This is a genomic window from Streptomyces sp. NPDC088194, from assembly GCF_040702025.1.
Classification (GTDB): domain Bacteria; phylum Actinomycetota; class Actinomycetes; order Streptomycetales; family Streptomycetaceae; genus Actinacidiphila.
Map to the genome: position 1 here is coordinate 1 of NZ_JBFBIV010000050.1, position 57,671 is coordinate 57,671.

The following is a 57,671-nucleotide window of genomic DNA, read 5'->3' on the forward strand; positions in this document are numbered from 1 at the left end:
GGGTGCCGGCACCGGCGTCGCCACCGATGCCGGCACCCATCCCGGCACGGAACCCGACGTCGCCACCGACGCCGAGCACGAGCACGAGCCCGAGCCCGAGCCCGCCACCGAACCCGAACCCGACACCAGCGCCGAACCCGGCACCGATGTCGGCCTGGCCATGCGGCAGTTGCTCACCGAACTGCGGGACCGGCTGCGCGAGCTGCGCGGCGACGAGCTGCTGGTCGAACTCCGGCAGCCGTACACCGGGCCCGGCATGCACGGCTTCGGCAACCTGCTGCGCGCCGCCGACTGCCCGGCCGACGCCACCGCCAACCGCGTCCGCACCCTGGACGTCGGGCTGCTCGCCGGGACCGCCGCCGTCCACTCCGACATGCTCATGTGGGACCCCGGCGCCACGGCGCGGGCGGCGGCCAGGCAACTGCACTCCGCGCTGTTCGCCACCCCGCAGATCTCCGTCGAGCTGGCCGGTCTGTCCGCGGAGCACCATGCGATGACCGTGTTCTGGCTCGGGTTCTGGCGGACCCACCGCGATGTCCTGACCCGGGGTGAGATCCGGACCGGACGCCCCGACCTGCTCCACCAGACGGTCACCGCGAGCCTGGGCCGGCGCGTCGTCATCGCCTTCTACGCCGAGCACCGCGTCGCCCCGGTCCGCCTGGCCGGCCGCAGCGAGGTGGCCCTGATCAACTCCACCGCCGCCGCCCATGTGGTCCTGGACGTCGAGGGCCCGGGCGTCCGGGTCCGGCTCGACACCTTCGACGCCTGCGGCAGGCCCGCCGGTTCGGGCCCGCGCACGCTCGGCCCCGGGCTCACCCGGATCGCCGTTCCCCCCTCCGGCCTGTGCGTCGTCACGCCGGAGCCGCCGGAGCCGCCGCAGTCACCGCAGCCATCGCAGTCACCGCAGTCACCGCACTCGCCCGACCCATCCCCGCGCTGAAGAACCGAAGACGAAGACGGAAGAGGACCGACCGTGACCGACAGCCACGCCAGATCCGACCGCACCACCCCGGCAGCGCCGGCCCCCGCAGAGATCTCCCGACGCAAGGTCATGGGCTACGGCGCCGCCACCGTGGCGGGCGCCGCGGCCGCCAGTGCCCTGGACTGGGGCCTCGCGCCGGCCGCCGGCGCCGCCACGCCCGAGGGCGCGGCCACGCCCGCCGCCGCGCCGCCGGTGGTCGCCGCCGCCTTCTCCGACCCGACCGGCCTCTACCCGGTGCAGGGCGACACCCCGGCCCGTCCCGCCCTCCAGGTCGTGTTCAACCCGACGGCGGCGCTCAGCGGTTCGGTGGCCTGGTCGGTGTCCGCCCGTACCGGGGCCGCGCTGCGCAGCGGGACCACCGCCTTCACCGCGCCGGCCGGCGCCGAGACCACCACCAGCGTCGCGCTGGGCGCCCTGGACCCCGACTTCTACGCGGTCACCGTCACCGTCACCGACTCGGCGGCGAACCAGCTGCTCGCCCAGACCCTCGGCCTCGGCGTGATCCGCCCGACGGTCGCGGACCGCCGGCCCGACTCGCCGTTCGGGATGGGCATCCGGTCGGAGTCCTCGCCGGTCATCACCAAGCAGATCGCCCAGCGGATCGGCGTGAAGTGGACACGCGGCATCGTCGCCGTCCAACCGGACACCGTCTCGCCGTCGCCGGGCGTGTTCTGGGGGCAGGCCGAGATCGACGCCGCCCGCGCCGAGGTCCAGGAGTGGAACCGCTACGGCATCGAGGCCCTCGGCAGCATCAACTACAACATGTCGTGGAACGTCGAGCCGGGCCCGGACGGCAAGCCGGTGCTGCTCTACCAGAACCGGCCCAAGGACATGGCCGCGCACGCCGACATGGTCTACCACTCCATCGCGCCGATGCAGGACCTGGTGCAGAACTGGGAGCTGTGGAACGAGCCGTGGGTGCACGGCTGGACCTGGATGACCGGCGACGCCCAGGACTACCGCGACATGTGCAAGCTGATCTGGGACCGGGTCAAGCCGGACTTCCCGCAGGTCAACCTGATCGGCGGCGGATCGGTCACGTACAACCGCGACATCGTGTACGCGCGGGGCTCGAAGGACACCGGCTACATCGACGGCTCGGTGAACCACGCCTACGGCTACCCCGACCCCACCCAGTACGCGATGACCAAGACCCAGATCAAGATGGACCGGCGGTGGTCGCGCACCAAGGGCCGCGGTGGGCAGTGGCAGACCGAACTGGGCAACGCCGAGTTCAACTTCACCGACGTGCCGGCCGGCCAGGCGCCCTACGGGGTGGCCCGTACGGTGGCGCCGACGTACCTGCTGCACATGCTCGCCGGCGCCGAGGAGGGTTCCCCGGTCCGGGCCTTCTGGTTCTCGCTGTCCTACGACAAGCCGTACTCCGGCGACGACTTCGACATCTACGACATCGCGACCAGGACCCCCAAGCCCGCGGTGGTCGCCTACGCCACCATGACGGGCCTGCTGGAGGACGCCCGGATGGAGGGCGAGCTCTACCCGGACGCCAAGTCCACCTGGGGCTTCCTGTTCCGCGGCGCCGACGGCAAGGGCCGGGCCGCCGTCTACTGCGACCAGCTCTTCGACGGCACCGAGGAGCACCAGAGCGCCGGCTGGACCGGCACGCTCACCCTGGACGGCGCGCGTGGCATCCGCGTGTACGACTACCTCGGCCGCCGGCTCGCCGACGGCCGCTCCTCGCGCGTCACCCTCCCGCTGAACCCCTGGGAGGTCCTGTACTTCGACAGCGACCTGAGCCCCGCGGCGCTCAAGGCCGTACTGACCCGCGGCGCGCGCTTCGACTACAGCACCCCGGTGAAGGTCAGCCTGCTGTCCTTCACCAAGCCGCTGGACGCCACCAGCGCCGTCGAGGTGCGGGTGGAGAACGTCTCGCCGCAGAAGCTGGGCGCGCGGGTGCGGATCACCCCGCCGTCCGGCTGGCGGCTGGCGGCACCGGTGTCACCGGTGGTCGAACTCGCGCCCGGGCAGGCGAAGACGCTGTCCTTCCCCGTCACGGCGTTCCAGGTCGACAGCCGGAACGCGTACACCGTCGGCTACGAGGTGACGGTGCCGCAGCGGCCCGGCCTGCGCCAGACCGGCACCCAGGACGTCCAGGTCGCCTACCTGCCGTTCCGGTCGATCACCGTCGGCGGCAGCGCCAGCCAGTGGAACGGCGTCCTGCCGGTGACGATGACCAGCACCACCGCGGCCGGCGACACCAAGAAGTACGCGTTCCAGGCCGCCTGGGACCACAGCTTCCTGTACGTCAGGGCCGTCGTCGAGGACGACGTCCAGCTGTCCAACGCGCCCTTCCCGGCCAACGAGTACCTCTTCCCGTTCAAGGCGGACAGCATCCAGCTGGCCTTCGACGCGCTGGCGGACAAGACCGAGGACCTGCTCGCGGGCGACGCGCACTACGAGAAGTGCCTGCGGTCGATCTCCCACCTGTACGTGGCGACCCTGGCCACCGGCGGCGTCTCGGAACTGCACCGGCAGCTCGCGCCCGGCACCAACTACCAGACCTACTACCCGACCAACGCGGTGCTCCCGACCCCGCTGGGCCCGCTCGACGCCAAGCCCGACAGCGGCGCCGAGGGCCGGGTGCTGGTCTCCCGGGACGACACGGGCAAGCAGACCCGGTACGAGGTCGCGCTCGCCTGGAGCCAGCTGCCCGAACTGGCCGCCGCGGTAAGGGCCGCGCGCCCCGGCACCGTCACCCCGGCGACGTTCGCGGTCCAGGTGACCGACGCGGGCACCGGCGGCCACGGCGCCACCTACTCGACCACCACCGCGGAGCCCCCGACCTCGGGCTGCTACAACTTCGCGCCGTTCTGGGGCACCGGCGCCCAGTTCGCCGGCGGGCGCGTGGACACCCGCTGGGGCATCGGCCGCTGAGCCGCACCCCCGACGCGACACCGCACCCCGCCGCCTCCCCAGGCCGGCACCTTCCGACAGCACCTCCAGAACCAGGAGCCTTCCCGTGAGCGACCACGCAGCCGATGCCGGCGCACTCCCGCCGGCGCCCGAGCCGGTCGAGCCGCCGTGGGCACGGCCGTCCGGCGTCCGCATCACCGGCGTCCGGACGATCCTGACCGCGCCGGCCGGCACCACGCTCGTCGTGGTCCGCGTCGACACCAGCGAGCCCGGCCTGTACGGACTCGGCTGCGCCACCTTCACCCAGCGCGCGGCGGCCGTGGCCACCGCCGTCGACGAGTACCTGGCCCCGCAGCTCATCGGCCGCGACCCGGCCGACATCACCGACATCGCGTCGACCCTGCACGTGAGCGGCTACTGGCGGTCCGGGCCGGTGCTCAACAACGCGCTGTCCGGGGTGGACATGGCGCTGTGGGACATCAAGGGCAAGCAGGCCGGGCTGCCGGTGTGGCAGCTGCTCGGCGGCCGCTGCCGTACCGCGGTGCCGCTGTACGCGCACGCCGCCGGACGGGACCCGCAGGAGGTCACCGACGAGGTGCTGGCGCTGATGGCGGAGGGCTACCGGCACGTGCGCTGCCAGGTCGCGGTGCCGGGCGCGGGCACCTACGGGGCGCCGGCCGCCGCCGCGGCGGCCGGCGCCCACCGCCCGCTCACCGCCGACGCCTGGGACCCGGCGGCCTACCGGCGCACGGTCCGCGGGCTGTTCGCGCACCTGCGCGAGCACGCCGGCCCCGAGGTCGAGCTGATCCACGACGTGCACGAGCGGGTGCACCCCACCGACGCCGTGCGGATCGCGACGGACCTGGAACCGTACGACCTGTTCTACCTGGAGGACCCGGTCGCGCCGGAGGACATCGAGTGGCTGCGGATACTGCGCGGCCGGTCGGTGACGCCGATCGCGATCGGCGAGCTGTTCACCAACCCCGCGGAGTACCGCCCGGTCGTCCAGGAGCGGCTGTGCGACTTCATCCGCGTGCACGTCTCGGCCATCGGCGGCATCACCCCCGCCTGGCGGCTGGCGAACGCCTGCGAGCTGTTCGGCGTGCGCACCGCCTGGCACGGGCCGGGCGACGTCTCGCCGATCGGGCACGCCGCCAACCTCGCGCTCGACATGGCCGCGCCCAACTTCGGCATCCAGGAGCAGCACCTGTTCGGCGCCGCCGCGCGGGAGGTGTTCCCCGGGTGCCCCGAGATCCGCGACGGGCACCTGTGGCCGAGCGACCGGCCGGGGCTCGGCGTCGACCTCGACGAGCGACTGGCCGCGAAGTACCCGCCGCGGCCCGCCGCGCTGCCCGGCCAGGCGTGGAAGCCGCCGCGGCGGGCCGACGGCGCCCTCCAGCGCCCCTGACCCGGACGTCCGTCACCCTTGCCGGTCACCCCCGTACCTCTTCCAAGGAGCCACCCTCATGAGACCCCGCATCACCGTCACCCTGCTCGCGGCGACCGCGTGCCTGTCCATCGGCCTCACCGGCTGCAGTTCCTCCTCGTCCGGCGGCGGTGGCGCGAAGACCACGCTGACGGTCGCCGAGTGGACCAACCCCGGCGCCATCCAGTTCACCGAGGAGCTGAACGCCAAGTTCGAGAAGGCCCACCCGGGGGTGAAGGTCAAGATCCAGCAGGCGCCGACCGCCAACGGCGCCTGGGGCCAGCTGTGGAACAGCCTGCTGCAGTCCAAGTCCGTCGACGTGCTGGGCCTGGCCGCGCCGACCCAGGCGGGCTTCGCCCCCAGCTACACCAGCCTCAAGCCCGCCGGGGCCGCCGCGCTCATCCAGGCCGGGCAGCTGGTGGACCTGAAGAACCAGCCGTTCATGAAGAACTACAGCGCCACCGACCAGGCCGCCGCGGTCGGGCACAACGGCGGCGTCTACGGCGTGATGGCCGCGCAGTACGCCGCGGCCGGGGCGATCTGGTACAAGAAGGACTTGCTCGCGAAGTACGGCATGACCGTGCCGACGACGTTCCAGGAGTTCGTCGACGACTGCGCGAAGCTCAAGAAGAAGGGCATCACCCCGATCTTCGTGTCCGGCAAGGACGGCATGCAGGGCGGCGTGTGGCAGGGCGTCGAGAACCAGATGCTCATGCAGGGCAAGCCCGCGTCGGACTCGGTGAAGGTCTCCAACGACCGCGCCGACGCGTTCTGGAAGGGCACCCAGTCCTGGACCGACCCGGTCTACAAGGAGTCCTCCGCGCGCTACGAGCAGGTCATGAAGTACATCGAGCCGAACGCGTCGGGCGTCGCCCAGCTGACCGCGCCCGGCGTCTGGGCGGCGCGCGCCGGCGACTACCCCTTCCTGCTGGACGGTTCCTGGGACGGGGCGGTCATCCAGAAGGCCAACCCCAACCTCAAGCTCGGGTTCTTCACCATGCCGGGCACCGACACCGCCTCGGCCAACCGCGTGTCGCTGCGCCCGGACCTCACCTGGATGGTCCCGACCAGCGCGAAGCACAAGGACCTGGCCATGGAGTGGCTGTCGATGTTCTCCCAGCCGGAGAACTACCAGGAGTGGCTGAAGCTGACCGGTTCGGTCTCCACCCAGCCGGCGGTGAAGAACACCGGCCTGGACTGGACGGACTGGCTCAACAGCCACATGGACGGCGCGTTCCAGCAGCTCGCCAACCCCTGGGTGCCCGCGGGCGCGCCCCTGGACGCGGCCGGCCCGGACTTCTACAAGCTGAAGCCGATCGGCAGCGACAGCGTCGACACCATCCTCAACCGCTCGGCCGACGCGTACCGCAAGTCGGTCAAGGGCTGACGACCGACCCTGAGCACAACTGAGAGAGGAGGCGCGGCGTGGCACGCTGTCCCTTCGGAACCCAACGGACGCGGCGGTTCATCCCCTGGGCCAGCATCGCGATACCGGGAGCCGGTTGGCTGCTGTTCGGGCTCTACCCGTCACTGGCCACCATCATCTACTCGTTCACCCGGTACTCCGGACTCCCCGGCACGCCGCTCAACTTCTGCGGGATGTGCAACTACCACACGGCCTTCACCTCGCTGCTGCCGCAGCTGTGGAGCGCGGTACGGGTCACGCTGATCTACGTGGTCGGCGTGACCGTGCTGCAGAACGTGATCGGCCTGGGCCTTGCCATGCTGCTGAACCGGGGCGGTCGCTCGTACACGTTCTACCGTGCGCTGATCTTCATGCCGCAGATCTTCTCGGTCACGGTGGTCGGCGCGGTCTTCTCGCTCATGCTCGACCCCTACTCGGGTCCGGCGGAGAAGCTCGTGCACGGCCTGTTCGGCATCAACTCCGCTTTCCTCGGGTCGAGTTCGCTGGCGCTGCCGCTGGTGATGCTGGTGAACGTGTGGATGTTCTCCGGGTACTCGATGCTCATCTACATCGCCGGGCTGCGGAACATCCCGCGCTCGGTGTACGAGGCCGCGGCCATGGACGGCGCCGGGCGCTTCCGGGTGTTCCGGCACGTGACGTGGCCGCTGCTGGCCTCGGCCACCACCGTCAACGTCTTCCTCACCACCATGGCCACGCTGGGCGAGTACGCCCTGGTGCTGGTCCTGACCGGTGGCAACTTCGGCACCAAGACCCTGGGGCTGTACATGTTCCAAGCCGCCTTCGGCAGCGACAGCCAGCTCGGCTACGGCTCGATGCTGGCGATGCTCCAGTTCGTGCTGACGATCGTGATCGGCGGCGGCCTGCTGTACGTGCTGCGCCGGCGGGAGGTGGCGCTGTGACGACGCTCCAGGTGTCCCAGGCACCCGAGGCCCCCGACGCTCCGCGCACCCCCTCCCCGTCGCTGCGCGGGCTGCTGTCCCGGCAGCGGACCAAGTCGGCGGGGGTGAACCTGCTCTGCTTCGCCATCGCCGCCGGGCTGTTCGCCCTTCCGCTGGTGTACGTCCTGCTCCAGGCGTTCAAGACGTACACCGGCTTCCTGCAGAACCCCACCGGCACCCCCCACCCGTGGACCACCGAGAGCTTCTCGGCGGCCTGGCACCAGGGGCACTTCGGCCGGGAGATGGTCAACAGCCTGGTCTACGCGGCCGTCCCCGACGCCATCACGCTCATCCTCGGTGTCTTCCTCGCCTTCCCCATCTCCCGCGGCTACTTCAAGTACTCCAACGGGCTCTACACGTTCTTCATCTTCTCCGGCTTCCTGCCCGGCGGCCTGATCCCGCTGTTCATCGAGGCCCGCACCCTGCACCTGTACAACAGCATGGCCGGCTACCTGATCCTGACCAGCCTGTCCGGCGCCGGGTTCTTCTTCTTCGTCGGCTACATCAAGGGCATCCCGCGCGAGATCGACGAGGCGGCGGCGCTGGACGGCTGCGGCTACATCCGGTTCATCTTCACGATCATCATGCCGCAGATGAAACCGGCCCTGGCCACCTTCGGGATCTTCGGCTTCGTGCACGCCTGGAACAACCTGATCCTGCCGCTGGTGATGCTCTCCGACTCCGCGCTGTGGCCGGTCACCCGCGGGCTCTACTCGTTCTTCGGCGAGTACTCGCAGAACTGGCCGCTCATCGCGGCCGGCACCTTCATCGTGGCCGCGCCGATCATGCTGCTGTTCATCCTGCTCCAGCGCTACCTCGTCGAAGGCGTCGCGGGCGGTGCGTCGTTCGGCACCCAGGGCGTCGCGCCCGGCGCGTCCGGCGCCGGGGGCGCCGAGATGGGAGGCGGCGCGTGACGGCCCCCGTCACCGACTGGCCGGCCGGCGGCTCGGAAGTGCGGTTCCTGCTCCACGACCCGCTCGCCCACCCGGAGTTCGCCTGGCCCCGGACCCTGCTGCACTATCCGGTGCGGTGGGCGGCGCCCGCGGTGCGCGCCGACGCGCTCCGGCTGCTCGACGAGAACGGCACGCCGGTGCCGTTCCAGCTGGCGGAGGTCACCGGGGCGGGCCCCGCGGCCGGGGGCGCCGACGCGCCCCTGGCCGCGGCCACCGTCTGCTTCTTCGCCGACCTCGCGCCCGGCGCGCGCCACGCGTTCACCCTGCGCGCGGACGCGACGGCGCCGGCGGCCGGACCCGACCGGCCGGTCACCGTCACCCCGGCCGAGGACGGCGACGGCATCGTGGTGGACGCCGGCCCCCTGCGGGTGCTGCTGCCCCCGGCCGGCCGGTACACCGGCCCGGACCTGCCCGGCCCGATCCGCCGGCTCGACCGCGGGCAGGGCTGGGTGGGCGACTCGGTGCTGCACCCCGGCGCCGAGCGCCTCGCACACCTCGACGTCCACCAGGTGGAGCACGGCCCGCTGTTCGCCACCCACCGGCTGGACTACCGCTTCACCGGCGGCGCGCGGTACACCGCGACCGTACGCGTCCTGCACGGCTGCGACTTCGTCGAACTCGCCGAGGAGGCCACCGGGTTCGACACGGAGGGCGCCGCGTGGGAACTCCACTGGGAGGGCTGCGCGCCCACCCACCGGTTCTCCTCGGCCTGGCCGTTCTCGCAGGACCCGCGCGACCACGCCGACCCCGGGTCGCCGGAGGTCTACCACTGGCTCGGCATCGACGAGCCGATCGTGGTCGGCGACAGCGGCGAGGACCCGTCGTTCTCCGGACCGGGCGGCCGGGAGCGGCCGCGGGAGCGGATGGCCTTCACCGTCGGCCCCTACGCGCCCAGCTACGCCTGGGGCGTTCGGCCGCACGCGACGTTCTGGGACCGGGCCGGCGGCGACGCGATGGGCGTGTTCATCCGCGACCACGCCCGCTGGGAGGACCACGAGTACGCCGGCTGGGCCTGCGCGGACACCCTCCAGATCCGCTTCCGCCACGACGGGGTGCTGCACTGGACCTGGCCGCTGCGCACCGGCACCCGCACCACCGGCATCGCCTTCTACCACCACGCACGCGACCTGGACGTGCTGCGCGGCCAGCGGGCGATGACCTACCAGTCCACCTACGTGCGCCACCTGCACCACTGGCAGGGCACCCTCAGCCTCGACCGGGTCAAGGACTGGCGCCTGACCTACCACGGCAAGCGCCCCGAACCCCTCTGCACGGAAGGCGAGTTCGACACCCCCGAGCAGTTCGTGGACGCGCTGCTGTACGGCAGCGAGGGCCCGCGGCTGATCGCGAACGGCGTGAACGAACTCGCCGGCTACCTCAACATCGGCCAACGCCCGCTCTACGACCGGCTGCTGGACGGCTACGACCGGTTTGCCGACCGGCTCGACACCGAGCAGCGCGCACGCGTCGACGCCCTGCTGCTGCTGACCGGGTACGTCTCGGCGGGCGAGGAGATCGGCCCGCTGCGGCGGATGATGGGCGGGCACCCCAACTTCCTCGCCGACGGCAAGGCCGCGCTGGCCTGCCTGGCGTGGCTCTTTCCCGAGCACGAGGCCGCGGGGGAGTGGCTGGACCAGTTCGAGAAGTTCTGCGAGCTGTCCGGCGTCTTCCACACCCGCCCGGCCCTGCCCTCCCGGCACGCCCGCCCCGGCCGCTGGACCGAGAGCCTGTCCACGTACGTCTGGGCCTTCCTGCGGCCCGCCGCCCAGGGCAACTTCCTGGGCCGGCGGGCCGACGGGCGCAACCGGATGGCCACCGCGGAGTTCGCCGCCCTCGGCGACTGGCTGGTCCACGCGCTCAGCGCGCCGATCGACGTCACCGGGACCGGCGAGCTGCGCCGGCTGCATCCCGCGCAGGGGGCGCACGCGTACTGGCCGCGCCGCCCTCCCATCGAGATGCGGCTGCTCGGCGAGGCGCTGCACCGCTACCGCCCGCTGGTCGCCGAGCACCTGATGTGGGGCAGCGACCCCACCGCCCGGCGGCTGGACAGCCCGCCGGACGCACCCGACCCGTGGCACGTCACGGTCCGCTCGGCGGGCGAGCGCGGCACCAACCCGCGGCTGCGCAGCGCGAAGTACACCGGGTACGGCGTCACGCTGCGCGCCGGCGTGGACCGCCCGGACGAGGTCGCGGTCTTCCTCCAGCAGGTCGACCGCGGGCCCAACTACCGCTGGGGGATCGCCGACGACAACGGCAACGGCCACCTCTACTACTACGCCGCCGGCCGCTCCTACAGCGGCCACGGCCCCGAGGACGCCGGCGACCGCCGGGTGCCCGACGCGACCTTCGCCACCTCCTGCGCGGTGTGGAAGGACGGCGCCTTCCGCGGGATCGGCAACCACACGCTGGACCGGCCGATGTACGACCTCGGCGGCGCGCAGTACGCCGAGATCACCTCCGACCCTGGCAGCCCGATCGGCGAGCTCTACCTCGGCCGCAGCGTCCTGCTGGTCGGCGGCGACTACCTGGTCAGCTACGACGCCTTCGCGCCCGGCCAGCGGATGGTGTGGACGTGGTCGGTGCCGACCGCGGCCAACGGCCATGACGCCAACAGCTACGGCCACCTCGCCGACGCGATGCCGTTCATCCATGTGGTGCGCGGGGTGCGCGAGGACGGCGCCCTCGACGGCACGTTCGCCACCGACGGCACCCGCGGGGTGCGGCTGGAGGGCAGGGCCGACGGGTCGAACGGCAACACGCTCGCCGTCGTCAGCCACCGCGACGACCTGACCGTGGCCCCCGCGAGCAGCACCCCGTGGGGCGCGAAGGTCCGCACCCCGCACAGCGTCGACCACGTCTTCCGCCACCAGGCGGCGACGCACTACGAACCGAAGGCGGTCGACTTCGCCGGCGAGGGGCTGCGCTTCACCGGCACCGCCGGCGTGATCCGGCTGTTCGACGACGGCAGCCGCGAACTGGCGCTCTTCCACGGCAGCGCCGTCGGCACCGCGGACGTGCTGCTGACCACCGAGGACCAGGACCTGGGCATCAGCCTGCGCTACCGCGACCCCCGCGAGTTCCGCGGCAGCTACGACGCGCCCGGCGACAGCGCGGTCACCCTGCACCTGCTCGGCGGGCTCCCCGCCGGGGCCGCGTTCCACGTCGACGGCGCGGAACTGGCCCCGCTCGCGTCCTCGCGCGACGGCATCCTGCGGGTCGCGCTGCCCGCCGGCCGGCACCAGTGGGAGCTGACCGCCCGGCGGCCCGAGCCGATGCCGCCGCGGATCGTGCGGACCACGACCGTCCCCGGCGGCGCGGTGGTGCACTTCGCGCCGGTCGCGGGCGCGGACACGTATCTGCTCGAAGTCAGCGAGGACGGCGGCACGACCTGGACGGCGGCCGGGCACACCGCCACCGGTCCGGGCGCGCTGGCCGGGCTGGCCGACGGCACCAAGTACCACGTCCGGGTCACCGCCCGGAACGCCGACCGCAGCGGCGCCCCGGGCGCCGACTACCCGCTGCACGCCACCAGCCGGGCCCCCGACCCGCCGGACGGCCTGACGCTCCGGCTCGGCGCCGGCACGGTCACCGCCACCTGGGGCGAGGTGCTCGGCGCGGCCCGCTACCGGCTCTACCGGCGCCGCAGGGGCGACACCGGCTTCCGGGAGGTCTTCGCGGGCCTGGCCTTCGAGTTCGTCGACCAGGTGCCCGGGACGGTGCCGGCCACCGGCGACCCGGGCGAGGCCCCACCCGGTGACACGCCGGTCCACGAATACGCGGTCGCGGCCGAGAACGGCAACGGCCTCGGCCCCATGTCGCCGACCACGGACACCGATCCCCGCAGCTGGCGGCACTGGTACCCGCCGGTGGAGCTCGCCTTCCGGCGCCACCACAGCTACCTCCGGCCGCCGTATCTGCCCGCCTCGGCGACCCCGGCGCCGTACGACGAGCAGCGGCCGCCGGCCCGGCTGCCGGACGCCGCCGACCCGGTGGAGCAGGCGTGGTGACCCGGCAGCGGGTCCTGGTCACCGGCGCGGCCGGCCGGATCGGGCGGGCGCTGCGCCCCCGGCTGGCCCGGCCCGGCCGCGTCCTGCGGCTGCTGGACATCGCGGAGATCGCGCCGCCGGAAGCCGGCGAGGACGTGGAGGTCGTCCGAGCCTCCTTCACCGACCCCGAGGCGATCGACGCCGCCTGCCGGGCCGTCGACGCGGTGGTGCACCTGGGCGGGCTCGCCGGGGAGGAGCCCTGGGAACGGATCAGGGAGGTCAACATCGACGGCACGCAACGCGTGCTGGAAGCCGCCTGCCGCCACGGCGTGCCGCGGGTGGTGCTCGCCTCCAGCATCCACGCCGTCGGGTTCCGCACCCGCGACGACCCGGCCCGGCGCGGCGGTGCCGGTGACGACGGTGATGCCGTCTGCTTCGGTGCGGGCGGTCACGCCGCCGCCGCGCGCGGGCCGCAAGCCCGCGCCGACCTGCCCGCGGACATCACGCCGCGCCCGGACACGTACTACGGCGTGGGGAAGGCCGCGCTGGAGGCGCTCGGCGCGCTGCACCACAGCAGGTACGGAGTCGACGTCTCCTGCCTGCGGATCGGGGCGTTCCGGCCGGTGCCGCGCGCGCCGGAGGACCTGGCGGTGTGGCTGTCGCCGGACGACGCGGCCCGGCTGGTCGAGTCCTGCCTGCGGGCGGAGCCGGCGGGCTACCGGGTGCTGTGGGGCATCTCCCGCAACACCCGCCGGTGGTGGTCCCTGTCGGAAGGGGAGGCGATCGGCTACCGCCCCCGGGACGACGCCGAGGAGCATCTGGCCGCCGTCCTGGACTCCGGAGCGTTCGGCCCGGCGGACCTCGATCCGTCGGCGGCCCGCAACTTCCGGGTCGGTGGCAACTTCTGCACCATGCCGCTCGGTTGAGGGCAGAAGGATCGGTCGTGGGGCTGTACGGGCCGTCCGGGTGGCGAACAACGTTGTCATCAGGGGCACTTGGCCGGGAATCTGACTGGGAGAGGGAACGCATGGGTGAGGAACACGCCGGTCGTGTCGCGCTGGTGACCGGGGGATCGAGCGGCATCGGCCGGGCCGCCGCGGAGTTGCTGGCCGCGTCCGGCGCCGCGGTGGCGGTCAGCGCCCTGGACGCGGCGGGCACGCACGAGACCGTCGAGGCGATCACCGCGGCCGGCGGCCGGGCGGTGCCGCTCGTCGCCGACGTCTGCGACCCCGCCGCGGTCGCCGAGGCGGTGCGGCGGACCGTGCACGCCTTCGGCGGCCTTGACGTCCTGGTGACGTCGGCGGGCATCCAGCGGTACGGCACCGTGGCCGACACCGACGACAAGACCTGGGACGAGGTGTTCGCGGTCAACGTCAAGGGGGTGTTCCTGGCCGCGCGCGCCGCGCTGCCGCACCTGCGGCGCAGCGCCGCGGGCGGCGCGGTGGTGGTGGTGTCCTCGGTGCAGGGACGCGCCACGCAGTCCAACGTCGCCGCGTACGCGGCGGCCAAGGGCGCGCTCAACGCGCTGGTGCGCTCGATGGCCGTGGACGAGGCCCCGAACGGGGTGCGGGTCAACGCGGTGTGCCCCGGCTCCGTCGACACCCCGATGCTGCGGCGCTCGGCCGAGCTGTTCACCGACGGCAGCACGGGCGCGGTGAGCCGGCTGCTCGACGACTGGGGCCGCGACCATCCGCTCGGCCGGATCGCGCGGCCGCGGGAGGTCGCCGAGGTGATCGCGTTCCTGGCCGGCGCCCGCGCCGCGTTCGTCACCGGCGTGGACGTGCCCGTGGACGGCGGGCTGCTGGCCAAGCTCGCCGTCGCCCTGCCGCGGGACACCGCCGGACCCGCCATGGGAGGCTGACCGTCATGGTGATGCGTATCGCGCTCGGGCACATAGACGCCTACGACGACCGGATCGGCACCTTCGCGCGCCAACTGGGCCTCGGCAGCCTCCAGTTCCACGCGCCGAAGGACCTGCCCGGCACCGACGGACACTGGAGTACCGCCGAACTCGCCGCCCTGCGCGGCCGATGCGAGGAGGCGGGGCTGCGGATCGAGGGGCTGGAGAACGTGCCCGCCGCGCACTTCTTCAAGATCCAGCGCGGGCTGCCGGGCCGGGACGAGCAGATCGAGGGCTTCTGCCGGACCCTGCGCAACATGGCCGCGACCGGCTACGACCTGCTCGGCTACAACTGGCTGCCGACCTACGTGTGGCGCACCACGATGGACGCCCCCGGCCGCGGCGGCGCCGCCGTGACCGGCTTCGACCTCGACCTGGCCCCGGCCGGAAACGCCCTGGCCGGCTACAAGCTCACCCCCGAGGAGCCGATCACCGAGCCGATCACCGCCGAGCAGTCCTGGGCCCACCACCAGTACTTCCTGGACGCGGTCCTGCCGGTCGCCGAGGCCGAGGGCGTACGGCTCGCCCTGCACCCCGACGACCCGCCGGTCGACGAGCCGCTGGGCGGCGCTACCCGCATCTTCACCTCGCCCGCGGCGCTCGCCGAGGCGTGGCGGCGCAGCGGCGGCAGCCCCGCCTGGGGGCTGGACCTGTGCCTGGGCACCGTCTCGGAGATGGCCGGCCAGGCAGCCGCCGAGGAGATCATCCGCGCGATGGGCCCGGCCGGCAAGATCTTCTACGTCCACTTCCGGGATGTGCAGGGCACCGTCCCCCGCTTCGCGGAGTGCTTCCTCGGCGAGGGCAACCTGGACGTCCCCGGGGTCTTCGGCCTGCTGGACGAGGTCGGCTTCGACGGGTTCGTGATCGACGACCACGTCCCCGCCCTGGTCGGCGACCCCGGCACCTGGGCGGACACCTCCGCGGACGCGTACATCAGCCGCGGCCGGTCGTACGCGATCGGCTACCTCCAGGGGGTGCTGGACGCCGTCCGGCGGTGAGCCCGCGGGGACCGCGGGTCCGGGCGCCGGGCCGCCCGGCCCCGCGGTCGGGTCATCCGGTGGTGACGGCGGCCCGGCCGTACGGCGTGAGGACCACCGGGCCGAGCAGGCCGTTGCCGGTGCGGGTCCGGCCGCTCGCGCCGGTGCCGGGGGCGACCCGGACGGCGTTGACCAGCGGGGTGGCGACCTGCACGGTGATGGTGTTGTCCCCGCTCCTCAGCGCGTCGCCGAGGTCGATCCGGGACGGGTCGGCGAAGTCCACCGGTGGCAGCGCCGTGCCGTTGACGGTGACCTCGGCGGTGTCGGTGACGCGGCCGAGGTCGAGGAAGGCGTGCCGGCCGCCGGTCCAACCCGGCGGCAGGGTCAGGTGGGTGGTGTAGTCGGCAGTGCCGGCGACGTCCTGGAGGTCGACGGGGTAGCCGGCCGCTTTGGTGACGGCGGTCCAGGCGGGCAGCGCGCCGGTGTCCGGGTCGGCGCTGACGGCGATCGGGCCGATCGTGGTGTGGGCGGTGTCGCCGGGCGCGCCGCTCCGGCCGGGGGTCCAACTGTCCACGGTCAGCTGCCAGTTCGCGAGGGTGGCGGCTGCCGGCACGTCGGTGATGGCGGTGCCGGCCGTACGGCCGTCGGACAGCGTGGTGCGGAACGTGCCCGGGCGGCTGGACTCGATCGCCAGGCCCCCGCCGGCGTCGAAGACCGCCCGGTCGGCGGTCGTGGCGGTGGCGGAGACCGGGCCGGGACCGGTGCCGAACTTCCCGGTGTCGGTGCTCACGGCGACCACCGTGGCGTCGTGGGCGCCGAGCCGCACGTCGAGCGTGACCGCGCCGCCGGACGCGGTGTACTGGGCGAGCGGGGTGACGGCCCCGGTCCACGTGTCCAGCGCGTAGGGCGTCCCCTTGCCGGTGAGGGTGAGGCGCTGGTCCACCGCCCGGGCCGAGTTGTTGTACAGGTAGTAGTACTGCGTCGCGCCGTCGTCGCGGCGGACGTCCAGGAGGGCGCCGCTGGTGGGGTCGCCGGTGTGCGCGGCGGCCGGGGTGATGCCCAGGCGCGCCAGCGCGGCGGGCACGGCCGCCTCCGCATCCACCCGCACCACATGGTGCCCGGCCGCCTTCGCCGTCGCGCCGTCCTCGCCGGCCAGGGCGTAGAGGGCGTCCCAGTCCGCCTGGACGCTCCGGTCGGCCGGGCCGGCGTCGTATCCGGGGGTGGCCATCGCCGCCGGCGCGGCCGGGCCGATGACGACCACGGGCAGGCCCGCCCGGGCGAGCGCGAGGATCTGGGCGGCGTCGGCGGCCTTCAGCGACCGGGGGTCGTCGAGGACCAGGGCGTGGTAGTCCGACGCCCCGGGGAAGAGCACGCCGTCGCGGTAGTCCTTCGACGCGTCGGTGAGGAAGGCGGAGTCCGCGTAGCCGTAGGTGTAGCCGGCCGCCGCCATCGCCGAGGTGTTCTTGACGACGCTCGCCGGGTCGTCGTACGCCTGACCCGCCAACCCCACGTTCTGGTAGTAGACGCCGACGTCGTAACTGGGCCTGCCCTGGCGCAGCACCAGTGACATGCGGGCGATGTCGTCGTTGAGTGCCCTGGCGTCGCGCCACTGCGGCATCCGCGGGCCCCACGCCTCGGAGAAGCTGGTGTTGCCGCCGTAGCTGAAGCCGGGCCAGACCGACCCGGCGCCCGAGCCGGCCGGGGCGGTCGGGTAGGGCATGCCGTGCCAGACGATCTGGTTGTCGCCGCCGGCCATGTCGACGTAGACCTCGCTGGTGAGGTTCTGCGCGGCGGTGGTGGCCCAGACCTGCGTCTTGATCGCGCAGCACTCGCCGGACACGATGGTCGCGCCGGTGCGGTCGGCGCCCGCCGCGATGACCTTGAAGTCCTGGTCGGGGTTCTTGCCGTTGAACTCGAAGCCCTCGCCCTCGGGGATGCCGACGTGCGTGCCGGCCTCGGCGGCGTCGATCGGGGCGCCGTATGCCTGCGCCCTGACGGTCAGGCCGTTGGCCTCGGCCCAGCTCTCCAGCGCGGTCAGGTAGCGGTTGCCGTACAGGTCGCTGAAGGTCTGTTCGTAGTCCCTGACCATGCGGGCGCTCTGGCCGTCGCTGTAGGTGAACGCGACCGGGTGGCCGCTCACCCGGCGGGCGTCGAAGCCGGCCAGCGCGGGCAGCGCCTGGTCGACGGAGTAGCCGCGCGACTGCCGGAACCGGTCGGGGAAGTCCCAGGTCCAGGTGAGCTCGTCCGACAACTCCAGCGAGTCCTCGAAGATGGCCGGGGTGCCGGCGGTGCGGGCGGTCCGCGCGATGGCGTCCCTGACCGCCGGGTCGGCGAGGATGTTCCGGTCCCAGAAGCCGGTGAGGGCGGTCGCGCCGTCCGCCGACAGGTGGTCCAGGACGTACGCGGAACCGGTCGGCGAGACGTTGGTCGCCGCCTGGCCGTCGGCGGTCTGGTAGAAGTCCAGCACCACCCACGGATGGCCGTTGCCGCGCGGGAACGTGTAGCTCAACCCGCCCCGGGCGTCGAGCTTCCCGGTGACGTCGGTCACCGAGGAGCGGTCCAGGGAGACCGGCGCGGTGGAGGCGTCGCAGGCGGTGGCGCACTGCGCGACCTCGACCGCGACGAGTTCCTTGGCGGCGGTGTCCACCGCCCGCTCGCCGACGGCGTGCGCGCTCGCCACCGGGGTGACCGTGACGCCGGTGCCGGGCGCGACGATCCGCTCGCCCGCCGCGTGGGCGTGCGCCAGGGCGGTGGTGAAGGTGAGGTCCTGCCCGGCGTCGCTCACCGCGGCGCCGGGCGGGTGCGCGGCGCCCAGCGCGGTGCGGACGGTGACCTGCCTGGTGGCCGGGTCGACGGCCGACACCCGCGCGGACTCGACGGCGGCGCCCGGGTCCACGGTGAGGGTGTCGCCGGCCTCGATCCCGGCGACGGAGGACAGCACGAGCGTGGTCGCGCCGGCGCTGGTGGCGGTCGACAGCGTGGTGCCGCCGGCCGCGCTGCCCGCTGATCTGATCGTCGCGGTGTCCTGGTCGGCGCCCGACCCGATCGTCACGGTCACGCCCGCGACCAGGTTGGTGTCGGTGGTCGCCGTCACCACCCGGGTCGCGCCCGCACCGGCGGCGCCGGCGAGGGTGGTGCACGGGGAGGAGGTGCCCACCTTCCGCACGGTCACCACGTCGGTGGCGGTGTCCGTCCCGGTGGCGCCGGCCGGGCCGAGCGCGATCCGGTCCCCGACGGCGAGGTTGCGCGTGGAGTCGAGCAGGACCGTGCCGGCGCCCGCGGCGACCCGGCCGCACAGCGTCCTGGTCACCGACGGCGGCGGCACGAGCGTGGCCGGCAGGGCGCCCGCGCGGGTGCTGCCGGGCGGGTCGAACTCCCGCCCGTAGAGGACCTGCTGGGCCACCTGCGGCTGGTTGAAGCTGTCGACGCTCGGCACGGTCGGCGGCCACCTCGGGCCGGCGGCGAGGTCCAGGATCAGCCCGTCCTTCACCGCCTCCGCCTCCATCACCCGCACCCGGTGCGACCACAGGGCGGTGCCGTAGCCGTACGTCGACAGGTACGGCTCGCTGCTGTGCAGGGTGCTTCCGGGGGCGTTGGGGGCCGGGAAGGCCGTCACCTCCGCGCCGCCGGCGCCGGCCGCGGCGATCTGCCCGAGCTGGGACCGCAGTTCGGCGTCCGACTCGTCGGCGACCGGCAGCCACCAGCGGTACTTCGGCCGGTCCACCGCCGGCGGGTCCGCGAACGAGGCGGCGGTGAGCACGGGGTTGGGCTCCTTCACCCGGGGCGCGGCACCGGCCGTGGCGGCGCCCTCGCCCGTAGCCGTGGCCGTAGCCGTAGCCGTAGCCGTGCTCGCCGTCGTCGCGGAGGCGAGCAGCGCGGCCGCCATGGCCAGTGCCGCCCAGGAACCGTGCCGGGTCCGGTGCCCGCTGCCTCGTGGTCTGGTCACTGCGCCTCCGGACGTGTGGACGCGATCCGGACCGACCGACGTCAGAACGCCCTTTGTATCCGGCGGATTCGCGGGAGAAAAGCACGACACGTCCGTGTTCGCGCGGAGATGTCGGCGAGCGGCCGCCGGCCACCTGACCGGCCGTCACGCGCGGCGCCGCGCAGGGCGCGTGGCCGCGCCGACCGCGTGCGCGACCGAGACGCGCGAGAAGGGGATGCGCGGGAAGCAGGGGCGTGGGGGAAGAGCGGGAGCGTGCGGGAAGAGGGTGCGCGGGAAGCTGACTCGGGGGCCGGGAGAAGCGGGCCGCGGAGGCGCGGGAGCGGACTCCGCTTGTGCGGCCGGACGCGATTGGCCATGATCGAGCGGTGAGCGACGGTGTACAGGGCGTGTTCAACTCCGTGGCCGCCGACGTGTACGCGCCGGTGGTCCAGGCGGGCTCGGTCACCGGCGGGGTCACCATCCACCACCACGGGACGGCCCGCCGGCCGGTCACCGCGGTGGGCAGGCTGGCGCACTGCCCCCCGTGGCTGGCCCGCCTCACGTCCGCCGACGGCGGCACCGCGCAGGCCGGCGCGCTGGTGGACGACCGCCACCTGATCACCTGGGCGCGGGCCGCCGCCGGGCAGACCCCCGCGTGCGCGGCGGCCCCCGGCCAGCAGGTCCTCGTCGAGTTCCCCTTCACCGGCGAGCCGACCGCGCACCACGCCACGACCGTGGAAGTCGTCGAAGGCGCCGCGCTGTTGCGGCTGGACCGGCCGGTCCCGCACACCCCCGCGCCGCTGTCGCCACCGCCGGAGCTGTACGGCCACGGCTTCTGGGTGCACGGCTTCCCGGCCGGCCAGCCGGGCGCGCGCCAGGAGCACGGCACCCTCGACGGCGCCGCCGGTCCGGGCGGCCGCTGGCTGCAGGTCACAGGGCCGACCGGCTGGCGGACGGACCCCGGGTTCGCCGGCTCGCCCGTCTTCGACGACGACCTCGACGCCGTGGTGGGGATCATCGGGTGGCACGACGGCCCGTACCGCGGTTGCCATGTGCTGCCGGTGTCCGCCTGGCTGACCCGGTGGCCGTTCCTGCGGGCCCGGCTCGGCTGGCGGCTCGACCTCGATCCGCACCTGAAGACGCACTGGCTGCCCCGCGCCCGCGGCTCCGAGGTGGAATCCGACTCCGGCGCCTGGTACTTCACCGGCCGGCACGCCGCGCGGCAGGCCGTCTGCGACTGGCTCGCCGAGCCGCACCGCCCGCTGCTCGTGGTCACCGGCGGCCCCGGCACGGGCAAGTCCGCGCTCCTCGCCCACCTGCTGGTCTCCTCGGACCCGCGGTGGGCGGGCGAGGTGCCGACCGACGGTCCCCGGCCCGCCGCCGGGTCGTTCGACGCCGCCGTGCACATGAAGGGCAGGACCCGCGACGAGGTCGTCGAACTGCTCGGCTCGCTCGCCGACGTCCGCGCCGGCAGCCAGCAGGAGCTGCTGATCGGCCTGCGGGAGCGGCACGCGGCGACCGGTGAGGTCTTCACGGTGCTGGCCGACGCCGTCGAGGAGGCCGCCGGAGTGGAGGAGGCCACCCGGATCGCGAGGCTGCTGCGGGAGTTGGCGAGCACCTCGGCGGTCCGGGTGGCGGCGGCGGTGCGGACCGCGCCGGCCGGCACCGAACGCGCCCGGATCATGGCGGCGTTCGGCCGGACCGCCCCGCGGATCGACCTGGAGTCCCGCGAGTACCAGCGCAACTTCGACGTCGCCGACTACGTACAGCGCCGGCTGACCCACGAGGACGCCGAGAGCCCGCGCTACCGGCGGCGAACGGAGGCCGAGACCCGCGCCATCGGCCGGGCGGTGGCCCGCAAGGCGGGCTACAACTTCCTGATCGCCCAGGTCACCAGCCGCTGGCTGCTGCTGCCCGACACGCCGCCGCTGGACCTCGACGACCCGGAGTGGGACCGGGCGCTGCCGGAGACCATCGGCGAGGCGATGGAGAAGTACCTGGACGCCTTCGGCGACGACAAGCCGCTCGTGGAGCGGTTGCTCACCGCGCTCGCCTTCGCCCGCGGTGACGGGCTGCCGCGCGGCCCCGGCTGGCTCGCCGTCGCGGACGCGCTGCACCCCGGCCACGCCCATACCGGCGCCGAGCTGGCGAAGGTCTTCCAGAGCGCCGCGAACTACCTGGTCGAACGCATGACATCGGCCGACGGGGAACCGGCGTACCGGCTCTACCACGACGCGCTGGACGAGCATCTGCGCGGCCGCTGCCCGGAACGCGACCCGCACCGCGCCATCGTGACGACGCTCCTGGCGGCGGTGCCCGCGCACGGCCGCGGGCGCGCCTGGGCGGACGCGGACCACTACACCCGGGCCCAACTCGCCGTCCACGCGGCCGACGTGGCCGGCCCGGACGGATCGAGCGGGCTGGACCTGCTGCTGGCGGACGGCGGCTTCCTCGGGCATGCCGTGCCCAGCCCGCTGCTCGCGGTGCTGCCCCGGGCCGGCACGGAAGAGGGCTGGCTCGCGGCCGCCGTCTACCGCGCCTCCAGCCACAAGCACCGCCACGCCGAGCCCCGGACCCGGTGCCTGCTCCTCGCGGTCGACGCCGCCCGGTTCGGCGCGCACGACCTGCGCGAGAGCCTGAACCGCGCGCTCGCCGACCTGTCCGGTCCGGCACGGGACCTCGGCTGGCGGGTCGGCTTCGCCACCGGCGGCAAGGTGCACGCGGCGAACACCGGGACGCTCGACGGACATCGGACCGTGGGCGTGGTCAAGGTCGTGGCGGCCGGCGCGTTCGACGACCGCGTGCTCGGGGTGAGCGGCTGCGGGCAGGGCATGGTCCAGGCATGGGACCTGACGGAGCAGCGCCCCATCGGCGACACCTTCCTCGCCATCCCCACCAGCGTCCCCGGCACCGAACACCGCAAGGAGATCACCGCGCTGGCCGTCGCGGAACTCGACGGCCGTCCCGTCGCCGTGTCGGCGGGCCAGGACGGATGGCTGCGGGTCTGGGACCTGGCCGGGCCGCAGCAGATCGGCGAGATCCCCACCGGACAGGGCGGTGCGGTGCAAGGACTGGCGGTCACCGAACTCATGGGCGCCCTGGTCGCGGTGACCCTCGGCAAGGACGGGACCCTCCGGATGTGGGACCTCGCCGAGCAGCGTGCGTGCGGCGGCCCGTTCGCCGGGCACCGGGGCACCATGACCGCGGTCGAGGTGATCGACATCGACGGCGGTCCGGTGGCGGTCACGTTGGAGATGACCGTGGGCCCGTTCGGGCAAGGCGGGGTGATACGGCAGTGGGATCTGCGGGCGGGTGCGGAGATCGGCGCCCCGATGGAGATCAGCGGCTGGGTGTGCGGCCTCGCTGTCGCCCAGGTCGAAGGCCGTCCGGTGGCCCTGACCGCCGGCAAGGCGTTGCGCGTCTGGGACCTGGCGCGGCGCAGGAAGCTCGCCACCCTCACCACGGACGACAGCTCTCTGGTCGCGACCACGGTGCGGAACGGGCGCCCCGTCGCCGTCAGTTGCCGGAGCCGCGAGGACGGGGCGGGCACGCTCCAGGTGTGGGACCTGGCCGAGCACCGCAGGATCGGCGGCGACCTCACCGGCCACACCAACGAGATCGTGGGCCTGGCGACCGCGACGGCCGCGGGCCGGCCGATGGCGGTCACCTGCGGGGCCTACCAGAGCACCTTGCGGCTGTGGGACCTGGGCGAGGTCGAGCACCGCCGGATCGGCGCCCCGCTGGAGGGACATCGCCAGCAGACGACAGGAGTCGCCGTCCTGGAGCGGGCCGGCCACCGGTTCGCGGTCACCAGCAGCCTCGACCGGTCGGCGCTTGCCTGGGACCTGCACGGCGCGAGGCGTGCCCACGCCCCGCTGCCGGTGTCGTACGTCTACGGCATGTCCACCGCGATGGTGCGTGACGAGCCGAGCGCGATCGTCTGCACCACCGACAGGGTGCACTTGTGGAACCTGCGCACCGGCAGGTCCGTCCGGTTCCCGCTGGTGGTCGTGGTACGGCAGCGGTATCCGGAGTCGATGGACGTCGCCGAGATCGGCGGTCGGCCGGTCATGGTCGGGGTGGACTCCGATCGGCTGTACACCTGGGACCTCACCAGAGGCCGCCGGCTGACCGGACCCGTGGACATCGGAACCAAGGCCAACGTCCGCCTGGTCGAGATCGACGGCCGTCCCGCCGCCGTCACGGCCGGTGTCGTGGACAACGGCGAGGCGTATCCCGTACGGCTGTGGGACCTCGCCGCCGGCCGGCTGATCGGTGAGATGGGGTCGGCGGTGTCCATGGCGCTGGCGGTCACCGAACTGCACGGCCGTCCCGCCGCCGTCACCGCGGGCGCCGACGGGGCGGTTCAGGTGTGGGACCTGACCGCTGGAACCAGGATCATGGAACTGGGCGGGGGCACCGCGGTGTTCTGGTACGTCGTGACCGGGCGACTGCCCGACGGGAGCCCCGTCGCCCTCACCGTCGGACGCGACCGGACGCTGAGGGTGTGGGACCTGGACGCCCGGCAGGCCATCGAGGAGATCGCACTTCCCGGCGACCCGCACGGGCTGGCGCTCGGCGAGGAGGGCACCGTGGCCCTGGCCCTCGACGACGACCTCGTGGTCCTGGAGACGAACCTGACGAGCACGAGGCGGGCACCCGCGTCCGCGCCACCCCGCGGCTGAGCCCGAGCCGCCGCCCGCCCCGGCCCGTACCGGTCGGAACCGCCAGGGCAGGCCGCGGCGCCGCCGCTCGACTCGGCGGGCGGGATGATCCATGGGATACTCGGATAAGCGCGCGGACGAGGCGCACGCCAACGGTGTGCGCGGTGCGTGCCGGTGAGGGGGCTCACCAAAACCGCGGCTCTCCGCTGCTTACGGTCCCTGGTCGATGCATCGATCAGGAGGCGCCGTGCCCATACCCGTACCTCCCCCGCCGACGGCGACGCGCCGCGGCACCCATCGTGCTCCGGTCCCGCAGCCGCGCCCCTTCCCGCCGGGCGGGCACGCCACCGCCCGTACGCCCTCGGTCGCCCCCCCGTACCTGGCCGCGGCTCGCGCGCCCGTGCACGGTCCTGACCAGGGGTCCTGATCATCGGGGGAGTCCGACCACCGGACGAGGAGGACGTCGTGGAAGCGGAATTCGACGTGACCGTGGAGATCCCGCAGGGTTCGCGGAACAAGTACGAGATGGACCACGCGAAGCACCGCATCCGGCTGGACCGGACGCTGTTCACCGCCACCCGCTACCCGGCCGACTACGGCTACATCGACGGAACGCTGGGCCGGGACGGGGACCCGCTGGACGCGCTCGTGATGGTCGGCGAGCCCACGTATCCGGGGTGCGTCATCAACTGCCGTGCGGTCTGCGTGTTCAGGATGAGCGACGAGAAGGGCCCGGACGAGAAGGTGCTGTGCGTGCCCGCCCGTGACCCGCGGTACGCGTACCTGCAGGACATCGGCGACGTGCCGCGGTACGACCTGCTGGAGATCACCCACTTCTTCGAGGTCTACAAGGACCTCGAACCCGGCAAGTCCGTCGAGGGCTCGCACTGGGACGGCAAGGACGCGGCGTACGCCGAGATCGACGCGTCCCGCGAGCGCGCCGCCCACGCCCGGGCCCGGACCTGACCGCCGCGGACCGGTCGGCCCGACGACACCCCGCGCCCCGAGAACGGACCAGCCATGACTTTGCGCATCTCCGAGTTGCACGCGGTCGAGATCCTGGACTCGCGGGCTCGCCCGACGCTCGCGGTGACCCTGGCCACCGCGGACGGGACGCGGGTGCGGGCGGGGGTGCCCTCGGGTGCTTCCACCGGCAGCCGTGAGGCGGTGGAGCTGCGTGACGGCGATCCGGCGCGGTTCGGCGGGCAGGGTGTGTCGAGGGCGGTGGCGCAGGTCAGCGGTGAGATCGCGGAGGCGCTGGCCGGGCGGGACTTCGGGTCGGCGGCGGACGTCGACGCCGCGCTGATCGAGCTGGACGGGACGCCGACCAAGTCGCGGTTGGGTGCCAACGCGATCATCGGTGTCTCGATGGCGGCGGCGCGTGCGGAGGCCGCGGCGCGGGGCGCGGAGTTGTGGGAGTCGCTGTCGGCGGTGGCTCACACGCCGCCGCGGCTTCCGGTGCCGCACTTCAACGTCGTCAACGGCGGCGCCCACGCGGCGAACGCCCTGGACTTCCAGGAGTTCATGCTCGCCCCGCTGGGCGCGCCGGGTCTCGCCGAAGCGGTACGGGCCGGCGCCGAGGTGTACGGGCGGCTCAAGGCGCGGCTGGCCGCGGCCGGCCATGCGACCGGACTCGGTGACGAGGGCGGTTTCGCGCCCGCCATCGACAGCCCGGAGGAGGTGCTGGGCCTGCTGGTCGAGGCGATCGAGGACGCCGGGTACACCGCGGGCCGGGAGGGCGTGGCGATCGCACTGGACCCGGCGGCGAGCGAGTTCTGGCACGAGGACCACTATGTGGTGGCCGGCGAGCGGCTCTCCTCCGACGAGTTGATCGACCGGTACGAGGAGATCGTCGGGCGCTTCCCGGTCCGGAGCATCGAGGACGGGCTCGCCGAGGGGGACTGGGACGGCTGGGTCCGGCTGACGGCGCGGCTGGGCGAGGAGGTCCAGATCATGGGGGACGACATCTTCGTCACCAACCCGGCGATCATCACCGAGGCGATCGACCGGAAGGTCGGCAACTCCGCGCTGATCAAGGTCAACCAGATCGGCACCGTCACCGAGACCCTGGAGGCGATGCGGATCTGCCGTGACGCGGGCTACACCCGGATGGTCTCGCACCGCTCGGGGGAGACGGAGGACACGTTCATCGCCGATCTCGTGGTGGGTACGGGTGCCGGTCAGCTCAAGTCGGGGGCGCCGGCGAGGGGCGAGCGGGTGGCGAAGTACAACCGGCTGCTCGAACTCGCCGACATCCAGCCGGAGTTGCCGTACGGCCTGGCCTGAGCCGCAATCCGTGGGGCCGGCGGCGCCTCGTCGGGACCGGCGGGGTCCGGCGGGTCCGGGAGCAGCCGGCGGTGTTCGAGCCGATCCCGCTGGGCTCGGTCGAGATCCTTGCGGGCGTGGCCGTCTCCGCTGGCGAGGCGATTCCCGCGGTGTGACGGCCCGCGGCCGGCCGAACCGGCCCCGGGCGTACGCCTGGAGGGGCGTTTCGGCGGGGCGACCGCGGATCGTCGGCGGGCCGACTACGTCGCGCGGCCGGCCGCCTCGGCGAGGTGGCCGGCTACGGTCCGGGACCCGGACCCGCCCAGCAGCAGCGAGTAGTGGTTCTCGTCGGGCACGAAGCACACGTCCACGCCCTCGTCGGCCAGCCCGCTGGAGGCGATCACCTCCGGCGGGTACAGGCCCACCGGCTCGTTCCGCAACCCGCGCTCGGCCCACAACAAGGTGGCGGGCAGGGTCAGTTCGTGGATCGCGGCGAAGACCTCGGGGTTGCGCAGCTGGTCCCTGCCGTCCTCCCGGACCGCCGCCGCCCGGCACGCCGAGCGCAGGTGCGGCTCCTCGCCGGTCAGGTCGCGCTCCAGGTACCGGGCCAGCGCCGGCCCGCCGAGCCGGCCGAAGGCCGGATGCCCGGCCCAGAACCGGTGGTAGGCCGCCCGGTCGGCGAACTCCATGTCCAGCCTGGCCATCGCCGGGCCGAGCACCGAGCGCAGCATCGCGTCGACGTCCGCCCCCGCCGGCACCGGGACGCCCAACCCGCCGTCCACGAGGACCAGTTCGCTGTAGCGCCCCGGGTCGCGCCGGGCCGCGGCGCACGCGGCGTACCCGCCCATCGAGTGGCCGGCCAGCACCGCCCGCCCGATCCCGAAGTGGTCGAGCACCGCCACCAGGTCCTCGGCGTGCCGCGCCATGCCGTACGGGCCCGGCAGGTCCCGGCTGTGCCCGCGCCCGCGCAGGTCGGGGGCGATCACCTCCACGTCGCCGAGCGCCTCGGCGACCAGCGCCCAGGACAGCCCGTTCCCGGAGATGCCGTGCGCGGCGAGCACCACGCCCGCGCCCGGCCGGCCCGGCCATCGCCGTACCGCCAGCCGCCCGCCCGCCACCTCGACAGCCGTGTCCTCCCACGCCCGCATGCGCGACTCCCGCTTCCCGCCGTCCGATACGGCCCGAGCAGGATCAGGATAAGGACCGCGGGGCCGCACGTCATGGGCGCGGCGCACCCCGCGCGCACGCCCCCCCACGCGCCGGACGGCCGTATCCGGCGGGCCGGGGGCATCCAGGGGCGGGTGTCGGGTGTCCGGGAGCGGGTGCTCAGGGGCGGGCGCCCTGCTCCAGCCGGGTGCGGAGGGTGGCGGCGAACTCTTCGGCCCGGGCCAGCTGGACCCGCAGGTCCTGGATCTTCGTCGCGGCGGTCTGCTCGTACGCCCTGACGCGTTCGAGCAGGGCTTCGCGCTCGGCGGGGGAGGGGGCCGGGGTGTCCAGGCGGTCGGTGGCCGCCAGCAGGTCGCGCATCTCCTCCAGGGTGAAGCCGAGCGGCTTCATCCGGCGGATGACCATCAGGCGGGCGACGTCGGCTTCGGTGTAGAGCCGGAAGCCGCCCTGGGACCGGGCGGAGGGGGTGACCAGGCCGGTCTCCTCGTAGTGCCGGATGGTTCGCAGGGACAGTTCGGTCCGTTCGGCCACCTCGCCGATCTGCATGTGCCTGCTGTCCACGACCGTGTTCCCGGCCCCTTCTCTTCCGTGGCTTCTCTTCGCTGGGACGTCACGCCGACGTCACGTGCCGCGGGCCGATCGCCAGCCATCTCTACCCTAACGTTAGGGTAGAGTTTCCGATGGTGAGGGCGGCCCGCGCCGCCCCCCATCAGTGTGCGGGCTTCCGTGCCCGCGCGCTGCCATGTCGGGGCCGACGACGCCCCCGCCGAACCCGCGAGCAGGAGAGACGAGGCGTGCGCATGTCCCAGCCGCTCGCTGCCGCCTGCTGTCCGCCGTGAGGCCATGAGGCCGCCCGCGCGCTGAGCCGGTCGGCCGCCGTACGCCCGGCCGACGCCGGGCACCCCCTCGTCGCCCCATCGGACCCCGCGCCGCATGCCGGCCCGCTGCCGAACTCCCCCCGGCCGCACGCCACTTCCCCGACCTCCGCCCGCCCCGACGGGCGATCCGCGCACCGCCGCCTCGGCCCCGCGCGTCCTCCTCGCGCGGCCGTGACCGGCCGCGCCCGAGCCCGACAGGCACCCGGTCTTGCTGACATCGCCCTCGCCCCTTCCGCCGCCCCCGCCCTCGCCTTCGAACGTGCCCGTGCGCCCTCGCGGCCTGCCCCGACCGCCCTGGCTGTCCCCGAACGTCTTCCGGGTGGAGGTGCTGGCCGGCCTGGTGGTCGGACTGGCGCTGATCCCCGAGGCGATCTCGTTCTCCGTGATCGCCGGCGTGGACCCCAAGGTCGGGCTCTTCGCGGCCTGCACGATGGCGATGGTCATCGCGTTCGTCGGCGGGCGGCCGGCGATGATCTCCGCCTCCACCGGCGCCGTCGCGCTGGTCGTGGCACCGGTCGTCCGCCACCACGGACTCGGCTACCTCATCGCGACGGTGATCCTGGCCGGCGTCTTCCAGATCGTGCTGGGCTCGCTCGGGGTGGCCAAGCTGATGCGGTTCGTGCCGCGTTCGGTGATGGTGGGCTTCGTCAACGCGCTGGGCATCCTGCTGTTCACCGCGCAGATCCCCAACCTCCATGACGTCCCCTGGGCGGTGTATCCGCTGGTCGTCGCGGGGCTGGCGATGATGGTGTTCTTCCCGCGCCTGACGAAGGCGGTGCCCGCGCCGCTGGTGTCCATCGTGATCCTGACGGTGGTCACGGTGGCGGCGGGGATCTCGGTGCCGACGGTCGGCGACAAGGGCAGGCTGCCGTCGTCGCTGCCGGCGCCGGGACTGCCGGACGTACCGTTCGACGCGCACACGCTGACCGTGATCGCGCCCTACGCGCTGGCGATGGCACTGGTCGGCCTGATGGAGACGCTGATGACCGCCAAGCTCGTGGACGACATCACCGACACCCCCTCCAACAAGACCCGCGAGTCCATCGGGCAGGGCGTGGCCAACATCGTCACCGGGCTCTTCGGCGGCATGGGCGGCTGCGCGATGATCGGCCAGACCATGATCAACGTCAAGAACGGCGCCCGAACCCGGCTGTCCACGTTCCTGGCGGGGTTCTTCCTGCTGATCCTGTGCATCGTCCTCGGGCCGGTGGTCTCCCGCATCCCGATGGCCGCGCTGGTCGCGGTGATGGTGCTGGTGTCGGTCGGCACCTTCGACTGGCACTCCGTCAAGCCCGCCACGCTGAAGCGGATGCCGATCGGCGAGACCACCGTGATGGTCGTCACCGTCGCCGTGGTGGTGGCCACCGGCAACCTGTCGATCGGTGTCGTGGTCGGCACGGTCCTCGCCATGGTGATCTTCGCCCGCCGGGTCGCCCGACTCACCGACGTCACCGCGGTCCTCGACCCCGACGGGAAGAGCGTCGTCTACGCCGTCACCGGCCAGCTCTTCTTCGCCTCCGCCAACGACCTGGTGGCCCGGTTCGACTACACCGGCGACCCCGACCGGGTCGTCATCGACCTCAGCGGCGCCCGCGTCTGGGACGCCTCCTCCGTCGCGGCTCTGGATGCGATCACCACCAAGTACGCCGGCCGCGGCAAGGCCGTGGAGATCGTCGGGCTCGACGAGCACAGCGCCCGGGTGCACGGCGACCTCAGCGGCGCGCTCACCGGCAGCCACTGACCCCCTCCGCCGCGCCGGCGGGGAGACGCGTACGGCCGACCGGGTCGCGACCGCCGGCCTGCCGCAACCGGGGGCGGCCGGGGTGCGTTGTACACAGAGCGGGGGCGGATGCCGCCGGGGCAGGTGCGGTTGCGGAGGAGCGAGGGACCGATGGGACGAGTGCGCCGGCGTGAGCGGGGAACGGCGACGGCGACGGCCGCGGCCGGCAGCGGTGGTCGTGGAGCGGCGCGTGCCGTGGCCGCCTGCCTTGCCGTGATGGCCGCGGGCGCGGTGCTGGGGGCGCCCGACACCGCACGCGCGGCGTCCACCGCCACGGTGCCGGGCTCGGTCTCCCCGGCGGTGCCCGCCGCGACTCTCGTCGGGGCCGCGCCCTCCTCCCAGGCGATGACCGTCCAGGTGTGGCTGGCGCCCGACCTCGCGGGCGCCGAGGCGTTCGCGGACGCGGTCGCCACGCCGGGCAACGCCGAGTACCGGCACTACCTGGCGCCGAGCGCCTACACCGCGCGGTTCGCCCCTACGGCCGCACGCGCCGAGGCGGTCGCGTCGTGGCTGACCGCCAAGGGGCTCAAGGCCGTTCACGTCGACGGCGGCCGTGACTACGTCTCGGCGACCGGGCCGGTGTCCGCGGTCCAGTCGGCGTTCCAGGTGCGGATCGGCCGGTACCGGGCGAAGGACGCGGCGGGCGGTGGCGCGGAGTTCCAGTCCAACGACCGCGAGGTGTCGGTGCCGGCCGCGCTCGCGCCCGACGTGCTGGGCGTGACCGGGCTCGGCGACGGTTCCGCGGCACGACGCGGCACCGCTCAGTCGGCCCCGACGGCTCCGACGGCACCGAACTCCTCGAACTCCCCGAACTCCTCGAACTCCCCGAAGCCGGCGACGTGTTCCCGCTCCTGGGCGCAGCACGTGCACGGCTTCCACCCGGCCTACCGGGGTCTGACCAAGGCGTCGCTCCCGATCTGCGGCTACTCCGCCGCCCAGTTGCGCGCGGCCTACGGGGCGACGTGGACGGCCACCGGCAAGGGCCAGACCGTCGCCCTGACCGAGGAGACATCGCCGACCGCGATGTTCCAGACGCTGACGGACTACGCGAAGAGCAACCACCTGCCGCTGCCGAAGCGCTCCCAGTTCAGGCAGGTCACCGCCGGCAGCGCCTGCGCGTCGCCGACCCGGGCCCGCGACGCGGCGGACGGGCCCGCCGTCGACGACGAGGCGGAGATGGACTCCGAGGCGGTCTACGCGATGGCGCCCGGCGCCGACCAGTTGATGGTCGTGGGCCAGGGCTGCGACGAGGACCAGGCGCTGCTCGACGCCGCGCTCGCGGTACTGAACGGGAAGGGCGGCCGTCCGCGGGCCTCCCTCGTGTCCAACTCGTGGCAGATCCCGCTGGGAGAGGTGCCGGCGAAGACCGTGCACGCGATCGACGTGCGGGCCGCCGCCGAGGGGGTCGGCATGTACTTCGCGTCCGGTGACACCACCGGCCTGACGGTCACCGACTCCGACCCGTACGCGGTCGCGGTCGGCGGCACCACCGTCGGCCTCGGGCCGGCCGGGAACCGGGTGTTCGAGACCGGCTGGTCCGACGACTACGGCTACCTGGACGGCGGCAAGTGGACCGACGTCGGCATCAGCGGCGGCGGCGGAGGCACCAGTGGCGTGTACCGGCAACCCGCCTACCAGAAGGGCGTCGTGCCCCCGTCGATGGCGCGGGTCCGGGTCGGCAAGCAGACCGTCACCGGCCGGGCGGTGCCCGACATCGCGGCCGACGCCGACCCCGACACCGGCATGCTGACCGGCTACATCGACACGGTCAGCCACGGCAAGCCGGGGCCGTACCACACGATGCCGAACGCCGGCACCAGCCTGGCGTGCCCGCTGATCGCCGGGCTGGTCGCCGACGCGCAGCAGGGCCGCGAACCCTTCGGCTTCATCAACCCGCTGCTCTACCGCCTGGCCGGCACCCGAGCCCTCCACGACGTCCTGCCGATCCGCCCCTCGGCGCCGCAGCAGGACCGGAGCGCCTGGATCGCGGCCGACGGCGCCGGGACCAGCCCGGGCATCGACGTCTTCGACGCCCAGGACCCCGCCCAGACCCAGCAGGTCACCGCCAAGGGCTACGACACGATGACAGGCGTCGGCACCCCGAACGGCCCCGCCTTCCTCACCGCCCTGCGCCGCGCCCCCCGCTGACCCTCCCCCCGACGCGCACCCGCTGGACCCGCACGCCCGGCGCACGGTCCCACCAGAGGTCGTGCCCGAGGGGTCGCCGAGATGCCTGCCGGCGCGATCGTCACGCCGGGTCCGGGCCGCCCGGGGGCGGGAGGGCGCCGGCGGGGGAGACGGGGACGGCGGCGGGGGAGACGGGTTCGGCGGGGGTCGGTCGGTCCGTCGAGGTGGGTGCGGGGCGGAGCGGCCCGCGGGCGAGGAGGTAGAGGAAGAGGGCGGCCATGACGGCGACGCCCGCCCACATGGCCCGCTGCCAGCCGTCGACGAAGGACCGCTGGGCCGCGTCGACCAGTTCGTGGGCGTGGGGGCCGGCGCCGTTCGCGGCCTCGACCGCGTTGGCGACGCCTTCGCGCGCGGTGGCGGCGGAGCCGCGGGGTACGCCGTCGAGCCGCCCGTCGATGGCATGGCGGTACCCGGCGGACAGCAGGGCGCCGAGGAGCGCGACGCCGAGCGCGGTGCCGAACTCCCGGGTGACGTCGTTGAGCGCGGAGGCCACGCCCTGGCGCTCCCGCGGCAGCGCGCTGGTGATGGCCTCCGTCGAGGGCGTCATCGACAGTCCCATGCCGATCCCCATCGCGAGCATGCCGGGCAGCACCGACAGGTAGCCGCCGCTGACGGAGACGAGCGCCGCCATCAGGGCCAGCCCGGCACCGGCCAGGAAGACGCCGGCCGCCATGGTGGACCGGCCGCCGATCCGCGCGGCGAGCTTGGGCGCGAGGCCGGAGGTGAGCATCATGAGCACCGCCATGGGCATGAGCGCCACCGTGGACAGCAGCCCGGACCAGCCCAACACGGCCTGGAAGAACGGGAAGAGGACCACGAAGATGCCCGCCTGCACGCCGAAGACCGCCAGCAGCGTGATCGATCCGCCGGCCGGCCCGCGCGCGCGGAAGAGGCGTACGTCCAGCAACGCGGCGTCGCGAAGGCGCAGTTGCCACGCCACGAACCCGGTGGCGGCGACCACCCCGACGGCGAGGGCGAGCAGCGTCGCGGGAGCGGTCCAGCCGCGTTCGGGACCGTCCTGGAGGACGAGGATGAGGCCGACCACCGCGACGATCGAGGTCAGCGCGCCGACGGTGTCGAAGCTGTGCCCCGACCGTTCACGGGAGTGGGGAACGAACCGCAGCGCCATCACGAACGCCACGACGACGAGCACGACCGGCAGGACGAACAGCCAGCGCCAACTCGCCAGGTCCACCAGGGCGGCGGACAGGAACATGCCGACGATGCCGCCCCCTCCGGCGACCCCGGTCCACACGCCGATCGCCCGGCCGCGCTCCTCCGGCGGGAAGGTGGAGGTGATGACGGCGAGCGTGATGGGCATGATGATCCCCGCGCCCACCCCGCTGAGCACCCGCGCGGCGAGCATCACCTCCGTCGACGGGGCGAGCCCGGCCGCCGTGCTCGCCGCACCGAAGACGGCCAGACCGGTCAGCAGCATCGGTTTGCGGCCCACCCGGTCGCCGAGCGAGCCGAGCGGCAGGAGCAGCGCGGCCAGGGTGAGCGTGTAGATGTTGATGATCCACAGGATGGTGCTCTGCGAGGCGCCGAACGCGACCGCGAGGTCCGGCTGCGCCACGTTGAGCCCGGACACCGACGCGATCACGGCCATCAGCGCGACGCAGACGGCCACCAGGATCGTGCGACGCCGGCGGGCGTCCGGCACGCCCTCGCCGGTCGCGCCGACCGGATCAACGGCGCCCACCTGGGGGAGCGGGTTCGTACTCAAGGGGTCCTCCGGACAGCGGGAAACGGACAGCGGGAAACGGACAGCGGGACTGCGGAAAGGAGCATGCGGACAGCGGCGCGCAGCGGTCGCCGGGCGCGAGGGCGGGTGTCGTGAACGGGTCCGCGGGGCACGTTCGTCCGCGGATTCGCGCGCGGGCGGTAGCGCGGGCGCGGATACGACGCGCCGCGGGGGGCGGGTTTACCGGCCTACGGGCCTACGGGATCGGGGAGTTGCGGGGCCGCTGGGCGTGCACCGGCGGCAGGCGGCGTCGGCGGGTTTCAGGCGGCGCTGTCGTCGCGCCGCACCGCCGCGAGCGCCGCCTCGGTGTCGGCCGCGGCCAGGTCGGCGTTGATGTGGGCGCCGGCCAGCGCACCCGCCGCCGCCGAGGCACCGACCTGGGCGGTGAGGTCGGTGGCGTTGCCGGCCACCCACACCCCGGGCACGTCGGTGACGCCGGCCGGGCCGGCGGAGAAGCGGCGGCCCATTCCGCCGGGGAAGTCCTCCATCGGAAGGCCGAGCCCCTCCAGCCCGTCGGTGCGGGCGAGCATGCGGGTCACGACCGCGAGGACCCGGCGGGCCACGAGGTGCCCGTCGGCCAGCCGCACGCCCGCGATGCCGCCCGCCCGGTCGGTGACGACCCGTTCCAGCGGGGCGTCGACGATCCGGATGCCGCGGGCGGCGAAGCGCGCCCGGGTGTCTCCGTCGAGCTCGGTGCCGCGGCTGAAGTAGACGAGGTCGTCGGTCAACTGGCGGAAGAGCAGGGCGTGGTGGACCGAGGCGGGGCCCACGGCCAGCACCCCGACGGACTCGTCGCGCACCTCCCAGCCGTGGCAGTACGGGCAGTGCACCACGCCGTGGCCCCAGTGCTCGGCGAGCCCGCGCACGTCGGGCAGGACGTCGCCCAGCCCGGTGGCGACGAGCAGGCGCCGCGCGGTCAGGGCGCCACCGTCGGCGAGGGTGACGGTGAAGCGCGGGTCGTTGCCCTCGGCGGAGGCGGAGGCGGAAGCGGAGGTGGGGGTCGAAGCGGAGGCGGGTGCGGCCGAGGCCACCTCACCGGCGACGACCAGGCCGCCGTAGCTGCGTACCTCCTCGCGCCCCCTTCGCAGCAGCTCGGCCGGCGCGGTGCCCTCCAGGCCGAGCAGGCCGTGCACGGCGTCGGCGGGTGCGTTGCGCGGGGTGCCGCTGTCGATCACGACGACCGAGCGGCGGGAGCGGGCGAGCATCAGCGCGCCGTTCAGTCCCGCGGCGCCGCCGCCGATCACCACGGCGTCGACCGTCCCGCCCGGCAGCTGGTCGGTCTCCCACCCGGAAGCGGTCACAGCCATGGCGTCGTCCCTTTCCCTCTGGCCGGCCGCGGCTGTTCCGGGGCCGTACGCGTACTCACGACGATAGGCACGCCTTGCGAGAGGGGCATATGATCTTGCCTATGGCGCAAGACGATGGTGAGCTGGAAAGCCTGGTACGCAAACGGATCAGGGCCCTGCGGGTGGCGCAGGGCTGGTCGCTGGAGGAACTGGCCGGCCGGGCCAAGGTCAGCCAGTCCACGCTCAGCCGGATCGAGAACGGGCAGCGCCGGCTGGCGCTCGACCAGCTCGTCACCCTCGCGCGGGCCCTGGACACCTCGCTGGACCAGCTCGTCGAGACCGCCACCGACGACGTCATCACCAGTCCGATGATCGACGCGGCCCACGGGCTGATGCGCTGGCCGATGAAGGCGTACCCGGGCATGAGCGTGCTGCGGCAGCGCATGACGAACCCGCCGCCCGACAACCCGGCCCGCATGCGCGCCCATCCGGGCCGCGAGTGGCTCGTGGTCCTGTCCGGCACCGCGGTCCTGCTGCTCGGCAACCGGCGCATCCGCGTGGAGGCCAACCAGTCCGCGGAGTTCCCCACGATGCTGCCGCACGCGATCGGCGCCGAGGGCGGGCCCTGCGAGATCCTGGGCATCTTCGACCGCGACGCGCGCCGCGGCCACCAGCGCGGTGAGGACGCCTGAGCCGGCACCCCCGGCCTCTTGCGCGTCCGGCAGCCCATCCGGCCCTCGTCTTGCGCACCCCGGGAACCGTGGTGCCGCGCCGGCGGCGTCCTCCTAGCGTGGCCGTATGACCCACGCTTCCCCGCACCAGGCACACCAGGCACACCAGGCGCACCAGGCCCGCACAGCAGACCCGGCGCAGCACGGCGCGCGTCCCCTTCCCCCGCACACCCCCGACTCCGACGGCCAGGCGGAGCTGCTCGACCTGGACGCGGAGGTGCTCGCCGAGCACACCGCGGCCATCACCGCGTGGCTGCCGGTCGACGTCGAGCCGCGGCACATCGTGGACCTGGGCTGCGGCACGGGGGCCGGCACCTTCGCCCTGCTCGCGCGCTTCCCCGCGGCGGAACTGACCGCCGTGGACGCCTCCGCGGGCCACCTGGAGCGGTTGCGGGAGAAGGCCGAGGCGCTCGGGGTCGCCGACCGGGTGCGCACGGTGGCGGCCGACCTCGACGGGGATTGGCCCGACCTCGGCCGGCCCGGGCTGGTGTGGGCGTCGGCGTCGCTGCACCACCTGGCCGACCCCGACCGCACGCTGCGCGCGGTCCGTGAACTGCTCGCGCCCGGCGGCCTGTTCGCCGTCGTCGAACTGGCCGGCTTCCCGCGCTTCCTGCCCGCCGACGCGCCGCGGGAGCGGCCCGGCCTGGAGGACCGCTGCCACGCCGCCCTCGCACGCCACCACGCCGAGCACGTGCCGCACCGCGGCGCCGACTGGGGCCCCAGGCTGGCCGCCGCCGGGTTCGCCGCCGCGGGCGAGCGGACGATCAGCGTGCGCGTCGACGCCTCCCGTGACGACGCCGTCGGCCGCTACGCGCTCAGCAGCCTTGAGCGTCTGCGCGCCGGCGCCGCCTCCGCGCTTCCCGCCGAGGACCTCAGCGCGCTCGACCGACTGCTCGACACCGGCGGCCCCTTCAGCATCCTGCGCCGCGACGACCTCGCGGTCCGCACCGAACGCACCGTATGGGCCGCCCGCCGCGCCTGACCCGGGGGGAGGTCCGCCGGCGGACGTGTTACCCGGACGTTAGGTCGCGGCGGGAACAGTGGACGGGCAACCAGCCCGCCTGCTGGAAGAAGCTGCCATGACGAGGACGAGTGGTGCGCTCAGCCGTCCGGACGGCCGGCACCGCGCCCGGGCCGTGCCGCCGCTGCGACGGCCGCTGCGAGGAACGTTGCGTCCCGGCACGGTGTACGGCGCGCCGCACGGCACGGCGTACGCGTCGGCCGCCCGCGCGCGGTCCCGGCGGGCGGCCGACTCCGCGGCCGGGCGCTGACCGGTGCGCACCGCGAGGGAAGGCGTCCTGGGCGCCAGGATCTCGATCGCGGCCCCGGACGCCGTCGACTTCGGCACCTTCCACCGCGCGACCGGGGCCGCCTTCGCCTTGCTGCACCGCGTCGAGGAGGCCATCTGCGCTCCCCGGCAGGGCAGTTCGGTCCGCCTGATCTGCGAGGGACTGCTCGGAGCCGCCGACCTCGACGGCCACCTCGGCGGGCGGGAGAACCACGAGGCGCGGGAGCTGTGCGAGACGCTGCGGGCCGTCGGGGAGCGCGCTTCAGCCGCCTGGGACGGCGGAGGCCGCGCCGGGCGCGGGGAGGACGGACGCGGCCAGGACGGGCGCGGTCAGAACGGGCGCGGGCGCGTACACACAGGACAGGACGGCGGAGTTCCGCGGTTCGATCCGCGCGAAGCGGTCAAGTGCTGGGCGGCGGAACGCGCGAGCGCGCTGCTGGCCGCCCGCGGGCTGCCCCGGCACGTCCTGAACGCGGGCGGCGACCTGCGGCTGCGATCCGATGCCGGCGCCGGCGCCGCCTGGCGGGTGCGGCTGGCCCACCCGCTCGTGACGGGCGGGTTGCTCGCCACGCTGGAGATCCGTGAAGGAGCGGTCGCCACCTGCCAGGCCGCCGAGCGCGCCGCCTCCGTCCGCGCGCCCGCGACCGGACCAGGTGCCAGCGGCCTCACCCAGGTCACCGTGACCGGCCCCGACCTGGCCCGGGCCGACCTCCATGCCGCGGCAGCGATGGCGCAGCCGACCACCGCGCGCGCCCGTGCCTGGCTCGACCGCCTCGCCGCCGCCACCCCGTACCAGGCGCTGAGCGTCGACACCCGGGGCCGTATCCACGCCACCTCCGGTCTGGCCGGCCTGATCCGCCTGGAAGGGGAGCCGGCGGCCGGGGAAAGCGGCCAGGGGACAGGATGAGGCCATGCGTATCCTGATAGTCGAGGACGAGCAGCGGCTGGCCGCCGTCATAGCCGAAGGGCTGCGTGACCAGGGCATGGCGGTGGACGTCAGCCACGACGGTGACGACGCGCTGACCAAGGTCGAGATCAACGGCGGCTACGACGTCCTCATCCTCGACCGCGACCTGCCCGGCCGGTCCGGCGACGAGGTCTGCGCGGAACTCGCGGGCCGGGCCGAACCGCCGATGATCCTCATGCTCACCGCGCTGTCGGGCATCGACGACCGCGTCGACGGGCTGGCCCTCGGCGCCGACGACTACCTGGGCAAGCCCTTCTCCTTCGCCGAACTCACGCTGCGCGTGCGGGCGTTGGGCCGGCGCAAGGGATCGCACGGAGTGACCCTGGTCTGCGGTGACCTGACGATGGACACGTTGCAGCGGACCGTGGTGCGCGGCGGCCGGCCGGTGCCCCTCACCGCCAAGGAGTTCACCGTGCTGCGGCTGCTGCTGGCCGCGGACGGGGCGGTGCTCAGCCATGAACAGCTCCTGGAGCGGGCCTGGGACGAGAACGCGGACCCGTTCACCAACACCGTACGGGTGACCGTCAACCGGCTCCGGCGCAAGCTCGGCCCGCCCGACCTGATCGAAACCCTCGTGGGCGCCGGCTACCGGATCGCCCGGTGACCGCGCCCGGCCCCACGGCCGGCCGGCTGCGTCGTACGGTGCGCCGGCTGCGTCGGCCGTCTTTGACCATTCGTACGCGCCTCACCCTCACCTACGCCGCCTTGTTCACGGTCGGCGGCAGCGCCCTGGTGCTGGCGATGACCACCGCGCTCTACCACGAGATCTTCCGCCCGCTGCCCGCCTCCGCGATACCCGGCAGCCTGGACCCCGACCACGACAACTTCGTCGGCCTGTCCGACCAGATCCGTGACGCGGCGGCGTCGCGCCTGCTGGTCATCGCGCTGCTGCTGCTGACGGTCGTCGTCGCGCTGTCCACCCTGGTGGGCTGGTGGGTCGCGGGCCGGCTGCTGCGGCCGATCGCCGAGATCACCGCCGCCGCGCGCAAGGCCACCGACGCGACCCTGCACGAACGGCTGCGCCTGTCCGGGCCGTCCGACGAACTCAGGGAACTCGGCGACACCTTCGACGAGATGCTCGAACGCCTCGACCGCGCCTTCGGCGCCCAACGCCGGTTCGTCGCCAACGCCAGCCATGAACTGCGCACACCGCTGGCGCTGACCCGGGCGGCCGTCGAGGTCACCCTCGCCAAACCCGTCGTCACCGAGGCGCAGTGGCGCACCATGGCGGCCGACGTCGCGGACGCCACCGGCAGCGCCCAGCGGCTGATCGCCGCGCTGCTGGTACTCGCCCGCTCCGAGCGCGGCGCCACCGACCTGGTCGAGGACGACCTCGCCGACGTCGCGGCGGAAGCGCTCGACCAGGTCGCCGGCCGGGTCCGGGTGCGGGGCCTGCGCCTGGAGACCGACCTCGTCTCCACCCCGCTGCTCGCGAACATCGCGCTGCTGGGCATCGCGGTCTCCAACCTCCTGGAGAACGCGGTCCGTTACAACAGCGCGGGTGGCCTGTTACGGGTCACCGCCGCCCCGACCGGCGACGGCGCGGCGCGGCTCACCGTGGTCAACGACGGGCCTGCCCTGCGACCGGACCACGTGGAGAAGCTGTTCGAGCCGTTCAACCGCGGCGACCGCACCCGGCGCCGCAGCGGCCCGCGCGACCTTCCGGACGGCACGGGCCTGGGCCTGTCCATCGTGCGGGCCGTCGCCCGCGCCCACAGCGGCAGTGCCACGGCGACGGCCCGCACGGAGGGCGGCCTGAGCGTCACCTTGCGACTTCCCGCGGACGCCGGCCGCGACACTCCGCCCTGACCGGCACGCCCCTTACGCGTGCTGGTCCTGGTGTGCGGGCTTCCGGTGGACGGGCTTGCCGTGCGACGGCTTCTTGTGCGGCGGTTCGTGGTGCGGGGGCCGCGGGTGCGGAGCGCTGCCGACGGTGATGGTGACGCTCGCGGGCCGGCTGGCGACCTGGTTGCCGTGCGGATCGGTCCCGGCGGCCACGGCCACGTTGGTGACCGGGCAGTCGCAGCCGTCCCCGCCCTTGCCCTTGGTCGTCCCCTCGGCCTTCCCGCATGCCTCGGCGTCGGCCTTGGTGATGGTGTAGCTGCCCTGGCAGGTGGTGCTCGCCCCGGGTGCCAGCGTGGTGGCGTCGCAGGTGATGCCGGTGACGCGGTCGTCGCTGACCAGCACGTCGTGGAGGTCCGTGCTGCCGGTGTTGGTGACGGTGTAGGTGTAGCGCACGGTGTCGCCGGCGGCGTAGGGGCCGGGGGTCGCCACGCGCTTCTTCAGGGTGAGGTGCGGTGCCCCGACCGGCAGCGTCTGCTGGGTCGGTGGGGAGGTCACCGTGCGGTCGTCCGAAGTGCCGCTCGCAGTGGCGGTGTTGGTGACGAAGCCGGCCGTTCCGTCGGCCGCGGTGATGGTGTAGCTGCCGTGGCAGGTGGTGCTGTCGTCAGGGCTCCCCGCGGGGGCGAGCGTGGTGGCGTCGCAGGTGACGCCGGTGATGTGGTCGTCGTCGACGCGGACCCCGGTCAGCCGCGTGCCGCCGGTGTTGCGTACGGCGTAGGAGAACTCGACCGTCTGGCCGACGGAGTACGGTCCGGGGGTCTGCGCCTTCTTCTCCACCACGACGCCGGGCGGCAGTTCGATCGGCACGTGCTCCGACGACGGCGGTGACGTGACCGTCTGGTCGTCGGAGGTGCCGCTGGCGGTGGCGGTGTTCTCGATGGAGCCGTGCGCCACGTCCGCGGCGGTGACCGTGTATGTCGCGGTGCAGGTCGTCGTCTCGCCGGGCGCGAGCGTCGTGGTCGGGCACGACACGGGACCCGTCTTCGGGTCGTCGACGGTGAGGCCGGTGAGGTCCGTCCCGCCGGAGTTGGTGACCACGAAGTCGTAGGGGACCCGCGTGCCGGCCACCAGGTCGCCGGGCAGCGGCTGCCGCACCTGCTTGACCAGGTCGAGCCGGGGCAGCGGCTGATCGCTGCTGACGGCCACGTTCCGGATGAGGTGGACGTCGGTGAACAGACCGGTGGAGGCCGCGAACCCGAACTTGTACGTGGCGGGCAGCGGTTGCGGTGCGGGGGTGCTCAGCACCTGGTGGGGGCCGGTGCCGTCGTTGAAGTCCACCGAGACGTCCACCACCGGGTCGGGCGCCGGGGTGATCTGCACGTGGACCCGGCGGCGCGACGGTTCGAGCGCGGTCTCGGCCTGGACCGGGGTGGCGCCCGCCGGCAGCTCGGTCAGGGGCCCTTGCAACCGCCCGGGAAGGGTCGAGGGCCAGGGCCCGGTGGTGCTGAAGTTGTTCGTGGTGGCGGTCAGGAAGCAGTAGCCCTCGGTGCCGTCGCCGGGGCCGCGCAGCGTGACCATGTTGGCCCCGGGGGCCGGCACGCGGAACTGGGTCCCGGCGGGGGACCGGTCGGCGCAGCCGTTCCCGCGGTGCTCCCAGTCACCGAAGTAGTTGCCGAGGACGTCGAGGCCGACGCCGAGGTAGCCGCCGTCCACGCCGGGCAGGAAGGTGGCGGCGGGGTCGTCGTCGGGGAGCTTCTGGGCGTAGCCGAGACTGCCGCCGAAGGCCCCGGGGTGGGTCAGCGCGCGGTCGCCGTCGACCAGGAAGAACGAGATGCCGTCGGCGGGGGTGGCCGGGGTGGTGCTGCCGTACTGCCACTGGTCGAAGGTGACGTCGAGACCCTGCGTGGCGGGCAGCGCGTGGTTGTAGAGGACCGCTCCTGACTGGTCGTTGGACGCGTCGGTGAGCCGCAGGTAGCCGTGCGGCGCCCCGTCGGCCGGCGGCACCGGCCCGGTCCCGTCCGGGCAGCCACCCAGCGGATGGTCCCCCGGGCCCGGCGCCGGCGCGGCGGCGGCCCCGGTCAGGCAGGCCGACCCCACACCGGTGAAGTCCGGCGCGGTGGCCTGGGTGAACGTCTCGCCGATCAGGGGCGTGCCGCCGGCGCGGGGCTGGGCGTGGGCGCTGGTGTCCAGCGACAGGGCCGCCCCGGCGCCGAGCGCGAGGGTCAGCGCGGCCGCGGTGACCCTCGCGGTCCCGACCCGGGGCAGGCCGAACCGCCATGGCTTCAATCGTCTCGTCATACCTTCACGTATCGACCGTTCGCCGGGAGTCCGACCCCGGTCGGCCCGCCGGGTACGCCGGACGGCTGCGCGATGATCCCCACCTGGCGGCGGGCGTGGCACGGTGGAGGGATGTGCGGAAGGTATGTCGCGGCCAGGGCCGCGCAGGATCTCGCGACCGCGTTCGCCGCCCAGGTGCAGGTCAGGGAGGGGGAGCAGGCGCCGGCGGTGAGCTGGAACGTGGCCCCGACCGACCAGGTGTGGGGCGTGGTGGAACGCAGGGGCGAGGAGTCCGCCGAGCCGGTCCGGCAGCTGCGCCCGCTGCGCTGGGGGCTGGTGCCGTCCTGGGCGAAGTCGCCGTCCTCGGGGGCGAAGCTGATCAACGCGCGGGCCGAGAGCGTCCACGAGAAGCCCGCCTTCCGCAAGGCGTTCGCCACCCGGCGCTGCCTGCTCCCCGCCGACGGCTACTACGAATGGGAGACCGTCCCGGCGACCGAGCACAGGAAGGCGGCGAAGAAGCCGTACTACCTGCACCCGGCCGACGGTTCGCTGCTGGCGATGGCCGGCCTCTACGAGTTCTGGCGGGACCGGTCGCTGCCGGAGGACGAGCGGGAGTGGATCGTCTCCTGCACGATCATCACCACCGACGCGACCGACTCCTCCGGCCGGGTCCACCCCCGGATGCCCCTCACGATCGCCCCCGAGCACTACGCCGAGTGGCTCGACCCGGACCAGCACGCCCCGGACGACCTGCGCGCCCTCCTGGCGCTCCCGTCCGACGGCGACCTGGACCTGCGCCCGGTCCCGCCCACCGTCAACAGCGTCCGCAACGACGGGCCCGAACTGATCGCCGAGGCACGCTGAGGGCATGAGCACGGGCCGGGGCAGGTCGGCCGGGCCGGGCGGGCGGTTCAGGTGGTGGACGGCGCCGGGCCGAAGGGCTGGACGTCGCCGCGGCAGTGGGTGACCTTCGGGGCGCGGGCCAGCGGCCTGAGCAGGTAGCCGAACGCCGTGTCGTCCACGCAGGCCGACGTCCCCAATGCCTCGTGGCCCCAGCTGTCGCTGGAGACCAGCCGGCTGTTGGGCAGCAGCCCGGCCACCTTCACCGCGCTGTCGTAACTGGTCACCGGGTCCCACAGGTCGCCGATCACCAGCACGGGCGCGGCGGTGCGCCGGTCGAACGGGCCCCGGTAGACGGCCTCGTCCTGCGCGGGCCAGGTGCTGCCCGCGCACTGCACGCTCAGCCAGGCGTAGTACGCCCCGAAGTACGGGGCGTCACGGTCCGCCGCCGCGGCGGCGGCCGGCCACGACGCGGCGCGCGCGGCGTGCGGACCGTCCGCGCACACCTTCCCGGAGAAGGCTTCGAGCCGGTTGTCGTAGCCCGCCGCGGGCTGCGCGGCGGGGTGGCGCGCGAGGAAGCGCCGGACCACGGCGGCGCGATCGGCGCCCGCGCCGCCGGGCGCGGTGAGCCGCGCCAGGTCGGTCAGGTCGGCGAACAGGCCGACGTACCCGTCCGGGTCGTGCAGCCACTGCTCCGTGTCGCGCACCAGGTTCGCGTACGTGTAGGTGGTCGTGGTGACGCCGGGCGCGGCGAGGCGCAGCGGGTGGGCCCGCAGCCGGTCGGCCAGCCGGCCGAACCGGGCCTGGGGGTCCGCGTCGGCGAAGGAGCAGACGGACGGCCCGGCCCGCCCGCAGCGGTCGAGCAGTTCGTGCAGCGCGCGGTAGCCGGCGGCGGCGGAGCCCATCCGGTCGAAGACCGGCTGATCCGCGCCGGCCGCTGTGCCGGCGATCGCCTGCGGGTCGACGATGCCGTCGAGCGCGATCGCCCGGACCCGGTCCGGGAACATGTTCGCGTAGACCTGCCCGAGGTAGGACCCGAAGGACTCGCCGAGGTAGGTCAGCTTGCTGTCGCCCACGGCCCGCCGCAGCACGTCCATGTCGCGGGCGTCCTGGGTGGTGGACATCGCCGAGGCGACCTGCCGGCCGGTGGTCGCGCAGGCCCGGCCGAACGTCTCGGCGGCGCCGACCCAGGAGCGCTGCTCGGCCGCCGTCACGGGAAAGGGGGCGGAGGTGAGCGGGCCCAGCGCGCGGGCCTGCCGCGCCGCCGTGCCGAAGCACCGGATCTGCCGGCTGCCGCCGACCCCGCGGGGGTCCACCCCGACGATGTCGAACCGGTCGAGGATCGGCTGGCTCACGCCCTGCGGCAGCAACGCGGCGAAGTCCCTGGCCGAGTCGCCGGGCCCGCCGGGGTTGACGAAGAGCGTGCCCAGGCGGTGCGCGGGGTCCTTCGCCCCGACCCGCAGCAGCGCCACGTCGATGGTCGCGCCGAGCGGCTTGCCGTAGTCCAGCGGGAGCCGGGCGGTCGCGCACGCGTCGGTCTTGCGGCAGGCCGTCCAGCGCAGGACAGGCGTGGGCACGCGGTCCACCAGGCGGGCCTCGGCGCCGTCGGTACGGGCCGAGGACGGGGTCGAGGCCGGGGTCGAGGCCGTGACCGGTGCGGCCGCCCGTACCGCCCGCGCCGGTCCGGGTATCCAGGCCAGGCCGGCCAGGGCGAGCAGGGCCGCCGCCACCGCGAAGGCCACGACGAAGGGTGTACGGCGCCGGCCGTGCCGGGTCCTGGGCCGCCGCGGCATGCCCGGGAAGTGAGGTCTCGCTGTCATGCGGACCACCGTCGCGTACCGGCGGGACCCCGGTCACCGGAGCAGGCCGGAGGGTCCGGGGTGTGGCTGGCCCCACCCCCCGCCCGGTCAGGCCCTGAGGTAGGCGAGGACCGCGAGCACCCGCCGGTGCCGGGCGTCGTCGGGCGGCAGCCCGAGCTTGGTGAAGACGTTGCCGATGTGCTTCTCGACCGCGCTGGCGGAGACCACCAGCCGCCGGGCGATGGCCGCGTTGGAGTGGCCCTCCGCGATCAGCGCCAGGATCTCCCGTTCGCGGGCGGTCAGCCGCGCGAGGGCGCTCTCGCGGCGCCGCCCGGTCAGCAACTGCGCGACGACCTGCGGATCGAGGACCGTCGCACCGCGGGCGACCCGGGCCAGTCCGTCCAGGAACTCCTCGACCCGGGCGACCCGGTCCTTCAGGAGGTAGCCGACCGCGCCGGCGCCGTCCGCCAGCAGGTCGGCGGCGTAGGACGCCTCCACGTACTGGCTGAGCACCAGCATGGGGGCGCCGGGCAGTTGCGAGCGGGCGGTGATCGCCGCGCGCAGGCCCTCGTCGGTGTGGGTGGGCGGCATCCGCACGTCGACGACCGAGACGTCGGGGCGGTGCCGCAGCACGGCCTCGACCAGGGCGGGGCCGTCGCCGACCGCGGCCACCACCTCGTGGCCGTCCTCGGCGAGCAGGCGGACCAGGCCCTCGCGCAGCAGCACCGCGTCGTCGGCCACCACGATCCGCAGCGGGTCGCGGGCGGCGCCTTCCAGCGGCGGTACGGGCGCCGTCCCGTACGGGGTCAGCACGGCAACTCCGCGGTGATCGTGGTCGGGCCGCCCTCGGGGCTGCTGATCCGCAGCCGGCCGCCGACCGCGTGCAACCGGTCGTCCAGTCCCCGCAACCCGTGCCCCTTGTCCAGTGCCGCGCCACCCGCTCCGTCGTCCGTCACCCGGACCCGCAGGACGCCCGCAGCGTAGCGCAGCCCGACCGTGCACCGGCCGGCGCGGCTGTGCTTGGCCACGTTGGTCAGCGCCTCGGCGACGACGAAGTACGCGGCCGTCTCGACGGCGGCGTCCAGCCGGCGCTCCAGCGGTTCGGCGTCGATCTCGACCGGGACGGTGGAGCGCGCGGCCAGCGCGGTGAGCGCCTCGCGCAGGCCGCGGTCGACGAGGATCGGCGGGGCGATGCCGCGCGAGAGGCCGCGCAGCTCCTCCAGCGCCTCCTGGGTCTGGACGATCGCGTCGGCCAGCGCCGCCCTGACCGCCTCCGGCCGGCTGTCGAGGTGGCGCTGGGCGCGGCCCAACTCCATTGCCAGCAGCACCAGTCGCTGCTGCGGCCCGTCGTGGATGTCGCGTTCGAGCCGGCGCAGCGCGCTCGCCTCGGCCGTCACCGCGGCGACGGTCTGGGCGCGCGCGGTGTCGCGTTCCTGCTCCAGCCCGCTGATCCGGCGGCGCACCGCGGTCGCGCCGGACAGCAGCGACCGCCCGAGCCCGGTCTGGGCGGCGACGCACGCCCGCGTCACCAGCGGCAGGGTGACCAGCACCAGGACGCCGAGCGCGGTCCCGAACGCGGCCCGCTCGGCCGGTGACGCCAGTCCCAGGCTCAACGCGACATGCGAGCGGTCGCTGCCCGCGTACAGGGACATGGGCCGCATGTGCCGCGACCCGGAGGGCGCGTACTGGTAGCGCAGCGCGGCCGTGGAGCCGCTGACGCCGACGAACCACCACAGTGCCGTGACGGCCGCGGTGACCAGGGCGAGGGGGAGTACGACCACCGGGTGCGCCACCTCCAGCCACAGCCCCGGGTCGGCCCCGGCGACCGTCTCCCTCGGCCCGGCCCCCTCCGGACGGAACTTCCTCGGCCCGGACACCTTCGGACCCGCGCCCGGGCGCCGCGCCCCGGCGGGGAGGGGGCGGACCGCGGCGATCCGCCACCGTTCCACGTCGGCGAACCACCGCACCGGTGCCAGTGCCCACGCCGGGACCCGCGGCCCGCCCGGCAGCAGCGCACCGGCCGCCCGGACACCCAGGCCGCCGAGCACCAGCAGCAGGCCCGCCGCGGCGGCCACGGGCGCGGTGAGCAGGTACGACGACTCCAGGAGCGCGCGGCGCCCGGTACGCAGGAGATACCGGCCGCCCGGCCGCCACCAGCCCCGAACCGCAGCGGGGAACGACTCGGTCATGGCCGCAGCCTAACCAAGCGTGCCGCCGGCCGGTCCGCCCACGGGGCCGCGGCCGCGGCGCTGACCAGGCGGCTCACGCAGCTCACACGGCTCACGCGGCCCGGGCGGCAGCCGGGGCAGCCGGCCGGCTTCGGCTCGGTCGGCCGCGGCTCAGCCGGTTTTGACGAGTACCGCCTGGAGGAGCCGGGCCCGGTCCTGCTCCAGGTTGCCGAGATACGTCTCCAGCTTCCGCTCGAAGTCCGGGACGTACACCTGCAGCCCGAGCGCGGGCAGCGGCTCGGCCAGGAGCGCGCGCGTGAACGCCGCCGAGTCCGCCGTCAGGTCGTTCCACGCGCGGACCTCGAACCCGGCCGCCCGCAGGATCTGCCGCAGGACCTCCGGGGTCACCAGGTGGCTCAGTTCCGGGCGCTCGGCCCACATCACGGGGAAGCGCAGCGGCCGGACGGGGCCGGCCACCACGTCCCACAGCGCCAGCCGGCCGCCCGGCGCCAGGACCCGGGACGCCTCGGCGTACAGCCGCGCCTTGTCGGCGATGTTCATCTGGACGTGCTGGCTGACGACGACGTCGAACGCGCCGTCGGGGAACGGCAGGTCGAGCACGTCGCCCTCGCGGACGTCGATCAGGTCGCCCAGGCCCGTCCGCGCGTTGAGCCGGCGGGCGGTGTCGCAGTACTCGGGGGTGAGGTCCACGGTCGCCACCGGGCAGCCGACCTGCCCCGCGAGGTGGCGCGCGGTGCCGCCCACGCCGCTGCCCGCGTCGAGCACCCGGTCCCCGGCGGTCACCTCCGCGAGCCGGACCAGGGAGTCGGTCGCGAGGCGGCCGAGGAGGTGGAACTCCTCCAGGAAGTCGAGGTCGGACGGGCTCAGGGAGCCGCCGGGCGGGTGTCCGGCGGCCAGGAGCGCGCGTTCGATCCGGTCCCACGTGCTGCCGGTGGCATAGGGCATGTCGGTGGTCATCCGCGGTGTCCTCGGTGGTCGGCGGGCGGGGACGGGACGGGCAGGACGTCCCGCCCTGACGATACGTCAGGAGGTCGGCCCGGGTGGTGGATTGGGGCATCGGGGCGACCGCACCGGGCGGGCGGGGTGCGGGGCGTCGCCCACCGCCGCGCGGCCGGGCTCGCGGGTGGTGCGGGGCGCGGCGGTGGTCGCGGCTGGCGTTATGCAGGTGAATACCTGCATAATGGGAGGGTGAGCTTCCCGAGAGCGATGGACGCGGTGTTCAAAGCACTGGCCGACCCGACCCGGCGCCTGCTGCTGGACCGGCTGCGCGAGCAGAACGGCCAGACGCTGGGCGAGCTGTGCGAGCGGCTGGACATGGCACGCCAGTCGGCGACGCAGCACCTCGACGTCCTGGTCCGGGCCGGCCTCGTGACCGTCGTACGACGCGGACGGGAGCGGCTGCACTACCTGGACCCGACGCCGATCCACGAGATCGAGGAGCGCTGGATCTCGGGGTTCGACCGGCCCCGCCTGCAAGCGATCAGCGCCATCAGGAACCGAGCAGAGGAGTACGCCATGAACGACGCACCCACGACCGTGCCGACCTACGTCTACGTCACCTACATCCGCGCGAGCGCGGAGCACGTGTGGCGGGCCCTGACGGACGCGGACCTCACGGCGCGCTACTGGGGGCACGCCAACGTCTCGGACTGGCAGCCCGGCTCGCCCTGGGAGCACCGGCGGACCGACGGATCAGGCGCCGTCGACGTCGTCGGCAAGGTGATCGAGGCGGAGCCCCCGACCCGCCTGGTCATCACCTTCGAGGACCTCCCCGACGCCCGGACCACCAGGGAGCCCTCGGTCGTCACCTTCCTCGTCGAGCCGCACGAGGACATCGTCCGCCTCACCGTGACCCACGAGAATCTGCCCGACGAGGACATGCGCAAGGGGATCTCGCAGGGCTGGCCGGCCGTGCTGGCGAACCTCAAGTCGCTGCTCGAAACCGGCGACGTGCTGCCGCAGGCCCCCTGGGAGATGTCCTCCGGCGGACACGCCTGACCCGGCCCGCACCGACCGACCGCCCGCCCGCACCGACCGAAGGAAGCGGACATGATGGACACCACCCCGCTGCGGGACGCCTACCGCGCCCTGCTGGACGCGGCCGCCACCGTGGCCGATGCCGCCACCGTGGCCGATGCCGATGCCGATGCCGATGCCGATGCCGATGCTGACGCCGGTTCCGTGCCGCCGGCCGGCGAGTGGAACGCCGACCAGATCCTCGCGCACGTCACCCTCGTCAACGCCGTGACCCTCGCCGCCGTCGCCCTGGTCGCCGCCGGGTCGAGCGCGACCTACGACAACCGCGTCGCGCTCGACCCCTGGACCCTCGCGCGCACCATCGCGCGCGCCGGCGGCAACGCGGGGCTGCGGGACCGCGTCCGCCACCAAGCGGACGCCCTGTGCGCGCTCGCCGGTCCCGCCCTCGGCGAGGCCGAACTCGACACGCCGGTCCCCACGTTGCTGCTGTCCAACGGCGAGCTCCTGGTCGACCGGCCGATGCCGCTCAGGGACCTCGTCACGGGCCTGGCGGAAGCGGAACTGCCCGGCCACACCGCACAGCTCCTGGCGCTGCTGCCGCGGTCGCGCCGCGAGCCCGATTGTTCGATGATGAACTAGAGGCGTACGGAACGAGGGGAGTGCGGAAGCGGAGGCACCGGGCAGCGCGACCGGACGAGGTGAACGCTCATGGGCGCAGACCATCGGGTCCTCGTCGGCTATGCGTCGAAGAACGGATCGACCGCGCAGATCGCGGAGTGGATCGGCGCGCGGCTGCGGGAGCGCGGCCTGGAGGTCGAGGTGCGGGCCGCCCGGGGAACGCTCGACTGCTCGTACTACACCGCCGTCGTCCTCGGCTCGGGACTGTACGAAAGGCGCTGGCTGCGCGACGCCGTCCGCTTCGTCCGGCGGCATCGGCACGAGCTGCTGAGGGTTCCGGTGTGGCTGTTCAGCAGCGGTCCGCTGGACGGGGCCGCCGGGGCGCGGGCGATCCCGCCGGTCGAGCGGGTGGCCCGGCTCGCCGAGCGGGTCGACAGCGCGGAGCACGTCACCTTCGGCGGCCGGCTCGCGGAGGGGGCCGGCGGTCTCGTGGCCCGCCAGCTCCTGGCCCAGGGCAAGGGCGGGGACTTCCGCGACCGCGACCGGATCGTGCGCTGGGCCGACCACATCGCCGACGAGCTGCTCGCCGGGGCCGACACCCCGCCCGCGCGGGTGTAGCGCCCTGCGGGTGGAGCGCCGCGACCACGCGACGCGCCCTGCCCGGGTTCCGGGCGGGGGCGGGTCGCGTGGTGCGCGATGCCGGGGCGGGCCGGCCCTGGGTGCCACCGGTTCGCGCGGCCGACGCTGATGGCGCGTCAGTTCCGATGCGTCAGTCGACCGTGACGTTCACCGTCGGAGAGTGGACGTTCCCGGAGGTCACCAGTGCTCCTGAGACGGCGACTTTGTGATCGCCTTCACCAACGTCACACGCGCGATGTCCGCCCGCGTCCCAGGCCGGGCGGCAACCGCCCCACCAGCGCCTCACATATCGCATAGTGGCAGGTGGCGGCATATGCCGGAGCCGAGGATCTTTACCCTCGTTACCCGTCTCCAGGGATCATGCTCCGTCGATGGTCCGGCCCGGCATCGGCTCGGCGAGCGCGATCCGCCCGGCCGGTGCGCGGAAGGGGTCGGCGAAGTACTGCGTCTCGTGCACCACCTGCCGGCCGGCGAACTGCATGACGCTCACCGTGTACGACGGCACACCGTCGTAGGTGATGGTGCACTCGCTCACCCACAACTCGGCGTGGCCGGTGATCCGTCGGACGGTGAAGTGCCGGTCGGCCGGGTGCCCGCCGCGTTGCGCCGCGATCGTCGCGCGGCCCCGGAACCGCTCACCCGACTGCGGGTAGTCGAGGATCGCGTCGGTGGCGTAGAGGGCGTGCTCGGCTTCGATGTCGCCGCGCTCCGAGGCGCGCCAGTGCTCCTCGATCGCCGCCCTGATCAGGGAGTCGGCATCCATGGCACCACCTTTCCGGGGTGCTGCCAGGCTAGGCGCTCCCGGCCGCGTCAGGTGCGGCGGCGGGCGGGGGCGGGGCGGGGGAGTCCTTCTTTCGGCCCCTACGCTCCGGGGCTCGCGTCGGCGTGCGGGGTCCAACCGGTCGCGGTGGCCCAGGACTCGGCGACCGCGATGACGAGGTCGACCACGGGGTCCTTGACGTCGGCGTAGGTGCCGACGTCGTTCACGGTGCCGGCGAGCACGCTCTTGAAGCGGGCATAGCCGGGGACCGCCTCCGGGTGGGCCCGGAACCAGTCGCGGAACAGCAGGGCGAGCCGCTCGTTGGGGGCTCCGAAGAGGCGGACGTGCAGATTGACGTCCTCGCCCGCGGTGCCGCGCCGTGACCACTGCCGCTTCGTCCAGCGCTCCCGGTCGTCGTCGAGCCCGGCGGGAACGTGGTCGTGCTGGTAGGGGGACCGCTGGAAACCCCGGTCGGCCAGGGGCCGGTCGAACGCGCGCTCCGCCGCCCGCAGATCGTCGACGGTGACTTGCAGGTCGAAGACCGGTTTGGCGGCCATGCCGGGGATCGCTGTGCTGCCGATGTGCTCGGCGTACCGCGCCGACGGCCCGAGCACAGTACGCAGTTCGTCGGCGAGGGCGAGTCCCCGCGCCTGCCAGCTGGGGTCGGGTTCGACCACGATCGGGGCGAGCGTCACGTCTTCGGGCATGCGACCCAGTGTAGGGAGGGCGGCCGGCGGCCCTTCACGAAGCGGCCGCGCTGTCGCTGTCGGCGACCTGCCCGGGCTGCCCGGGCTGCGCGACCTGTTCGGGCTGCCCAGGCTGCGCGACCTGTTCAGGCTGCCCGGGCTGCGCGGGCGAGGAGGCCACGACGCCCTGCGGCGGGGTGACGGCCGCGGTGATCGCCGCGGCGATACCGAGGAGGACGGCGACGGAGGTGAGCGCCCGCAGGATGGTGATGTGGTCGGCGAGCAGACCGATCGAGGGCGGGCCCGCGAGGAACGCGCAGTAGCCGATGGACGCGATGACACTGACCCGGCCGGCGGCGTACTGCGGCTCGTCGGCCCCCGCGCTCATGCCGACCGGAAAGCCCAGCGAGACACCGAGTCCCCACAGCACCGCGCCGACGAACGCCAGCGGCGTGGCGGGGGCGAACACGAACAGCACCGTGCCCGCGATGCCGAGCACGGCCAGCACGCGGATGACGGGCACCCGGCCGTGGCGGTCGAGCAGCGTGGGCCCGAACCAGCGGCCGAGCGTCATCGTGGACAGGAACGCGGCGAACGCGAGGGTGCCGACCAGCGCCGAGGTGCCGTAGCCGTCGATGGTGGCGATCCCGATCCAGTCGTTCCCGGTGCCCTCGGCGAAGGCGAAGGCGAGCACGAAGACGCCGATCAGCAGCGTACGGGGTTCGCGCCATGCCGCCAGGGCGCTGCGCGCGGCGGGGGCGGGCTCGCCGGAGGGCGCTCCGGACGGCACGTCGGACGGCTCCTCGACCGGGGAACGGTCGGACACGAAGCCGCGGGTCCCCCAGGGGACGGCCACCGCGACGGCCGCCGCGGCCAGCAACAGGTGTGCGGTGACCGGCACATGGAGGGCGACCATCCCCGCGCCGATCAGCGCGCCCGCGACCGTACCGAGGCTGTAGCCGGCGTGGAAGCGGGACATGATCGACCGCCCGAGGTGCCTCTCGACCAGCGCCCCGTGCACGTTCATCGCCACGTCCCACGCGCCGGTGGCGAAACCGAGCAGGAACAGCCCGGCCACCACCGGGATCGGGCCGCTGGGGTACCCGACGGCGACGGTGGCCAGACCCGCGGACAGCAGCACCGACATGCCTGCGACCGTGCGCCTGGTGCCGATGCGGTGGATGACCGGCCCGGCCATCGGCAGCGCGATCAGCGAGCCCGCGGCGATGGCGAGCAGCACGAGGCCGAGCCGCGCGGGGGAGAGGTGGAGGTGGTCGCGGACCTGCGGAATCCGCGAGGCCCAACTCGCGAAGGCGAGACCGCAACCGGTGAAGGCGATGTACGTGCCACGGACGGCACCGCGTATCTGCGCGGGCGAGGGCACGGCGAGGGCGGGAGTGGACGGCATGGGTGGCGGCTCCGTTGCGGATGGTGGTCGGGCCGCCGCGGTTCCCCTGCTGGCCGGCAGGCCAACCGTAGCAGCCGGCGGCGGGGACCTGGCCGGGTTCTGACGTGCGGAAAACGGCGCCGAGGTCGGGATTCCGGCCCCCGGGTGCGCGCTCTCCCGTCCGCTAGGTCCGCTGGATGCGCGGGGCCCTGGTACGCAACCGGTCGATCTCGCCGCGCACATGGTCCACGTGCGGCCGGGCCCGCGCCCGCAGCGTCGGGCTCCACCGCTCCTCGGCGTACGTGCGGTCGAGGTAGAGCTGCCGGGCGTGTTCGAGGACGGGGCGGTGTTCGGGCGGGAGGCGCGCCAGCGCCCAGTCGGCGGCGGCGTCCTTCGACCTGATCTCGCCGGTGCCGAGCGTGGTCCGGATACGGGCGAAGGTCAGCAGCACGTTGCGGGTGTCGGCCGCCAAGTCCTCGATCAGGCCGGGGATGCCGGCCACGCTCGCCCGGACCAGGTCGGCGTGCGGGACCGGGTCGAGGACCCGCGCGGGGTGCGGACCGGTGAGGGCACGGCCGCCGGCGAGCGCCATGCTGATCAGCAGCGCGAGATCGGGCATCGGCTCCGGGCCGGGCACCTGCCCGGCCACGTACGCGGCGCGCAGCCACTCGCCGTACTGGAAGTCGCAGGTCGGCGCGGGGCGCCACGGGGTGACCTCGGAGTGGACGACCACGGTGAGTTCGACCGGGCGGGCGCCGTTCGGGGACCCGGAGATCCCGAGCAGGCCGTCGAGCAGCGCCCGCCGCTCCGGGTCGGACATCCGCCGCCGGGAGACGACCAGCACGTCCACGTCGCTGGCCGGGCGGAGACCGCCGAGGGTGGCGGAACCGTGCGGGTAGCTGCCGACGACGGCCGGGCCCAGCACGTGCCCGACCAGCGCCACGATCTCCTTCGTCTGGTCCACTCCACCAGTCTCCCCGCTGACCCGGCCCGATCACACAGGATCAACGGTCCGCCGGTGGGTCTCCGCCGGCCGTCGCCGGCTCCAGGCGTCCAGCGGGCGGAGCACGTGCTGCGGCGGCGTCGGACGCGCCGCGGGCTCGCGGGCCCGCGGCGCGTCAGGAGACGGCCGTGTGGAGGGCCTCGGCGAGTTCGGTGGCGGCGGACAGCATGGGCCAGTGCCCGGTGGAAATGTCGACTCGTCGCCACGGCGGCTGGTCGAGGAACGCCAGCATCGGCACCCCGGCTTCCAGCAGCGTCCTGAAGTCGTCGCAGGCGACCAGGACACGATCCACCCCGGGGCCGACGGCGACGGAACCGGTGAGCCGCTGCTCGTAGGTGCCGAACGGCTGGGGAACCGCCTGCGCGCGCATGAGGTGGCGCTGCTCCTCGCCGAGTCCGTCCAGGCTGCCGAACGAGCCGAGGGCCTCGAAGCGCGGCAGCGGCAGTCGCCACCCCTCCCCGTGGTCGGCGACCTCTTTGCCCAACTGTTCGGCCACCTGCGGCGGCACGAGGTCGAGCATGCGCATGCCCTCGGCGAGCGGGGCGCTGTCGAGGTGGACCAGACGCTCCAGCCGCGATCCCAGGCGCCCGGCGGCCCCGGTGACGGGCGCAGCGGCGTAACTGTGCGCCACCAGGGTGACATCGTGCAGGCCGTGCTGGTCGACGGCCGCGACGATGTCGTCGATGTGGGTGTCCAGGTTCGTCTCCGGAGTCGCCTCGCCGACGCGTTCGCCGAGTCCCGTCAGCGTCACCGGCAGCACCGTGTGGCCCCGCTCGCGCAGCGCGCGGGTGGTGCCCTCCCAGGCCCAGGCGCCCAGCCAGGCGCCGGGGACGAGTACGAAGGTAGCCATGGGTCTTCTCCCGTTCGAGGTGGTGGAATCCGTGGTGGTGGACGGAGCGTAGGGTCGATGCAGGACAGTTCCCGCCCTGCTTTTGCGAGTGATCCATGTCTCACCCTCTGACGCGTGTGCTCGCCCTGCTCGAACTCCTCCAGGCCCACCCGGGACTCACCGGCCCCCAACTCGCGGAGCGGCTGGGCGCCGACGTCCGCACCGTGCGCCGATATGCGGCGCACCTGCGGGAGTTGGGCATTCCGGTGGAGTCCGATCGCGGCCGTTACGGTGGCTACCGGCTGGCCCGCGGCTACCGGATGCCGCCTCTGGTGCTCACCAATGACGAGGCCCTCGCGGTCGTCCTGGGCCTGCTCGCGGGAGAACGGCCGGGCATGAGCGGCACCGCCCCCGCCGGCGCCGGCGCTCTGGCCAAGATCGAGCGGGTACTGCCGCAGACGGTGCGGGAACCGCTCGCCGCCATGCGCGACGCCCTGTCGTTCACCGCCGGCACCGTCACCGCGCAACTCCCCGCGACCGGCGTCCTGCTGACCCTGGCTCAGGCTTCCCGCTCCCGCCACGGCGTCGCCCTGCGCTACCGGTCCTGGCGCCAGGAACACAGCGAACGCGTCCTCGACCCCTACGGCGTGGTCTTCCACGACGCGCGCTGGTACGTCATCGGCCATGACCACCTCCGCGGCGCCCTGCGCACCTTCCGGATCGACCGGATCGCCTCCGTCACACCCCGAGACGCGACCTTCACCCTGCCCGCGGGCTTCGACCCGGTCGCCCACCTCACCGCGACCCTTGCGCAGGCGCCCTACCGCTGGCAGGTCGAAGTCCTCGTCGACGGCCCCCTCGGTGAGCTCGCGCGGCGGCTGCCGAACGGCACCGCCACTCTCACGCCCCGGCCCGACGGTGTCCTGATGCGGGCCCGGGCGGACCGCCTCGACGGCATGGCCCGGCTCCTCGCCTCCCTGGAATGGCCCTTCACCGTCCACAGTCCGGACGAACTACGCCAATCCCTCCGGGACCTGGCACGTCAGCTCACCGCGGCCGCCGACCGGCCGCCGGAGTTCCCGTCGCACCGCTGCGGCGCCCCGTGACCTCAGAGGCTCGGGAGCCGTGCCATCCAGGCGTCGAAGAGATCCACGTCGTAGTGGGCGCGCCGCACCAGCGGGTGGGTCCGTTCCGGCCAGTGCCGGATCACGCGCCCGGGGTCGGTGGCCTCCAGCGCGGCGTACCACTCCGCGAGGGGGCCGGCCAGCCGGAGATGCGACTCGAAGTGGCGACGGCGCCGGGTGGTGTCGCCGGCCCGGCGCTCCCGCAGCGCGGCCTCGGAGGGCACGACACACGCGACGAGGTCGGCGGCGCCGAGGCGGCGCCGGGTGATCGCCTTCCGCGTCAGGCGCAGTTGGTGTGCGAACGCGTCCGCCGCCGAGCTCTGTCCGGCGCGCGCCAGGGTCCAGGCGTAGTGCAGCTTCAACGGGTCCGTGTCGCACACGGCGAGACCGTGCGCGGCCTGCGTGCGCAGCGCGCGGGCCCAGCGTGCCTCGTTCTGCCGGACCCAGAAGGCGCTCTGCTCCTCAAGGCTCGCCGTCGCGTCCGGTGTGGCGTGGCCTGGGTGCTCGCCGACCACCAGCGCCGGCCGGAACGCGCCGGCGTGGGTGCTCTTGCCCGCGGCGCTCGGCCCTTCGACGACGGTGATCACCTCGGCACCGTCTCACAGGGTCGCGGTCGGGGCCGGGGGCGGGGCCGTGGTGGCGCGGGGGGTGAGGTGGGTGGGGAGGATGGTGGTCTCGGGGACTTCGTGGCCCTGGAGTTTGGACATCAGGAGGTCGACCGCGCGGGCGCCGACCTGGGCGGTGGGGATGGAGACGGACGTGATCGGGGTCGCGGCCGGTTCGGCGATCTCGTCGGGGCAGATCGCGGCGACCGAGATGTCCTGCGGGATGCGCAGCCCGAGTGCGGTGAGCGCGTCGATGAGCGGGTGCACGATCGGTTCGTTGTGGACCACGACGCCGGTGAGGTCGGGCTGTTCCCGCACCAGCCGCTCGGCGAGGGTGCGGGCCGCGACCGGGGTGTCGACACAGGGGTGGATGGAGGAGAGCAGGCCGTGCCGGTCGGCGGCCGCCGTGAACCCGGTGGCCACCCGCCGCGCGAACCCGGTCTCGCGGACGTAGACCTCGGGGTGCGAGCCGATCAGCGCGACCCGGCGGTGCCCGAGCGCCGCCAGATGGTCGACGCAGGCCTCGGCGGCCTGCTGGAAGTCCAGGTCGACGCAGGTCAGACCGGTCGGGTCGGCCGGGTAGCCGATCAGCACCGACGGCTGGTCCAAGGTGCGCAGCAGCGGCAGCCGGCGGTCGTTCAACTCCACGTCCATGATGACGAAGGCGTCCGCCATGGCGCTTCCGGAGACCCGGACCAGCCCCTCCTCACCCTCGCTCTGGGTGAGGAGGAGCACGTCGTGGTCGTAGTCCCGCGCCGCGGTGACCACCGACGTCGCGAACTGCATGACCACCGGCAGGTGCATGCCCTTGC

42 protein-coding genes and 1 pseudogene (1 of these 43 running past the window's edge) are annotated in these 57,671 nt (G+C 74.1%); 26 read left to right on the forward strand and 17 right to left on the reverse strand.

Translation table 11 applies throughout. From position 1 onward, the window contains the following. The 10 genes and pseudogenes from AB0399_RS25375 to AB0399_RS25420 form a co-directional block, all read left to right on the forward strand. Window positions 1–940: pseudogene (locus tag AB0399_RS25375) on the forward strand (hypothetical protein); the annotation flags it as partial. Between the two features lie 33 nt (window positions 941–973). Next, window positions 974–3,877, forward strand: a complete 2,904-nt coding sequence (locus AB0399_RS25380; RefSeq protein ID WP_366412902.1) for a sugar-binding protein — start codon at window positions 974–976, stop codon at window positions 3,875–3,877. An 85-nt stretch (window positions 3,878–3,962) separates the two neighbouring features. After that, window positions 3,963–5,264 carry an enolase C-terminal domain-like protein gene (locus AB0399_RS25385; protein ID WP_366412903.1) on the forward strand — a complete coding sequence of 434 codons (1,302 nt, stop codon included), beginning with the start codon at window positions 3,963–3,965 and terminating at the stop codon, window positions 5,262–5,264. 58 nt (window positions 5,265–5,322) lie between these two features. After that, on the forward strand, window positions 5,323–6,669 hold the full coding sequence (locus tag AB0399_RS25390; RefSeq protein WP_329372376.1) for an extracellular solute-binding protein: 1,347 nt from the start codon (window positions 5,323–5,325) through the stop codon (window positions 6,667–6,669). Between the two features lie 38 nt (window positions 6,670–6,707). Further along, the gene (locus AB0399_RS25395) at window positions 6,708–7,607 is read left to right on the forward strand and encodes a sugar ABC transporter permease (protein WP_329372378.1); all 900 of its coding nucleotides are present in this window, start codon (window positions 6,708–6,710) and stop codon (window positions 7,605–7,607) included. Continuing rightward, window positions 7,604–8,560 carry a carbohydrate ABC transporter permease gene (locus AB0399_RS25400; protein ID WP_329372380.1) on the forward strand — a complete coding sequence of 319 codons (957 nt, stop codon included), beginning with the start codon at window positions 7,604–7,606 and terminating at the stop codon, window positions 8,558–8,560. The genes AB0399_RS25395 and AB0399_RS25400 overlap by 4 nt, the downstream gene beginning before the upstream one ends. Then, window positions 8,557–12,606 carry a fibronectin type III domain-containing protein gene (locus AB0399_RS25405; RefSeq protein ID WP_366412904.1) on the forward strand — a complete coding sequence of 1,350 codons (4,050 nt, stop codon included), beginning with the start codon at window positions 8,557–8,559 and terminating at the stop codon, window positions 12,604–12,606. Before AB0399_RS25400 ends, AB0399_RS25405 begins: the two co-directional genes overlap by 4 nt. Beyond that, complete coding sequence (locus tag AB0399_RS25410; protein WP_366412905.1) at window positions 12,600–13,511, forward strand: NAD(P)-dependent oxidoreductase; 912 nt, start codon at window positions 12,600–12,602, stop codon at window positions 13,509–13,511. The genes AB0399_RS25405 and AB0399_RS25410 overlap by 7 nt, the downstream gene beginning before the upstream one ends. A gap of 101 nt (window positions 13,512–13,612) precedes the next feature. Next, a complete protein-coding gene (locus AB0399_RS25415; protein WP_366412906.1) occupies window positions 13,613–14,446 on the forward strand; it encodes a glucose 1-dehydrogenase in 834 nt (277 codons plus the stop codon). Window positions 14,447–14,451: 5 nt separating this feature from the next. After that, window positions 14,452–15,483 carry a mannonate dehydratase gene (locus AB0399_RS25420; RefSeq protein ID WP_329372387.1) on the forward strand — a complete coding sequence of 344 codons (1,032 nt, stop codon included), beginning with the start codon at window positions 14,452–14,454 and terminating at the stop codon, window positions 15,481–15,483. A gap of 52 nt (window positions 15,484–15,535) precedes the next feature. Here the strand turns inward: AB0399_RS25420 and AB0399_RS25425 are convergent, their stop codons facing one another. Next, a complete protein-coding gene (locus tag AB0399_RS25425) occupies window positions 15,536–19,408 on the reverse strand; it encodes a glycosyl hydrolase (RefSeq protein ID WP_366412907.1) in 3,873 nt (1,290 codons plus the stop codon). A 365-nt stretch (window positions 19,409–19,773) separates the two neighbouring features. On the opposite strand from AB0399_RS25425, the gene AB0399_RS25430 reads away from it, so the two are divergent. The 3 genes from AB0399_RS25430 (at window position 19,774) to eno (ending at window position 26,337) form a co-directional block, all read left to right on the forward strand. Then, window positions 19,774–24,072 (forward strand): hypothetical protein, encoded by a 4,299-nt coding sequence (locus tag AB0399_RS25430; protein ID WP_366412908.1) that lies wholly within the window; start codon window positions 19,774–19,776, stop codon window positions 24,070–24,072. Window positions 24,073–24,516: 444 nt separating this feature from the next. Further along, complete coding sequence (locus AB0399_RS25435) at window positions 24,517–25,017, forward strand: inorganic diphosphatase (RefSeq protein WP_366412909.1); 501 nt, start codon at window positions 24,517–24,519, stop codon at window positions 25,015–25,017. Window positions 25,018–25,071: 54 nt separating this feature from the next. Then, a complete protein-coding gene (gene eno / locus AB0399_RS25440; RefSeq protein WP_366412910.1) occupies window positions 25,072–26,337 on the forward strand; it encodes a phosphopyruvate hydratase in 1,266 nt (421 codons plus the stop codon). A 239-nt stretch (window positions 26,338–26,576) separates the two neighbouring features. On the opposite strand, the gene AB0399_RS25445 is transcribed toward eno, so the two are convergent. Both AB0399_RS25445 and AB0399_RS25450 read right to left on the reverse strand, forming a co-directional pair. Next, window positions 26,577–27,464 (reverse strand): alpha/beta hydrolase, encoded by an 888-nt coding sequence (locus tag AB0399_RS25445; protein WP_366412911.1) that lies wholly within the window; start codon window positions 27,462–27,464, stop codon window positions 26,577–26,579. 178 nt (window positions 27,465–27,642) lie between these two features. Then, the gene (locus AB0399_RS25450; RefSeq protein ID WP_329372400.1) at window positions 27,643–28,044 is read right to left on the reverse strand and encodes a MerR family transcriptional regulator; all 402 of its coding nucleotides are present in this window, start codon (window positions 28,042–28,044) and stop codon (window positions 27,643–27,645) included. Between the two features lie 576 nt (window positions 28,045–28,620). Here AB0399_RS25450 and AB0399_RS25455 point away from each other — a divergent pair. Both AB0399_RS25455 and AB0399_RS25460 read left to right on the forward strand, forming a co-directional pair. Beyond that, window positions 28,621–30,102, forward strand: coding sequence for a SulP family inorganic anion transporter (locus tag AB0399_RS25455; protein ID WP_366412912.1), 1,482 nt, complete (start codon window positions 28,621–28,623; stop codon window positions 30,100–30,102). A 234-nt stretch (window positions 30,103–30,336) separates the two neighbouring features. After that, entirely contained in the window at window positions 30,337–32,289 is a 1,953-nt protein-coding gene (locus AB0399_RS25460) for a protease pro-enzyme activation domain-containing protein (protein WP_366412913.1), read from the forward strand. Between the two features lie 100 nt (window positions 32,290–32,389). On the opposite strand, the gene AB0399_RS25465 is transcribed toward AB0399_RS25460, so the two are convergent. Both AB0399_RS25465 and AB0399_RS25470 read right to left on the reverse strand, forming a co-directional pair. Further along, complete coding sequence (locus tag AB0399_RS25465) at window positions 32,390–33,937, reverse strand: MFS transporter (protein WP_366412937.1); 1,548 nt, start codon at window positions 33,935–33,937, stop codon at window positions 32,390–32,392. A gap of 395 nt (window positions 33,938–34,332) precedes the next feature. Beyond that, the gene (locus AB0399_RS25470; protein ID WP_366412914.1) at window positions 34,333–35,379 is read right to left on the reverse strand and encodes an NAD(P)/FAD-dependent oxidoreductase; all 1,047 of its coding nucleotides are present in this window, start codon (window positions 35,377–35,379) and stop codon (window positions 34,333–34,335) included. Between the two features lie 101 nt (window positions 35,380–35,480). On the opposite strand from AB0399_RS25470, the gene AB0399_RS25475 reads away from it, so the two are divergent. The 6 genes from AB0399_RS25475 (at window position 35,481) to AB0399_RS25500 (ending at window position 40,153) form a co-directional block, all read left to right on the forward strand. Then, complete coding sequence (locus tag AB0399_RS25475; protein ID WP_366412915.1) at window positions 35,481–36,050, forward strand: XRE family transcriptional regulator; 570 nt, start codon at window positions 35,481–35,483, stop codon at window positions 36,048–36,050. A gap of 106 nt (window positions 36,051–36,156) precedes the next feature. Next, complete coding sequence (locus AB0399_RS25480; RefSeq protein ID WP_366412916.1) at window positions 36,157–37,071, forward strand: class I SAM-dependent methyltransferase; 915 nt, start codon at window positions 36,157–36,159, stop codon at window positions 37,069–37,071. Window positions 37,072–37,168: 97 nt separating this feature from the next. Continuing rightward, window positions 37,169–37,360 (forward strand): hypothetical protein, encoded by a 192-nt coding sequence (locus tag AB0399_RS25485; RefSeq protein ID WP_366412917.1) that lies wholly within the window; start codon window positions 37,169–37,171, stop codon window positions 37,358–37,360. A 3-nt stretch (window positions 37,361–37,363) separates the two neighbouring features. Next, a complete protein-coding gene (locus tag AB0399_RS25490) occupies window positions 37,364–38,284 on the forward strand; it encodes an FAD:protein FMN transferase (protein ID WP_366412918.1) in 921 nt (306 codons plus the stop codon). A gap of 4 nt (window positions 38,285–38,288) precedes the next feature. Further along, a complete protein-coding gene (locus tag AB0399_RS25495) occupies window positions 38,289–38,948 on the forward strand; it encodes a response regulator transcription factor (protein WP_329372416.1) in 660 nt (219 codons plus the stop codon). A 62-nt stretch (window positions 38,949–39,010) separates the two neighbouring features. Continuing rightward, window positions 39,011–40,153 carry a HAMP domain-containing sensor histidine kinase gene (locus tag AB0399_RS25500; RefSeq protein ID WP_366412919.1) on the forward strand — a complete coding sequence of 381 codons (1,143 nt, stop codon included), beginning with the start codon at window positions 39,011–39,013 and terminating at the stop codon, window positions 40,151–40,153. A gap of 12 nt (window positions 40,154–40,165) precedes the next feature. Here AB0399_RS25500 and AB0399_RS25505 read toward each other — a convergent pair whose 3' ends face one another. Next, the gene (locus AB0399_RS25505) at window positions 40,166–42,424 is read right to left on the reverse strand and encodes a hypothetical protein (RefSeq protein ID WP_366412920.1); all 2,259 of its coding nucleotides are present in this window, start codon (window positions 42,422–42,424) and stop codon (window positions 40,166–40,168) included. Between the two features lie 111 nt (window positions 42,425–42,535). Between AB0399_RS25505 and AB0399_RS25510 the strand changes: the two genes are divergently transcribed. Continuing rightward, window positions 42,536–43,267 (forward strand): SOS response-associated peptidase, encoded by a 732-nt coding sequence (locus tag AB0399_RS25510; RefSeq protein WP_366412921.1) that lies wholly within the window; start codon window positions 42,536–42,538, stop codon window positions 43,265–43,267. Window positions 43,268–43,314: 47 nt separating this feature from the next. Here AB0399_RS25510 and AB0399_RS25515 read toward each other — a convergent pair whose 3' ends face one another. From AB0399_RS25515 to AB0399_RS25530, 4 genes are all read right to left on the reverse strand, one after another. Next, complete coding sequence (locus AB0399_RS25515) at window positions 43,315–45,063, reverse strand: alpha/beta hydrolase (protein WP_366412922.1); 1,749 nt, start codon at window positions 45,061–45,063, stop codon at window positions 43,315–43,317. 87 nt (window positions 45,064–45,150) lie between these two features. Further along, on the reverse strand, window positions 45,151–45,795 hold the full coding sequence (locus tag AB0399_RS25520) for a response regulator transcription factor (RefSeq protein ID WP_329374517.1): 645 nt from the start codon (window positions 45,793–45,795) through the stop codon (window positions 45,151–45,153). A gap of 53 nt (window positions 45,796–45,848) precedes the next feature. Beyond that, window positions 45,849–47,231 (reverse strand): sensor domain-containing protein, encoded by a 1,383-nt coding sequence (locus AB0399_RS25525; protein ID WP_366412923.1) that lies wholly within the window; start codon window positions 47,229–47,231, stop codon window positions 45,849–45,851. A 150-nt stretch (window positions 47,232–47,381) separates the two neighbouring features. After that, entirely contained in the window at window positions 47,382–48,188 is an 807-nt protein-coding gene (locus AB0399_RS25530) for a methyltransferase domain-containing protein (RefSeq protein ID WP_366412924.1), read from the reverse strand. A gap of 249 nt (window positions 48,189–48,437) precedes the next feature. On the opposite strand from AB0399_RS25530, the gene AB0399_RS25535 reads away from it, so the two are divergent. The 3 genes from AB0399_RS25535 (at window position 48,438) to AB0399_RS25545 (ending at window position 50,444) form a co-directional block, all read left to right on the forward strand. Then, window positions 48,438–49,229, forward strand: coding sequence for a metalloregulator ArsR/SmtB family transcription factor (locus AB0399_RS25535; protein ID WP_329374519.1), 792 nt, complete (start codon window positions 48,438–48,440; stop codon window positions 49,227–49,229). Between the two features lie 51 nt (window positions 49,230–49,280). Next, entirely contained in the window at window positions 49,281–49,847 is a 567-nt protein-coding gene (locus tag AB0399_RS25540; RefSeq protein WP_366412925.1) for a hypothetical protein, read from the forward strand. 69 nt (window positions 49,848–49,916) lie between these two features. Further along, window positions 49,917–50,444, forward strand: coding sequence for a flavodoxin domain-containing protein (locus AB0399_RS25545; protein ID WP_366412926.1), 528 nt, complete (start codon window positions 49,917–49,919; stop codon window positions 50,442–50,444). A gap of 379 nt (window positions 50,445–50,823) precedes the next feature. Here AB0399_RS25545 and AB0399_RS25550 read toward each other — a convergent pair whose 3' ends face one another. From AB0399_RS25550 to AB0399_RS25570, 5 genes are all read right to left on the reverse strand, one after another. Further along, window positions 50,824–51,228, reverse strand: a complete 405-nt coding sequence (locus AB0399_RS25550; protein WP_329372434.1) for a nuclear transport factor 2 family protein — start codon at window positions 51,226–51,228, stop codon at window positions 50,824–50,826. Between the two features lie 98 nt (window positions 51,229–51,326). After that, window positions 51,327–51,932: a GrpB family protein gene (locus AB0399_RS25555; RefSeq protein WP_366412927.1), complete on the reverse strand. Its 606-nt coding sequence runs from the start codon at window positions 51,930–51,932 to the stop codon at window positions 51,327–51,329. Between the two features lie 34 nt (window positions 51,933–51,966). Next, window positions 51,967–53,319 (reverse strand): MFS transporter, encoded by a 1,353-nt coding sequence (locus tag AB0399_RS25560; protein ID WP_366412928.1) that lies wholly within the window; start codon window positions 53,317–53,319, stop codon window positions 51,967–51,969. Window positions 53,320–53,482: 163 nt separating this feature from the next. Continuing rightward, window positions 53,483–54,262 (reverse strand): aminoglycoside adenylyltransferase family protein, encoded by a 780-nt coding sequence (locus AB0399_RS25565; RefSeq protein ID WP_366412929.1) that lies wholly within the window; start codon window positions 54,260–54,262, stop codon window positions 53,483–53,485. A gap of 154 nt (window positions 54,263–54,416) precedes the next feature. Continuing rightward, window positions 54,417–55,151, reverse strand: a complete 735-nt coding sequence (locus AB0399_RS25570; RefSeq protein ID WP_366412930.1) for an alpha/beta fold hydrolase — start codon at window positions 55,149–55,151, stop codon at window positions 54,417–54,419. A gap of 95 nt (window positions 55,152–55,246) precedes the next feature. On the opposite strand from AB0399_RS25570, the gene AB0399_RS25575 reads away from it, so the two are divergent. Next, on the forward strand, window positions 55,247–56,236 hold the full coding sequence (locus AB0399_RS25575; RefSeq protein WP_366412931.1) for a YafY family protein: 990 nt from the start codon (window positions 55,247–55,249) through the stop codon (window positions 56,234–56,236). A gap of 2 nt (window positions 56,237–56,238) precedes the next feature. Here the strand turns inward: AB0399_RS25575 and AB0399_RS25580 are convergent, their stop codons facing one another. Together AB0399_RS25580 and AB0399_RS25585 are read right to left on the reverse strand one after the other, a co-directional pair. Beyond that, window positions 56,239–56,841 (reverse strand): hypothetical protein, encoded by a 603-nt coding sequence (locus AB0399_RS25580; protein WP_366412932.1) that lies wholly within the window; start codon window positions 56,839–56,841, stop codon window positions 56,239–56,241. A 12-nt stretch (window positions 56,842–56,853) separates the two neighbouring features. Beyond that, window positions 56,854–57,671: the 3' portion of a LacI family DNA-binding transcriptional regulator gene (locus tag AB0399_RS25585; RefSeq protein ID WP_366412933.1), read on the reverse strand. 205 nt of this gene lie beyond the right edge of the window; 818 of the gene's 1,023 nt are visible here — the last part of the coding sequence; its start codon lies off the right edge, out of view; its stop codon occupies window positions 56,854–56,856.

Coding starts and splice junctions, on each gene's coding strand:
- AB0399_RS25390 (WP_329372376.1), top strand. CDS start 5,323: ATGAGACCCCGCATCACCGTCACCCTGCTCGCGGCGACCGCGTGCCTG.
- AB0399_RS25415 (WP_366412906.1), top strand. CDS start 13,613: ATGGGTGAGGAACACGCCGGTCGTGTCGCGCTGGTGACCGGGGGATCG.
- AB0399_RS25420 (WP_329372387.1), top strand. CDS start 14,452: ATGGTGATGCGTATCGCGCTCGGGCACATAGACGCCTACGACGACCGG.
- eno (WP_366412910.1), top strand. CDS start 25,072: ATGACTTTGCGCATCTCCGAGTTGCACGCGGTCGAGATCCTGGACTCG.
- AB0399_RS25445 (WP_366412911.1), bottom strand. CDS start 27,464: ATGCGGGCGTGGGAGGACACGGCTGTCGAGGTGGCGGGCGGGCGGCTG.
- AB0399_RS25465 (WP_366412937.1), bottom strand. CDS start 33,937: ATGGCCGTGATCGCGTCGGTGTCCGGGCTCAACGTGGCGCAGCCGGAC.
- AB0399_RS25470 (WP_366412914.1), bottom strand. CDS start 35,379: ATGGCTGTGACCGCTTCCGGGTGGGAGACCGACCAGCTGCCGGGCGGG.
- AB0399_RS25475 (WP_366412915.1), top strand. CDS start 35,481: ATGGCGCAAGACGATGGTGAGCTGGAAAGCCTGGTACGCAAACGGATC.
- AB0399_RS25480 (WP_366412916.1), top strand. CDS start 36,157: ATGACCCACGCTTCCCCGCACCAGGCACACCAGGCACACCAGGCGCAC.
- AB0399_RS25485 (WP_366412917.1), top strand. CDS start 37,169: ATGACGAGGACGAGTGGTGCGCTCAGCCGTCCGGACGGCCGGCACCGC.
- AB0399_RS25495 (WP_329372416.1), top strand. CDS start 38,289: ATGCGTATCCTGATAGTCGAGGACGAGCAGCGGCTGGCCGCCGTCATA.
- AB0399_RS25505 (WP_366412920.1), bottom strand. CDS start 42,424: ATGACGAGACGATTGAAGCCATGGCGGTTCGGCCTGCCCCGGGTCGGG.
- AB0399_RS25510 (WP_366412921.1), top strand. CDS start 42,536: ATGTGCGGAAGGTATGTCGCGGCCAGGGCCGCGCAGGATCTCGCGACC.
- AB0399_RS25515 (WP_366412922.1), bottom strand. CDS start 45,063: ATGACAGCGAGACCTCACTTCCCGGGCATGCCGCGGCGGCCCAGGACC.
- AB0399_RS25525 (WP_366412923.1), bottom strand. CDS start 47,231: ATGACCGAGTCGTTCCCCGCTGCGGTTCGGGGCTGGTGGCGGCCGGGC.
- AB0399_RS25530 (WP_366412924.1), bottom strand. CDS start 48,188: ATGACCACCGACATGCCCTATGCCACCGGCAGCACGTGGGACCGGATC.
- AB0399_RS25535 (WP_329374519.1), top strand. CDS start 48,438: ATGGACGCGGTGTTCAAAGCACTGGCCGACCCGACCCGGCGCCTGCTG.
- AB0399_RS25540 (WP_366412925.1), top strand. CDS start 49,281: ATGATGGACACCACCCCGCTGCGGGACGCCTACCGCGCCCTGCTGGAC.
- AB0399_RS25545 (WP_366412926.1), top strand. CDS start 49,917: ATGGGCGCAGACCATCGGGTCCTCGTCGGCTATGCGTCGAAGAACGGA.
- AB0399_RS25550 (WP_329372434.1), bottom strand. CDS start 51,228: ATGGATGCCGACTCCCTGATCAGGGCGGCGATCGAGGAGCACTGGCGC.
- AB0399_RS25555 (WP_366412927.1), bottom strand. CDS start 51,932: ATGCCCGAAGACGTGACGCTCGCCCCGATCGTGGTCGAACCCGACCCC.
- AB0399_RS25560 (WP_366412928.1), bottom strand. CDS start 53,319: ATGCCGTCCACTCCCGCCCTCGCCGTGCCCTCGCCCGCGCAGATACGC.
- AB0399_RS25570 (WP_366412930.1), bottom strand. CDS start 55,151: ATGGCTACCTTCGTACTCGTCCCCGGCGCCTGGCTGGGCGCCTGGGCC.
- AB0399_RS25575 (WP_366412931.1), top strand. CDS start 55,247: ATGTCTCACCCTCTGACGCGTGTGCTCGCCCTGCTCGAACTCCTCCAG.